Genomic DNA, 57,671 nt, shown 5'->3' on the forward strand with positions numbered 1-57,671 from the left:
CGGCGAAGTGACGGCGCAGCGCGGCGCCCTGGCGCGCTGCGAGAGCAAGAATGCCCAGCTGTATGCGGCCGGACAGGAAATCCTGCAAGCGTATGAAGGCCTGGACGTGCTGGGCGTCATGCAGGCGCGCCAGCCGTTCGCCGCGCAAAGCAGAGTCAAGCTGGAACAAATCGCCCAGCAATATGGCGACCAGCTGTACCAGGGCCGCTTCGATGCGCGTCAGACAGAAACGCCGGCCGCTCCCGCGCCGGCACCCCAATAATTTTATTTTGAAATGAATGGAATGATGATGGAAAACACCACCAATAACTTGCTGACCACCCTGAATGCGGAGCAAACGGCCGAGGCCATCAAGGCGGCCGGCTGCGCCGTGACGAGCATCGAACACGACGGCGTCGTACGCCTGCACAGTGCCAGCCATGGCATCGGCTTTCAAGTGCTGTGGGGCAATGAAGCATCGCCTGGCCAGTACGCGGACCTGACACTGAGCTGCCCGCTGCGCGTGCAGGGCGGCGATTTGCCGGCCGGCTTGCTGGCCGAATGGCACCGCAGCAAGCGTTTTGCCCGCGTGGCTCAGCATGGCGATTTCGTCGTGCTGGAAATGGATGTGCTGGTCGCCGGTGGCGTCAGCCGCGAATACCTGAATATCAATCTGCAACTGTGGACGCAGATGATGGGCCAGTTCTTCTTGTTTTTGCGCAACTTTACGCCAGTCGATACGAGCACGGCACCGGTAGTCGAGGCCGCCAGCGTGGCAGAAGAAGAAACTGTGCCGGCCTGACAAGAGCCGTCCACGGGCGGCGAAGATGGCCGGTGACGGGCCACTTTTGCCGCTTGCGGGCCCCAAGTGTCGTATTAAATACTTATTTTTTAGGCATCGCGCATTAAAACTGTTCAAAGAGCGTGTGTGAATCAAGCCAGCAAGGCCTGTATGGCGGATAATATTGCCTGTTGCCGATTTGGATACGACCTTTACACAAAAATGCGCCCCATGGATTTTACCCGCGACGAAACCAGTGAAACCCCAGTTGCCCCGGCCAGCGCGCCGGGAGCGCCTTTGCCGTATGCCGTGGCCACCTGGCTGCAGCGGGTGGAGGCTGCCGCCCATCCGAAGGCCGTGCTGAGCATTGCCGAACCAGACCCCAAACTCAACCAGCATCGATTGATCTACGTGCTGGCGCCCACCAGCGGTGGCCGCCACGTGGCCCTGTGCCTGTACAAGGCGCGGCTGCGGCCGAATGGCGACGTGGCGGCCGCTTCTCCCATCAGCGAAATCTTTTCGCTGCTGTCGGCGCCTCCCACATTCCTGACACCGGCCGACGAAGACCTCGTGCGTTTCTTCGTGGCCATGCGCAGCGGGCAGAATTCGCAGACGGGCAGCGCCACGGAACCGAAGGGCAAGGTGGGCGCGGCCCTGCTGAAAATGCTGGCCGAGCAAGATAAACTGTTGTGGGCCAATTCCTGGGCTGATGTCGGCAATGGCCTCGTGTACCCGTTGAAAGAAGGTCCCGTGCGTCCCGCGCGCCTGTTCTGGCGCGACGAAGGCAAGACCATGCGCCTGGGCTGGCAAGTGGACCCGCCGGAAGGCGCGAAGCACCATGGCGCCGACCAGATCGACTACATGCTGCCCACCGATCCGCCGTGGTACATCGACAATCTGTCGTGCGGCGTGCTGGAACTGAATCAGGGCGGCTCCGACATTTCCCTCGCCGATTTGCAAGCGCTGGTGGCACAGGCGCCGCCGTTGAATGCGAACGACAAGGTGCGCGTGTCGCAACTGCTGCTGGCGCAGGGCTTGCAGCATTTGATGCCGCTGCCGCAACCGTTGCCGCAGCGCTTGCGCAAGGACGTGCCGGCGCAACCGGTCTTGCTGCTCGACAGCGCCCTGCTGGCCGATGGCAGCGCGCAGCGCTGGAGCGACTTCGCCGTGCTGTCCTACGACTACGATGGTGAAAGAGTCTCGTTCGACCCGTCGCAGCGCGTGGTGCGGCAAGTGGGCGAGGTGACGGAAATTATTCAGCGAAATACGCTCGATGAAGCGCGCGCGCTGGCCACCCTGGCCGAGCTGCAATTCAAGAAGCCGGGCTCCGCCCCCTTGAGCGGCTTGAAGGGCGCCTTGCAACTGCCTTCGCAGGCGGAATGGCTGCGTTTTGCCGAGTCCGGCATCGACGCCTTGCGGAAGCAGGGCTGGATCGTGGAAAAGACGGCCAAGTACCGCTACGACGTGAGCGATGTGGGCGACTGGTACGCGGAAATCGACGACCAGGACCCGGACAGCGGCAACGCCTGGTTCGAGCTGGAACTGGGCATCGTCGTCAACCAGGAAAGAGTGCCGCTGCTGCCCGTGCTGGTGCAGCTGATCCGCAACGCGCCCAACGATTTCAACCCGAAAGTCATCGAAGCGCATGCCGATGATGACCAGATGCTGGCGACCTTGCCGGACGGCACGCGCGTCGCGCTGCCCTGGGGCCGTGTGCGCCCGATCCTGAACACGCTGGGGGAACTGTACTTCAGCGACAAGATCAAACATGCGGTGCGCATGTCGACCCTCGATGCGGCGCGCCTGGAAGAGCTGGCGCGGGGCCTGGAACTGCGCTGGACGGGCGGCGAGCAGTTGCGCGCCATGGGCCGCAAGCTGAGCCAGTTCGGTTCCGTGCAAAAAGTAGCGGCGCCAGCCGGGCTGCAAGCGACGCTGCGCGATTACCAGGCCGATGGCCTGGCGTGGATGCAATTCCTGCGCGACCATGACCTGGCCGGTATTTTGGCCGATGACATGGGTCTCGGTAAAACCGTGCAAACCCTGGCGCATATCCTGGTGGAAAAGGAAGCGGGACGCCTCACGCATCCGGCTCTCGTGATTGCACCGACGAGTTTGATGGGCAACTGGCAGGACGAGGCGGCCAAGTTCGCGCCCAGCCTGAAAGTGTTGCTGCTGCAAGGCAAGGATCGCGCCCAGCAATTCGACCAGATCGACCAATGCGACTTGGTGCTGACCACCTACGCGCTGTTGCCGCGCGACGAGGAAACCTTGCGCGAGCACGATTTTCACCTGGTCATCCTCGACGAATCGCACTACATCAAGAATACGCGCAGCAAGGCGGCGCAAAGCGCGGGCCTGCTGCGCGCGCGCCACCGCCTGTGTTTGTCCGGCACGCCGCTGGAAAATCACCTGGGCGAATTGTGGTCGCAATTCCACTTCCTGCTGCCGGGCTTGCTGGGCGACGAGAAGACCTTCAATACCCAGTTTCGCCATCCGATCGAGCGCCAGGACGATCCGCTGCGCCGCATGCTGCTGAACCGCCGCATCAAACCCTTCCTGCTGCGTCGCACGAAGGACAATGTGGCCAAGGAACTGCCGCCGAAAACGGAAATGGTGCGCAAGGTGGAATTGACGGGGCCGCAACGCGACTTGTATGAAACCGTGCGTCTGGCGATGGATCAAAAAGTGCGCGAAGAAATCGACAAGAAGGGCGTGGCGCGCAGCCAGATCGTCATCCTCGAAGCACTGCTGAAACTGCGGCAAGTGTGCTGCGACCCGCGCCTCGTCAAATCCTTGCCGGCGAAGAAGCAGTCGGCCGGTTCGGCCAAGCTGCTCGACTTGATGCAGATGGTGGAAGACTTGCTCGACGAAGGGCGCAAGATCCTCGTCTTCTCGCAATTTACCAGCATGCTGGAACTGATCGAGGAAGAGCTCGAATCGCGCGACATTCCCTACGCCTTGCTGACGGGCGAGACGAAGGACCGGGGCGCGCAAGTGGCGGCCTTCCAGCAAGGCGCCGTGCCCATCTTCCTGATCAGCCTGAAGGCGGGTGGCGTGGGCTTGAACCTGACGGCGGCCGACACGGTCATTCACTACGATCCGTGGTGGAATCCGGCGGCGGAAAACCAGGCCACCGACCGCGCCTGGCGCATCGGCCAGGACAAGCCCGTGTTCGTGTATAAACTGATCGCCAAGGGCACGCTGGAAGAAAAAATCCAGCTGCTGCAGCAAAAGAAATCGGAGCTGGCGCAATCGATCCTGGCCGAAGGCGAAGCGCAGAAGATGGCGCTCACGCAGGAAGACTTGCAGCAGATTTTCGCTCCACTGGAAGATTAACGCTGCCGCACGCTTATACTTGGCGCTTCTTTCTTGCCAGGTATAAAGCATGCTGCCCTTTCTCTTCCTGCTGCTTGCCGGCGCCATCCTGATGGCGCTGCGTTTCGTCCAGTTGCGCCGCGCCCTGTTGCGCGCGCGGGCGGGCGAAGCGCAGTTCCGCCTGCTGGCCGAACACGGCCGCGATGCGGCCTTCCTGCTCGACGCCACTACCCTCGAATTACTCTACATCAGCCCCGCCGCGCAGCGCCTGACGGGCCATGACTTGCCCGCCTTGCAGAGCCACGCGGCGCGTCTGGCGGCGGATCTGCCGGCCCGCTTGCAGCGCTGGCGCGCTGGCGACGCCAGCCGTTTGTCCCTGCTGCGCGAAGTGGAACTGCCGCATGCCGACGGGCATCTATTGGCGCTGGAAATCAGCTCGACCATCGTGCCTGCGGCGGCGATGGGGCGCGGCGTCACGCTGGTCGGCACGGTGCGCGACGTCAGCGCTGTTCAGGCACAGGAAGCTGAGCGGGAAAAGGAGCAAAAGCGCTTCGCCTCGATGCTGTCGCATGAATTTCGCACGCCGCTGGCCACCATCGACGGCGCCATCCAGCGCCTGGTCTCGACGTCGAAAGACGCCGACGAGGCCACGCGCAAGCGCTACGTGAAAATCCAGACGGCCGTCGACCGCCTGCTGGGCATGATCGACGATTATCTGTCGCCCGAGCGCATGGCGGCGCTTGGCCGCGAGCGGGCCGCCGACGGCATCGCGCCGCAGGCCTTGCTGCAGCAGGCGGCCGCCACCGTACCGGCCAGCCACACCGTGCAGCTGGAACTGGACGAGGACTTGCCGGCCAGGCTGCGCTGCGACGTGCCCGGCATGGCCCTGTGCCTGAAAATCTTGCTGGACAATGCCGTCAAGTTCAGCCCGCCGGGGAGCAGCATCAGCGTGTCGGCCAGGCTGGTGCCCGAGGGAGGCGTGGCCCTGTGCGTGCGCGATGCGGGGCCCGGCTTGCGGGAAGAAGAACTGGCGCAGCTGTTCGATAAAGGAAGCCGTGGAAGTTATGCCACGCATCCGGGTGCGGGCCTGGGCCTGTACATGGCCCGCGCCGTTGTCGAGGTGCATGGAGGGAGTTTGCAAGGGCATAATCTGCCCGAAGGCGGGGCGCTTTTCCGCATTTGGCTGCCGCTTCCTGTCTAGACAAGGAAAAGCCTTGCTTCCGCTGAAGGCAACCGTGATAATTCCTTGACGTAAACCTATTGTGCCGTCCATCATGGTGCAGAAGTGAATGGCATGGTTTGCCCACGGTAGCTCACTAACGGAAGAATGGCGTTGCAATGACGAAAATACTGATCGTCGAAGACAATCTGGAGTACGCCGAAGACATGGCGGAGTTTCTCGTTGAGCTCGAACATGAAGTCCATATCACCAGCTCCGCTGGCGGGATGTGGACGGCGTTGAGCCATGGCAATGTCGGCGTGGTGGTGCTGGACCTGGGCTTGCCTGACGAGGACGGCTTCAATGTCATCCCTCGCATGCGCCAGCTGTATCCGCAAATCGGCGTGCTGGTGCTGACGGGGCGTGTCGCTTTCGACAGCCGCATCCTGGGCTTGCGCCTGGGCGCCGACCACTATCTGACCAAGCCGATCAAATTTCCCGAACTGGCCGCCCACATCGAGGCGCTCGACCGCCGCGTGGGGCCGCAAGATCCCGTGCCGGAACCAGGCAAGTGGACCTTGAAAGTAAGCGCACGCCAACTTGAGCTGATGGGCGCTGTCATCGCCCTGACGGAAAAAGAATTCAACTTCCTGCACTTGCTGACCATCAACACCCGTCCCGTGCCGCGCGACGTCATCGTGGCCGGCATGGGCGGCGAAGATCCCGATGCGGGCCGCCGGGTCGACATGCTCGTGTACCGCCTGCGCAAGAAAGCCAAGACGGGCCTGGGCCAGGACTTGCCGCTGCGTAGTGCGTATGGCGAAGGCTACAGCCTGTCAGCCAGCTTTAATCTGTCCTGATCGTCCCTATTGGACCGCCCGCAAGCGGGCGGCGGCATAAAAGGGACAGAGTCCATCGTTTTTTTTCATATTTTCAATAAAACAGGGTCAGAGTCGCGTCTTGTATTCAGAAGTGTGTAAAATCAAGGTCTTAGCCTTCATTTTATGACTTTGCCATGGCCCGTTTGCCCCGCCTCATCATTCCAGCATTGCCCCATTACGTGATCCAGCGCGGCAGCAACCGCCAGCCGGTGTTCCAGGACGCGTCCGACTACGCGCAATTCTTGTCCTGGCTGAAAACGGGCGCGAAAATGTTCAAGGTGGCCATCCACGCCTACGTTTTATTGCCTGATCAGCTACATTTGTTGGCCACGCCGGCCGATGCGACAGGTCTGGGGCAGCTGATGCAGTGGCTGGGACGCTATTACGTGCCGTATTTCAACCAAAAATACGGCCGCGAAGGTGCTTTGTGGCAGGGACGCTACAAAACGGCCGTCATCGATGCCGACAATTTCTTCCTGACTTGCTGCCGCTACCTGGAATGCGTGCCCGTGCAAACGGGCCTGGCGGCCCAGGCGCTGGACCATGCGTGGTCCAGCTATGCCCACCATGCCGGTGTGCGCCCCGATCCTCTCATCACCGATCATGCGCTGTACTGGGCGCTGGGCAATACACCGTTCGACCGCGAGGCCGCGTATCTGCGCCTGGTCGAGCAAGGCCTGGGCAGCAGCCAGGTCAAGGTGGTGGAACAGGCTGTACTGAAGGGCTGGCCGCTGGGTTCCGACGCTTTCAAGCAGGCGCTGGAGCAGAAAATGCAGCGGCAAGTGCTGCCTGCCAAGCGGGGCCGTCCCCGCAAAATCATGGCCGAGTCGGACGCCAATTGAAAAGCATTCGCATTTAAAACAAAAAATGGTTTCTTTCTGACGTTTTATTGAAATTGGTTCGACTATGTCCCTATTAAATTTTTAGAGCTTCAAAATTGAATTTAATTCGACTCCGACCCTAATTGTTCTAGTTGAGTTTTTTGTTGCGTTGCACTACTCTAGTTTTTCGATACTCATATGCAGCGGAGAAGCCCATGAAAGCGCAAGGCCTGTACGACCCAGCCAATGAACACGATGCCTGCGGCGTCGGTTTCGTCGCCCATATCAAGGGCAACAAGACCCATTCGATCGTCGAACAGGGTTTGCTGATTCTGAAAAACCTCGATCACCGGGGCGCCGTGGGCGCCGATGCGCTGATGGGCGATGGCGCCGGCATCCTGATCCAGATTCCTGACCAGTACTACCGCGAAGAAATGGCCAAGCAGGGCGTGGAATTGCCGCCGCCTGGCGAATACGGCGTGGGCATGGTCTTCCTGCCGAAGGAACACGCGTCGCGCATCGCCTGCGAACAGGAAATCGAACGCGCCGTGCGCATCGAGGGACAAGTCGTACTGGGCTGGCGCAACGTGCCCATCGATACGGACATGCCGATGTCGCCCACCGTGCGCGCCAAGGAACCGGTGATCCGCCAGATCTTCATCGGCCGCGGCCCGGACATCATGGTCACCGACGCGCTCGAGCGCAAACTGTATGTGATCCGCAAATCGTCGGGCCACGCCATCCAGGCCTTGAAACTGCTGCACGGCAAGGAATTCTTCGTGCCATCGATGTCGGCGCGCACGATTGTGTACAAGGGCTTGCTGTTGGCTGACCAGGTGGGCGTGTACTACAAGGACTTGCAGGATGCGCGCTGCATCTCGGCCCTGGCCCTGGTGCACCAGCGTTTCTCGACGAATACCTTCCCCGAATGGCCGCTGGCCCACCCCTACCGTTTGATCGCGCACAATGGCGAGATCAACACGGTAAAAGGCAACTTCAACTGGATGCGCGCGCGCGAAGGCGTGATGAAGTCGGCCGTGCTGGGCGACGACTTGCAAAAGCTGTTTCCGCTGATCTATGAAGGCCAGTCCGACACGGCGTGTTTCGACAATGCGCTGGAACTGCTGTTGATGGCCGGTTATCCGATCGCCCAGGCGATGATGATGATGATTCCGGAAGCGTGGGAAAACCACACGACGATGGATGACAACCGCCGTGCCTTCTATGAGTATCACGCGGCCATGATGGAACCGTGGGACGGCCCCGCCGCCATGGCGTTTACGGATGGCCGCCATATCGGCGGCACCCTGGACCGCAATGGCTTGCGTCCGGCCCGTTATATCGTCACGGATGACGACCTGGTGGTGATGGCGTCGGAATCGGGCGTGCTGCCGATCCCGGAATCGAAAATCATCCAGAAATGGCGCTTGCAGCCTGGCAAAATGTTCCTGATCGACCTGGAAGCGGGCCGCATCATCGACGACCAGGAACTGAAAAACACCTACGCCAACGCCAAGCCGTATAAAGCGTGGATCAACTCGGTGCGCATCAAGCTCGACGAGATCAAGATGGCCGAAGGACAAGCCAAGCAAGACCGCGCGCAGGGCGAAAAAGAGCAGCCATCGTTGCTGGACCGCCAGCAGGCGTTCGGCTACACGCAGGAAGACTTGAAATTCCTCATGGCGCCGATGGCCGTGGCTGGCGAAGAAGCGACGGGTTCGATGGGCAATGACTCGCCGCTGGCCGTCATGTCGAACAAATTGAAACCGCTGTATAACTACTTCAAGCAATTGTTCGCGCAAGTGACGAACCCGCCGATCGACCCGATCCGCGAAGCGATGGTGATGTCGCTGGTGTCGTTCATCGGCCCGAAACCGAACTTGCTCGATACTAACAACGTCAACCCGCCGATGCGCCTGGAAGTGGCGCAGCCCGTGCTGGGTTTTGACGACATGGCGCGTTTGCGCAACATCAGCGCCCACACGGGCGGCAAGTTCAAGTCGTATGAGCTGGACATCTGCTACCCGCTGGCCTGGGGCAAGGAAGGCGTGGAAGCGTGCCTGGCCTCGCTGTGTGCGGAAGCCGTCGACGCCGTCAAGTCGGGCCACAACATCCTGATCGTCTCGGACCGCGCCATTTGCGCCGACCAGGTGGCGATCCCCGCGCTGCTGGCCACCTCGACCGTGCACCAGCACCTGGTGAGCAAGGGCTTGCGCGCCTCCACCGGCCTCGTCGTGGAAACGGGCTCGGCCCGCGAAACGCATCACTTCGCCTTGCTGGCAGGCTATGGCGCGGAAGCCGTCCACCCGTACCTGGCCATGGAAACCCTGGCCGAGATGGCGCACGGCTTGCCCGGCGATTTGTCGGCCGAGAAAGCCATCTATAACTACACCAAGGCCGTCGGCAAAGGCTTGATGAAGGTCATGTCGAAGATGGGCATTTCGACGTACATGTCGTACTGCGGCGCGCAAATCTTTGAAGCCATCGGCTTGAACAAGTCGCTGGTGGACAAGTACTTCAAGGGCACGGCCTCGAACGTGGAAGGCATCGGCGTGTTTGAAGTGGCGGAAGAAGCGCTGCGCCTGCATGCGCTGGCCTTCGGCAACGATCCCGTGCTGATGGATAAGCTCGACGCAGGTGGCGAATACGCATTCCGCGTGCGTGGCGAAGACCACATGTGGACGCCGGATGCGATTGCGAAGTTGCAGCATTCCACGCGCAGCAACAATTTCTCCAGCTATAAAGAGTACGCGCAAATCATCAACGACCAGAGCCGTCGCCACCTGACCCTGCGCGGCCTGTTCGAGTTCAAGCTCGATCCGACCAAGGCGATCCCGCTCGACGAAGTGGAACCGGCCAAGGAAATCGTCAAGCGTTTCGCCACCGGCGCCATGTCGCTCGGCTCCATCAGCACGGAAGCGCACGCGACCCTGGCAGTGGCCATGAACCGCATCGGCGGCAAGTCGAACACGGGTGAGGGCGGCGAAGATCCGAACCGCTACACGCAGGAATTGAAGGGCATCCCGATCCGCCAGGGCGACACCATGGCTTCCATCGTGGGCGCCGAGCAGATCGTCGTCGATATTCCGCTGCAGGAAGGCGATTCCATGCGCTCGCGCATCAAGCAGGTGGCGTCGGGACGTTTCGGCGTCACGGCCGCCTACCTGAACTCGGCCGACCAGATCCAGATCAAGATGGCGCAGGGCGCGAAACCGGGCGAAGGCGGCCAGTTGCCGGGCCATAAAGTGTCCGAATACATCGCCAGCCTGCGCTTTTCCGTGCCAGGCGTGGGCCTGATTTCGCCGCCGCCGCACCACGATATCTATTCGATCGAAGACTTGGCGCAGCTGATCCATGACTTGAAAAACGCCAATCCGCGCGCCTCGATTTCCGTGAAACTGGTGTCGGAAGTAGGCATCGGCACGGTCGCCGCCGGCGTCACCAAGGCGAAAGCCGACCATGTGGTGGTCGCCGGCCACGACGGCGGCACGGGCGCCTCGCCTCTGTCGTCCGTGAAACATGCGGGTACGCCATGGGAGCTGGGTCTGGCGGAAACGCAACAAACGCTGGTCTTGAATGGCTTGCGCAGCCGCATCCGCGTACAGGCCGATGGCCAGATGAAGACGGGCCGCGACGTGGTCATCGCCGCCTTGCTGGGCGCTGACGAGATCGGCTTCGCCACGGCGCCGCTGGTGGTCGAAGGCTGCATCATGATGCGCAAATGCCATTTGAACACTTGTCCGGTGGGCGTGGCCACGCAAGACCCCGTCCTGCGCGCCAAGTTTTCCGGCAAGCCCGAGTATGTCGTCAATTACTTCTTCTTCGTTGCCGAAGAAGCCCGTCAATTGATGGCGCAGCTGGGTATCCGCACGTATGACGAACTGATCGGCCGCGTCGATTTGCTGGATAAATCGAAGGCGATTTCGCACTGGAAGGCGCAGGGCCTGGACTTCTCGGCCATCTTCTACAAGCCGGAAACACCAAGCGGCCAAGCCTGCCGCCACGTGGAATTCCAGGACCATGCGCTGGAGAAAGCACTGGACCACAAGCTGATCGCGCAAGCGCGCGCGGCGCTGGAAAAGGGCGAACGCGTCTCCTTCATCTCGCCGGTGCGCAACGTCAATCGCACGGTGGGCACCATGCTGTCCGGCGAAGTGGCGAAGAAGTATGGCCACGCCGGCTTGCCGGACGACACCATCCACATTCAATTGCAGGGCACGGCGGGCCAGTCGGCCTGCGCCTTCCTGGCGCACGGCATCACGATCGACCTGGTGGGCGAGGGCAACGATTACGTCGGTAAAGGCTTATCCGGCGGGCGCATCATCGTGCGGCCGAATACGGAATTCCGTGGCTGGGCCGTGGACAACATCATCATCGGCAACACGGTGCTGTACGGCGCGATTGCCGGTGAAGCCTTCTTCAATGGCGTGGCCGGCGAACGCTTTGCCGTGCGCAACTCGGGCGCCACCACGGTGGTCGAGGGCCTGGGCGACCATGGCTGCGAATACATGACGGGCGGTACGGTGGTGGTGCTGGGCAACACGGGACGCAACTTCGCGGCCGGCATGTCGGGCGGCATCGCCTATGTGTATGACCCGCTGGGTGACTTTGCCAGCAAGTGCAACACGGCCATGGTCAGCCTGGACAAGGTCGTCTCGGCAGCGGAACAGCATCTCGACCGCGATGCCTGGCATACCCAGCACCGCGACGGCGTGCCGGAAGCCGACGAGGTCATCCTCAAGCGCCTGATCGAGCGTCACTTCAAGCACACGGGCAGCACCCGCGCCCGCGTCCTGCTGGACGATTGGGCCGCGGCGCGCGGCAAGTTCGTGAAAGTCTTCCCGAACGAATACAAGCGCGCGCTGATTGAAATGGCTGCCGATGCCGCCATGGAAGTACAAGCCGTCGCCGCCTGAGCCAGCCGAGATGAATGTGAAGGGAGCGGCCGCGCCGTTCCCGCCAGCTAAAAATACAAAGGAACTATCGTGGGTAAAATTACCGGCTTCATGGAATTCAAGCGCCAGGACGAGCACTATCTGGAGCCTGCCGCGCGCCTGAAGAACTACAAGGAATTCGTGCTGCACCTGTCGGATGCGCAAGCCACCGTGCAAGGCGCGCGCTGCATGGATTGCGGCATTCCCTTCTGCACCACGGGTTGTCCCGTGAATAACATCATTCCTGACTGGAATGACCTGGTGTACCGCGGCGCTTACCGCGAAGCGCTCGACATCTTGCATTCGACCAACAACTTCCCGGAATTTACGGGCCGCATCTGCCCGGCGCCGTGCGAATCGGCTTGCACCCTGGGCATCCACGAAGATCCGGTCGGTATCAAGTCGATCGAGCATAAAATCATCGACATGGGCTGGGAGCACGGCTGGGTCACGCCGCAGCCGGCCCCTTTCAGTACTGGCAAGAAAGTGGCCATCGTCGGTTCCGGTCCTGCCGGCCTGGCGGCGGCGCAGCAGCTGGCGCGCGCCGGCCATGCCGTCACCGTGTTTGAAAAGAGCGACCGGGTCGGTGGTTTGTTGCGTTATGGCATCCCTGACTTCAAGATGGAAAAATCGCACATCGACTTGCGTGTCAAACAAATGGAAGCCGAAGGCGTGGTCTTCCGCACCAGCGTGCTGGTCGGCAAGGATTTCCCTGCCCATGTGAACAACTGGGCCAAGGAAACCATTTTCCCGGAAGACCTGGAAAAAGAATTTGACGCCGTCATCATGGCCGGCGGCGCCGAGCAGCCACGTGACTTGCCCGTGCCGGGTCGCGAACTGAAAGGCGTGCACTTCGCCATGGATTTCCTGCCGCTGCAAAACAAGGTCAACGCGGGCGACAAGCTCAAGGACCAGATCAAGGCGACGGGCAAGCACGTGGTGGTGATTGGCGGCGGCGACACGGGCTCCGATTGCGTGGGGACCTCGAACCGCCATGGCGCCGCCTCGGTGGCCCAGTTCGAACTGATGCCGCAGCCGCCGGAACAGGAAAACAAGCCACTGGTGTGGCCATACTGGCCGACCAAGCTACGCACCTCGTCCTCGCACGAGGAAGGCTGCGAGCGCGACTGGGCCGTGGCCACCAAGCGTTTCGAAGGCAAGGGCGGCAAGGTGGAAAAGCTGATCGCCTGCCGCGTGGAGTGGAAAGACGGCAAGATGAGCGAAGTGCCGAACTCGGAATTCGAGATGAAGGCCGACCTGGTCTTCCTGGCCATGGGTTTTATTTCCCCTGTGCAACAAGTGCTGGAAGCGTTCGGTGTCGATACGGATGCGCGCGGCAACGTCAAGGCCAGCACGGACGGCACCGGTTGCTACCAGACTTCGGTGGCCAAGGTGTTTGCGGCCGGCGACATGCGCCGTGGCCAGTCGCTGGTGGTCTGGGCCATCCGCGAAGGGCGCCAGTGCGCGCGCGCCGTCGATGAGTTCCTGATGGGGGCATCCCTGCTGCCACGCTAATTAACGAGCAATTGTTCGTTTTTTTGACAGGGCCACGCGCGGATTGCGACGTGGCCTTTCTTATTTTGACTGATCACCTCGACAGCCGTGAACGCCATCGGAGAGGGGCACGATGCACAGGTCAAATTTCCACTACAATATCTGACTTTCGATTCATTAGTGTTGTATTCTTCCCCTTTCCGGGGCTGTCCCAAGGGGGGGCTCAGCAGAGGTTGGCGTTTCTGCACTACAATACGCCATTAAAATAGCGAGCTTCGTCGTGCCAAATCTTGTTGAGATCCGTGATTTACACTTTGCCTATGGAGAACGTTCGATTTTATCGGGCCTTCAAATGGATTTCCCACGTGGAAAAGTTGTGGCCGTCATGGGTGGCTCCGGCAGTGGCAAGACGACCGTATTGCGCCTGATCGGCGGGCAGTTGCGCCCCAGTTCCGGTTCCGTGAATATCGACGGCCAGATCGTGCATACGCTCAAAACCGACCAGTTATATCAGTTGCGCCGCAAGATGGGCATGCTGTTCCAGCACGGCGCCCTGTTTACGGACTTGACGGCGTTCGAGAACGTGGCGTTTCCCCTGCGCGAACACACGGACCTGAATGAAGAGCTGATCCGCACCCTGGTGCTGATGAAGCTGCACGCCGTGGGGCTGCGCAACGCGGCGCAATTGAAGCCAGCCGAAATCTCGGGCGGCATGGGCCGCCGCGTCGCGCTGGCGCGCGCCATCGCGCTCGACCCCGAACTGATCATGTATGACGAGCCGTTCGCCGGCCTGGATCCGATTTCCATGGGCGTGACGGCCAATTTGATCCGCAATCTGAACGATGCGCTGGGTTCCACGTCTATCCTGGTATCGCACGACGTGAAGGAGTGTTTCGCCATCGCTGATTATGTGTATTTTCTATCATCGGGCAAGATCGTGGCGCACGGCACGCCAGCCCAGATGGCCGTGTCGACGCATCCGTACGTCAAGCAGTTCGTCAATGCCGAGGCCGATGGCCCCGTACCGTTCCACTATCCGGGCAAGTCGCTGGCTGATGACCTGGGCTTGCACGCGGGAGCGGGCCGATGATCGCGCGTTTCCTGGCGGCGATCGGAGCATGGTTGCGCAACTCGGTACAAGACCTCGGCTTTGCCGTGCGTTCGTTCTTTCTCATCATCGCCTCCTCGGGGGGCCTGTGGCGTCGTCCACACTTGCTCATCGAGCAATTGTTTTACATCGGCAGCCGGTCGGTGCTGATTATCGCCGTGTCCGGCCTGTTCGTCGGCATGGTGCTGGGTTTGCAAGGGTATTACACACTGAGCACCTTTGGCGCGACGCAGTCGCTGGGGCAGTTGGTGGCGCTATCCTTGATGCGTGAACTGGGGCCGGTCGTCACGGCGCTGCTGTTCGCGGGCCGCGCCGGCACCTCGCTGACGGCGGAAATCGGCCTGATGAAGGCGGGCGAGCAGTTGTCGGCCATGGAAATGATGGCCGTCAATCCGATCCAGCGCGTGCTGGCGCCCCGTTTCTGGGCCGGCGTGATCGCCATGCCTATCCTGGGTGGCATTTTCACGGCCGTCGGCGTCATCGGCAGTTACCTGGTGGGCGTGGTGCTGATCGGCGTCGATGAAGGCTCGTTCTGGTCGCAGATGCAGGGCGGTGTGAATGTCTGGAAAGATATCGCCAATGGTACCTATGTGAAAAGCATGGTCTTCGGCATCGCGGTGACGTTCATCGCACTGTTCCAGGGTTACCAGGCACAGCCGACGCCGGAAGACGTCTCCGGTGCCACCACGCGCACGGTGGTGATTTCGTCGTTGATGGTGTGGTGGCTCGATTTCATGATGACGGCGTTGATGTTTAGCAAGTAATTGCCGATCAGCGAACAACAGCGGGCCTGGGCAGGATGTTGCGCAGGCGGCAGCAAGTAAAAATAATTTAGGATTGTTTATGCAACGTAAATCTATAGATGTCTGGGTCGGCTTGTTCGTCTTGCTGGGTGTGGCGGCATTGATGTTTCTGGCGCTCAAGGCCGGCAATATGAGCTCGCTGTCTTTCAGCAAGACGTATACCATTAGTGCCAAGTTCGACAATATTGGCGGTCTCAAGCCGCAGGCGCCCGTCAAGGGCGCTGGCGTGGTGGTGGGGCGCGTGGCGGAGATCCGCTTTGACGACAAGACGTACCAGGCGCTGGTGAAACTCGACATCGAAGATGGCTACAAATTTCCGAAAGACAGCTCGGCCAAGATTTTGACGGCCGGTTTGCTGGGTGAGCAGTATATCGGCCTGGAAGCAGGCGGTGATCTGGCGAACCTGGCAGAGGGCGACAAGATTGCCCGTACTCAATCGGCCACAGTGCTGGAAGACCTGATCAATCAGTTCATCTACAGCAAGGCAGCGGAAGGAAAGGACAGCAAATGAGCGAGTCGACCAAACAATCCCAAGGCAGCCTGGCGCGTATCGGCCTGGCCCTGGCCATCGCCGCCAGCGTGAGCGCTTGCGCAACCGGCACCAATCCGCGCGACCCGCTGGAAGGGTATAACCGCGCCATGTTCAAGTTCAACGACACCGTCGACCAGGTGGCCCTGAAACCGGTCGCCACGGCCTACAAGACGGTCACGCCATCGTTCGTGCAAACGGGCGTGGGCAACTTTTTCGGCAACTTGTCCGATGTGTGGAGCGCCGTGAACAACTTGCTGCAAGGCAAGGGGGAAGCGGGCTTGCAAGATGTCGTGCGCGTCAGCATGAACTCGACCTTCGGCATCTTCGGCCTGATCGACATCGCCTCGCAGGCGGGCATTCCGAAGCATAATGAAGACTTTGGCCAGACCCTGGGCTGGTATGGCATCCAGCCTGGTCCGTACGTGATGCTGCCGCTGCTGGGCCCATCGACCGTGCGCGACACGGTGGCCCTGCCGCTCGATATCACGGGTGACCCATGGCGCTACAAGGACCCTGTCTCGGTGCGCAATATCGGTACGGTGACGCGCGTCGTCGACAAGCGCGCCGCGCTGCTCGACGCGACCAACCTGATGGAAGCGGCCGCGCTGGACCGCTATGAATTCATCCGCGACGGCTTCCTGCAGGCGCGCGAAAGCAAGGTTTTCGATGGCGATACGGACCGCCGCGACCGCAAAGTGCCAAAAAACGACAGCAGCGATTATGAGCCGGGCTACGATACGAAACCCCAGGCGGCCCCTGTGGAAGCCCCACCTGCCACCGCTGCGGCCGACGTTGCGCCTGCGGACCTCGTAACATCTGGTAGCAATACCGTGGCCGCCGAGGCCAGGCCCCAGGAGTAAACTCCGGTACAGAAACACCACGGCTGCGATCGACGCCAGCCGGTGCATAGCAACACCATGAAAGGTAGAACCATGAAATTGATGAAACAACTGCTGGCGATGGCCACCATCGCCTTTGCCACCGCCGCCCAGGCCGCTCCCGCGACGGAAGCGCCGGACGTGTTGGTCAAACGCATTAGCCAGGACGTGATCGACACGGCCAAGGCCGACAAGGCGATCCAGGCGGGCGATATCAAGCGCGTCACCGAATTGGTGGAAAGCAAGATCTTGCCGTACGTGGATTTCCAGCGCATGACGGCCCTGGCCGCCGGCCGCTTCTGGCGCGACGCCACGCCGGACCAGCAAAAGCAGCTGTCCGCGGAATTTCGCACCTTGCTGATCTACACGTATTCGGGCGCCCTGTCGCAGATCAAGAACGAAACCGTGGAATTCAAACCGATGCGCGCCGACCCGAGCGACACGGAAGTGGAAGTGCGCTCGCAGGTCAACGTGGCGCGCGGCGAACCCGTGCCCCTGAACTACCGCGTGGCGAAAACCCCGTCCGGCTGGAAGATCTATGACATCAACGTGCTGGGCGCGTGGCTGGTGGAAACGTATAAAAGCAGCTTCGCCAGCGAGATCAGCAAGGGCGGCATCGATGGCCTGATCAAGACCTTGCAGGCAAAAAACAAGGCCCTGGCCAGCCGTCCGACCGTCAAAGCCAAATAATCGGCTATCATATAGCTCCTGAACCAGCTCCAGACCAGCGCAGCCCGACGCCATGCCCGACTCTCTCGACACCTTGCAATCCCTGACTTCCCTGACCGTGCACAATGCCACTTTGGCATTGGAGCAAGGTCTGGATGCCATCCGCTCGGGTCAGACCAAGTTCGACTTGCGCAACGTCAAGGCCGTCGATTCGGCCGCCGTTTCCGTCATGCTGACGTGGCAGCGCGCCGCGCAGGATGCGGGCGGCGTGCTGGAGCTGAAAAACCTGCCGAACAACCTGAAAAACCTCACCAAGCTGTATGGCGTCTGCTCGCTCGTCTCGAGCACACTGAGCGCCGACGACTGCGGCAGCGCCGACGGCCACGCCGAACGCAGCCCGTCCGACCTGCATCATCATTGATCCTGTCCCACTCCCCGCATCAGCAGTAGCTTTCAAGCCGGCAGGCCAGCAGCGTCGCCGGATTGATCTCCAAGTGTTCCACGAATTTTCCAACTATAATTGACTGTTGCGCCGTCCTCGTCTGAAGGGGGCGCCCTGCACCGGCCAGCCGGCCTGGATGTCCCCGGCAACTGGCGCATCACACCAGACGCATTACACTTGAAACAAGCACATGACCGCAATTCAAATCACGAATGTAGAAAAGAGCTATAAATCGCTCAAGGCGCTGGGCGGCGTGTCGCTGGCCATCGAGGAAGGCGAATTTTTCGGCCTGCTCGGCCCGAACGGCGCCGGCAAGACCACCCTCATTTCCATCATCGCCGGCCTGATACGCCCCGACGCGGGCACCGTCAAGATCCATGGCCACGATGTGGTCAAGGACTTCCGCAATGCGCGCCGCAACCTGGGCGTGGTGCCGCAGGAGCTGGTGTTCGACCCGTTTTTCACCGTGCGCGAAACCCTGCGCCTGCAGTCCGGCTATTTCGGCCTGCCGAACAACGACAAGTGGATCGACGAGGTCATGGAAAACCTCGACCTGACCGGCAAGGCCGACACGAATATGCGCGCCCTGTCCGGCGGCATGAAGCGCCGCGTGCTCGTCGCCCAGGCGCTGGTGCACAAGCCGCCCGTCATCGTGCTCGATGAGCCGACGGCCGGCGTCGACGTGGAACTGCGCCAGACCCTGTGGAAGTTCATCTCGCGCCTGAACCGCGAAGGCGGCCACACGGTCGTCCTGACCACCCACTACCTGGAAGAGGCGCAAGCCATGTGCCAGCGCGTCGCCATGCTGAAAACCGGCAAGGTGGTGGCGCTCGATACCATGTCGGCCCTGATCCGCCGCATCGCCGGCTCGCAGCTGCAGGTACACCTCAAAAACGGCAGCCTGCCGGCCGACCTGCGGCACCTGGTGCTGCACCCGGAAGAACAGCAGGCGCCGAACAAGTTCAGCCTGCGCGTCAACGAGTACAGCGAAGTCGAGAAAATCCTCGCCCGCTTGCGCGAAGCGGGCGTCGAAATCGACGAAATGCAATTGCAACAAGCCGACCTGGAAGATATCTTCTTGCAGATCATGGATAAAGGTACCGTATGATTTCGACAGGATTTCGCACCCTCGTCTACAAAGAGACACTGCGCTTCTGGAAAGTGGCGACGCAAACCGTGGCCGCGCCCGTGCTCACGTCGATGCTGTACCTGCTGGTGTTCGGCCATGTGTTGGATGGCCGCGTGGAGCCGAGCCCCGGCGTCAGCTACACGGCCTTTTTGATTCCCGGCCTGGTGATGATGAGTGTGCTGCAAAACGCGTTTGCCAATTCCTCGTCCTCGCTGATCCAGTCGAAGATCACGGGCAACCTGGTGTTCGTGCTGCTCACGCCCCTGTCGCACTGGGAAATCTTCTCGGCGTATGTACTCGCTTCCGTCGCGCGCGGCCTGGCCGTGGGCTTTGGCGTGTTTGCCATCACTTGCTGGTTCGCCGACCTGTCGTTTGTCGCACCGCTGTGGATCGTCATCTTCGCCTTCCTGGGCGCCGCCATGCTGGGCACCATGGGCCTGATCGCCGGCATCTGGGCCGAGAAATTCGACCAGTTGGCCGCCTTCCAGAACTTCCTGATCATGCCGGCCACCTTTTTGTCGGGCGTGTTCTATTCGATCCACTCACTGCCGCCGTTCTGGCAGACGGTATCGCACCTGAACCCCTTCTTTTACATGATCGACGGCTTCCGCTACGGCTTCTTCGGCGTGTCCGACGTCAGCCCGTGGCTCAGTCTTTCCATCGTCGCCGGCTTCCTCGTGATCCTGGCGCTGGCATCGATCCGCCTGCTGAAAAGCGGTTATCGTTTGCGTCACTAATTGCGGCACATCCCATTACTACCCTATTCAATATCAAGGACTTATCGTGACCACCACTCCAGAACTGATCCACGGCTACTTGTCGGCCGGCCTCGAATGCACGCACCTCGAAGTGGAGGGCGATGGCCAGCACTTCCAGGCCGTGATCGTCTCGCCCGCGTTTGCCGGCAAGCGTTTGATCCAGCGTCACCAGATCGTCTATGCGGCACTGGGCGACCGCATGCGCGAGGAAATCCATGCGCTGTCGATGAAAACCCTGACACCTGAAGAATTCCAAGGATAAGCACATGGACAAACTCCTCATCAACGGCGGCAACCGCCTGAACGGCGACATCACCATCTCCGGCGCGAAAAACGCCGCCTTGCCCATCCTGTGCGCGGGCCTGCTGACCGCGGGCGACCTGGACCTGACCAACGTGCCGCATTTGCACGACGTGGCCACCATGTTGAAACTGCTGGGCCAGACGGGCCTGAAGGTGCAGCAGGACGGCGACCGCGTGGTGTTGAACGGCAGCGCCATCACCACCCTGGAAGCGCCGTATGAACTGGTGAAGACCATGCGCGCCTCGATCCTGGTGCTGGGCCCCATGCTGGCGCGCTTCGGCGAAGCCAAGGTCTCGCTGCCGGGCGGCTGCGCCATCGGTTCGCGCCCCGTCGACCAGCACATCAAGGGCCTGGAAGCGCTGGGCGCCGAGATCCGCATCGAGGCTGGCTACATCTACGCCAAGTGCGCCAAGCTGAAAGGCGCGCGCATCGTCACCGACATGATCACCGTCACCGGCACCGAGAATCTGCTGATGGCCGCGACCCTGGCCGAAGGCGAGACCATCCTGGAAAACGCCGCCTGCGAGCCGGAAGTGACCGACCTGGCGCACCTGCTGGTGGCCATGGGCGCGAAGATCGACGGCATCGGCACCAGCCGCCTGGTGATCCAGGGCGTCGACGCCTTGCATGGCGCTTCGCACGCGGTGATCGCCGACCGTATCGAGACGGGCACCTTCCTGTGCGCCGTGGCGGCCACCGGCGGCGACATCACGCTGCGCAATGTGCGCACCGATATCCTCGACGCGGCGCTCGACAAGCTGCGCGCCATGGGCCTGACGATGACCTTCGGCGCCGACTGGATCCGCGCCGAGATGTCGGCCCGTCCGAACCCCGTCAGCTTCCGCACCACCGAGTACCCGGGCTTCCCGACCGACATGCAGGCGCAGTTCATGGCGGTGAACACCATCGCCAACGGTGCCAGCCGTGTCACCGAGACGATTTTCGAGAACCGCTTCATGCACGTGCAGGAAATGAACCGCCTGGGCGCCGACATCACGATCGAGGGCAACACGGCCATCATCGCCGGCGTCAAGCAGTTGCGCGGCGCGCCCGTGATGGCGACCGACCTGCGTGCCTCGGCGTCGCTGGTGATCGCCGCCCTGGCGGCCGATGGCGAAACCCTGATCGACCGCATCTATCACCTCGACCGCGGCTACGACCGCATGGAAGTGAAGTTGTCGGCCGTGGGCGCCAACATCGTACGCATCAAGTAACGCCTGTCAAAACCTACTGCGCGTCGTGCTTTGCGGCCTGCGATGCTCACTGTACCTTCGTACAGTTGCGCTTCTCGACCACAAATCACTTTCGCTCGCTACGGTTTTGTCAGGTGTTGTAAATCATAAATGAGTAAGGAACGAGCATGAACGGATCGAACAACGGTGACAGCTCCCAGCTGATTTTGGCGCTGTCAAAAGGCCGCATTTTTGAGGACACCATGCCGCTGCTGGAAGCGGCCGGCATCAAGGTGCTGGAAAACCCGGAGACCTCGCGCAAGCTGATTTTGGCCACCAACGATCCGAACGTGCGCGTCATCATCGTGCGCGCCAGCGACGTGCCGACCTACGTGCAGTACGGCGCGGCCGATTTCGGCGTGGCGGGCAAGGATGTGCTGCTGGAACACGGCGGCGAAGGCCTGTACCAGCCGATCGACCTGAATATCGCTTCTTGCCGCATGTCGGTGGCGGTGCAGGCCGGCTTCGACTATGAAAAGGCCGTGCACCAGGGCGCGCGCTTGCGCGTGGCCACCAAGTTCGTGCACACGGCGCGCGAGCATTTCGCCGCCAAGGGCGTGCACGTCGACCTGATCAAGCTGTATGGCTCGATGGAACTGGCGCCTTTGGTGGGCCTGTCCGACGCCATCGTCGACCTGGTCAGCACGGGTAGCACGCTGCGCGCGAACAACCTCGTCGAGGTCGAGCACATCATGGAAATTTCGTCGCGCCTGGTGGTCAACCAGGCAGCGCTCAAGCTCAAGCGCGAGCGCTTGCAGCCGATTATCGAGGCGTTTGAACGCGCTTCGCAAGCCTAGACACTCTCAGTAGCAGAAAGCCGATTATGCCGATACAGATACGCAAGCTCGATTCAAGCCAGGATGGTTTCCAACAATCGCTCGATACGCTGCTGGCGTTCGAGGCGGGCACCGATGCGGCGATTGAAACGTCGGTGGCAAAAATCCTGGCCGACGTGAAAACGCGCGGCGATGCCGCCGTCCTGGAATACACCAACCGTTTCGACCGCATCCCGCATGGCGGTGCGGCGGAAATGGCGGCCTTTGATATTTCGCAAGCCGAATTGCAGGCGGCCCTGAACGGCTTGCCGTCGGCGCAGCGCGAAGCGCTGCAGATCGCCGCGCAGCGCATCCGCGCCTTCCACGAACGCCAGCGTGAGGAATTGCGTGGTTTCAGCTATACCGAGCCCGATGGCACGGTGCTGGGCCAGAAGATCACGCCGCTGGATCGCGTCGGCATCTACGTCCCGGGCGGCAAGGCAGCATATCCGTCGTCCGTGCTGATGAACGCCATTCCCGCGCATGTGGCGGGCGTGGGCGAAATCATCATGGTGGTACCGACGCCCGATGGCGTGAAAAACCAGATGGTGCTGGCCGCCGCCGCGATCGCCGGCGTGACGCGCGTGATCACGATCGGCGGCGCGCAAGCGGTCGGCGCGCTGGCCTACGGCACGCAGACGATCGCCGCCGTGGATAAAATCGTCGGCCCCGGCAACGCCTACGTGGCCGCCGCCAAGCGCCGCGTGTTCGGCATCGTCGGCATCGACATGATCGCGGGGCCTTCCGAAATCCTCGTGCTGTGCGATGGCACGACGGACCCGGACTGGGTCGCGATGGACCTGTTTTCGCAGGCCGAGCACGACGAGCTGGCGCAAGCGATCCTGCTGTGCCCCGACGCGGACTACATCGCGCAGGTCGAGGAGAGCATCGCCAGGCTGCTGCCGACGATGCCGCGCCAGGCCACCATCAGCACCTCGCTGGCAGACCGCGGCGCCTTGATCAAGGTGCGCAGCATGGCAGAGGCGTGTGAAATCGCCAACAGCATCGCCGCGGAACACCTGGAAATCTCGGCGGAAAACCCGCAGCAGTGGGCCGAGCAGATCCGCCACGCGGGCGCCATGTTCCTGGGCCGCTTTTCGTCCGAATCGCTGGGCGACTATTGCTGCGGTCCCAATCACGTGCTGCCGACCTCGCGCACGGCGCGCTTTTCGTCGCCGCTGGGCGTGTACGACTTCCAGAAGCGCTCGTCCATCATTCACGTCAGTGAAGCGGGTGCACAAACCCTGGGCCGTGTCGCCGCCACGCTGGCGTATGGCGAAGGCTTGCAAGCGCACGCGCGCAGCGCCGAGCTGCGTCTGAAGCCGCAGCCATGACGCAGGTGGCGGAGCGGCCGGACTGGGTCAACCGGGTCTATTGCGAAGATGCGCTGGCGGGGCTGGCGCGCATTCCCGATGGTTCCGTGGACCTGATCCTGACGGATCCGCCGTATAACCTGGGCAAGGATTACGGCAACGCCTCGGACCAGCAGTCGGTGGCCGACTACCTGCGCTGGACGGAGGCGTGGATCGATGCGGCGCTGCCCAAGCTGAAAGCCAACGGCAGCCTGTATATCTTTCTCACCTGGCGCTATTCGCCGGAGATCTTCGTCATGCTGAAACAGCGCATGGCGATGATGAATGAAATCATCTGGGACCGCCGCGTGCCGTCCATGGGCGGCAGCGTGCGCAGCTTTTCATCGGTGCACGACACCATCGGCTTCTTCGTCAAGCGCAAGGATTACTACTTCGACCTTGACGCGGTGCGCATCGCCTACGACGCGGCCACCAAGAAAGCCCGTTCGCGCTCGATCTTCATCGGCGCCAAATGGCTGGAAGTGGGCTACAACCCGAAAGACTTGTGGAGCGTCTCGCGCCTGCACAAGGAACACCCGGAACGGGCCGACCACCCGACGCAAAAGCCGCTGGAAATCATCGAGCGCATGCTCAAGGCTTCGTGCCCGCCCGGCGGCGTGGTGCTCGACCTGTTCATGGGCAGCGGCACCACGGCGCTGGCGGCCAAGCGTTGCGGGCGCGATTTCGTCGGCTTTGAACTGAACCCCGATTATTGCGCCATCATCGAACAGCGGCTGGCGGCACTGGCGCAGGAGCTGGCCGCACCGGCCGCTCCCGCACCGAAGGCCGCCAAGGCGGCGAAGAAGCCGGCGGCCGCTAAAAAACCGGCTGCCGTGAAAAAGCCGCCCGCCGTGAAAAAAGCGCCGGCCCGCAAGGCGCGCAGCGCCGCCGTGCCGGAAGACGTCGTCATTTAGTCTCCCTTTAATTCCATCAGGAGTGTTTGCAGCATGTCTTTCCTCGATCAGTTAATCAGCAACACCGTGCGCTCCGATGTGCACGCCGTCAACAGCTACCAGGTAGCCGATGCCAGCGGTTACATCAAGCTCGATGCGATGGAAAACCCGTATCCGCTGCCGCCGCAGCTGCGCGAGGAACTGGGCGCGCGCCTGGCCGGCGTGGCGCTGAACCGTTATCCGCCATCGTACGCCAGCCTGCAGGCGGCCATCTGCGCCAGACTCGGCGTGCCAGCCGGCTACGACGTCATGCTGGGCAACGGCTCCGATGAACTGATTTCCATCCTGGCCATGGCCTGCGCCCGCCAGGAGCCGGACCAGCGCGCCGTGCTGCTGGCGCCCGTGCCGGCCTTCGTCATGTATGCGCGGTCGGCGCAGTTTGCCGGCATGGATTTCGTCGGCGTGCCCCTGCAGGCCGACTTCAGCCTGGACATGCCGGCCATGCTGGCGGCGATTGAACAGCACCGTCCGGCGCTGGTCTTCCTCGCGTATCCGAACAACCCGACGGGCAACCTGTTTGCCAGCGCCGACATCGAACGCATCCTCGCCGCCCTCGGTGACACCGGCATCGCCGTCGTCGACGAAGCCTACGAGCCGTTCGCGCAGCGCAGCTTCATGGGCCGCCTGCCCGAATTCGAGAACCTGGTGGTGATGCGCACCGTGTCGAAACTGGGCCTGGCCGGCATCCGCCTCGGCTACATGTCGGCCGCGCCGGCCCTGCTGGCGCAATTCGAGAAAGTGCGCCCGCCGTACAATGTGAATGTATTGACGCAGGCGGCGGCCGAATTCGCGCTCGAACACCTCGACGTGCTCAATGCCCAGGCGGATCTGCTCAACAGCGCGCGCGACGACCTGGCGCTGCGCCTGGCGGAACTGCCGGGCGTGACCGTGTTTCCCTCGAAGGCAAATTTTCTTCTGATTCGTGTGGCTGATTCCGACGATGTTTGTGCAAAACTGCTTGCCCGCAGGGTTTTAATAAAAAATATGAGTAAAATGCATGCTGCGCTGGCCAATTGCCTGCGCATCAGCGTCAGTACCCCGGAAGAGAATTCCCTTTTTTACGATGCCTTCAAGGCATCCCTCGTTTAGCCTATCGCCAGAGCCTCCCATGAACCGCACCGCAGAAATCACGCGCAACACCAATGAGACGCAAGTTCGCGTCGCCCTCAACCTGGACGGCACGGGCCAGCAAAAGCTCAACACCGGCGTGCCCTTCCTCGACCATATGCTGGACCAGATCGCCCGCCACGGCTTGATCGACCTGGATATCGAAGCGACGGGCGACGTGCATATCGACAACCACCATACGGTGGAAGACGTGGGCATCACCCTGGGCATGGCCGTGGCCAAGGCCATCGGCGACAAGAAGGGCATCCGCCGCTACGGCCATGCGTATGTGCCGCTGGACGAGGCGCTGTCGCGCGTGGTGCTCGATTTCTCGGGCCGCCCGGGCATCGAATACCACATCCCATTTACACGCGCCATGATCGCCGGCTTCGACGTCGACCTGACCCTGGAATTTTTCCGCGGCTTCGTCAACCATGCGGGCGTGACCTTGCATATCGACAACCTGCGCGGCACGAATGCCCACCATCAGTGCGAAACCGTGTTCAAGGCCTTTGGCCGCGCGCTGCGCATGGCTGCCGAGCTCGACGAGCGCGCGGCCGGCATCATTCCATCGACCAAGGGCAGCCTGTAAGCGCAGCTCTCGCTATACTGTAGATTCCGGGATCAAACATGAATAAAATTGTGGTGGTGGATTACGGCATGGGCAATTTGCGCTCGGTGGCGCAGGCGCTGCGTGCCGTGGCGCCGGAAGCCGATGTGCGCATTTCCGGCCTCGCTGCCGACATCGACAGCGCCGACCGCATTGTCTTGCCGGGCCAGGGCGCCATGCCCGACTGCATGCGCAGCCTGCGCGAATCGGGCGTATTGGAGGCGCTGCTGCGCGCCGCCGACAGCAAGCCCGTACTGGGCGTGTGCATCGGCGAGCAAATGCTGTTCGACGGCAGCGAAGAGGGCGATGCGGCCGGTCTGGGCTTGTTGCCAGGCAAAGTCGTGCGCTTCCAGCTCGACGGCCAGGTGCAGGAAGACGGCTCGCGCTTCAAGGTGCCACAAATGGGCTGGAACCAAGTGCGGCAAACGGCGTCCCATGCGATGTGGGATGACATTGCCGACAACGCGTATTTCTACTTTGTGCACAGCTATTTTGCTCAACCTCAAGAAGCGGCGCACACGGTGGGCGAGACTGTCTATGGCGCGCCGTTCGCTTGCGCCGTCGCGCGTGATAATATTTTCGCGACACAGTTTCATCCTGAAAAAAGTGCTGCCGCTGGCTTGCAGCTGTACAAGAACTTTGTTCACTGGCAACCTTGATGTGACCTACGTGACCTTTTCAGCTTTTTTTCGCTTCTTCACTCACTTTAAACCACACTGACCATGCTGCTAATTCCCGCCATCGACCTGAAAGACGGTCACTGCGTACGCCTGAAACAAGGCGATATGGAACTTGCCACCGTATTTTCCGAAGACCCTGCCGAGATGGCCCGCCATTGGCTGATGCAAGGCGCGCGCCGGCTGCACCTGGTCGACCTGAACGGCGCCTTTGCCGGCAAGCCGAAGAACGAAGGCGCCGTCAAAGCCATCCTGAAGGCGGTGCAGGATTTCGCACTGGAAAACGACATCGAGGAAATTCCCGTGCAGCTGGGCGGCGGCATCCGTGACCTCGATACCATCGAGCGCTATCTCGACGCCGGCATCACCTATGTCATCATCGGCACGGCGGCCGTGAAAAGCCCCGGCTTCCTGCACGACGCCTGCGGCGCCTTCCCGGGCCACATCATCGTCGGCCTCGATGCCAAAGATGGCAAAGTAGCAACAGATGGCTGGAGCAAGATGTCGGGCCACGAAGTGATCGACCTGGCAAAAAAATTCGAAGCCTACGGCGTCGAATCGATCATCTACACGGACATCGGCCGCGACGGCATGATGGGCGGCATCAATATCGACGCCACCGTCAAGCTGGCGCAAGCCGTCAAGATCCCCGTCATCGCCTCGGGCGGCCTGCACAATATCGGCGACGTGGAAGCGCTGTGCGCGGTCCAGGCCGAAGGTATCGAAGGCGTGATCTGCGGCCGTTCCATCTATGAAGGCACGATCGACCTGGCGCAGGCGCAGGAACGCGCCGACGAACTGACCGACGCCGCCGTTTAAGCCTGCCCGGTCGGGGTGTGCACGTGCATGCCCTGGCCTGGCGACAATCTGGAACCCATCATGCTTGCAAAACGTATCATCCCCTGCCTCGACGTGACCAATGGCCGCGTTGTCAAAGGCGTCAATTTCACGGAATTGCGCGACGCCGGCGATCCGGTGGAAATTGCCCGCCGCTATGATGAGCAGGGCGCCGACGAAATCACTTTCCTCGACATTACCGCCTCGAGCGACAACCGTGGCCTGATCTTCGACATTATCGAAGCCGTCGCGTCACAAGTGTTCATTCCGCTGACCGTGGGCGGTGGCGTGCGCGTGGTGGAAGACGTGCGCCGGCTGCTCAACGCGGGCGCCGACAAGGTCAGCATCAACACCTCGGCCGTGACGAATCCGCAACTGGTGTTTGAGGCGTCGCAAAAGCACGGCTCGCAATGCATCGTCGTCGCCATCGACGCCAAGCAAGTGTCGCCCGGCAAGTGGGAAGTGTTTACCCATGGCGGGCGCACTGCCACGGGCCTGGACGCGTTCGAATGGGCGCGTAAAATGGAAAGCCTGGGCGCCGGAGAGATCTTGCTCACCAGCATGGACCGCGACGGCACCAAGGTCGGCTTCGACTTGGGCCTGACGCGCGGCGTGTCCGATGCCGTCAGCATTCCCGTCATCGCCTCGGGCGGCGTGGGCGGCTTGCAGGATCTGGTCGATGGCATCAAGGTGGGCCGCGCGGACGCCGTGCTGGCCGCCAGCATCTTCCACTATGGCCAGCACACGGTGCAGGAAGCCAAGCGTTTCATGGCGCAGCAGGGCATTCCCATGCGCCTGGCGTAAATATCAGCAGTAAATATAGGCAGGATAGAAGAACATGCAAAACGGAACCATCGTAGCAAGCAATGCCAAGTGGCTGAAAAAGGTCAAATGGGACGAGCACGGCCTGGTGCCCGTGATCGCGCAGGAAGCGGGCAGCAATGACGTGCTGATGTTCGCCTGGATGAACCGCGACGCGCTGGCGCGCACGGTGGAACTGGGCGAAGCCGTATACTGGAGCCGTTCGCGCAAGAAACTGTGGCACAAGGGCGAAGAGTCCGGCCACACGCAAAAGGTGCTGGAAATCCGCCTCGATTGCGACGAAGACGTGGTCTTGCTGAAAATCGAGCAAGCCGGCGGCATCGCCTGCCATACGGGCCGCCATTCGTGCTTCTTCCAGAAATTCGAAGGCGACGAGAAAACGGGCGAATGGCAAATCACCGACCCCGTCCTGAAAGACCCTGAGACGATTTATGCGGAAAGCAAGAGCAAATGAGTGAAACCCTGAAGCGCCTGGCCGCCGTGATCGAATCGCGCAAGCTGGCCAACGGCGGCGACCCCGCCACCTCCTATGTCGCGCGCCTGTTTGCCAAGGGCGACGATGCGATTTTGAAAAAAATCGGCGAAGAAGCGACGGAAACGGTGATGGCCGCCAAGGATGCGCGCCGCGACAACGACCCGTCGAAGGTCCTGTACGAATGCGCCGACCTGTGGTTTCACAGCCTGGTGATGCTGGCGCAGTTCGACCTGACGCCGCAGCAGGTGCTCGACGAGCTGGCGCGCCGCGAAGGCCTGTCCGGCCTGGAAGAGAAAGCGGCACGCAAGGATGAATTGCGCGACGCCGGCGAAACAGACAAACACTGACCTACTGGAGCGTGCGTGGATAACTGTATTTTCTGCAAGATTGCTGCAAAACAAATTCCTTCGTCCATCGTGTATGAAGACGAGGACTTGCTGGCCTTCAAGGACATCAACCCGGCCGCCCCCGTGCATTTGCTGTTGATCCCGAAGCGCCACGTGGCCAGCCTGTCCGACTGCGACGATAGCCATACGGAAATACTCGGCAAGCTGCTGCGCCTGGCGCCGAAGCTCGCTGCCGAGTTCGGCTGCGCCGTCACGTATGAGGCCGATGGTACGCCCGCCGGCGGCTTCAAGACCATGATCAACAGCGGCCCGAACGGCGGGCAAGAGGTGTATCACCTGCACATGCATGTGTACGGCGGCCCCCGCCCCTGGCGCGGTCAACACTGATCTCGCTGCGCGCCGGGTTCACGTGTATACTACCGGCATTGGTCGACGCTATTCGGGCACCGCCCCGCAAGGAGAATGTGATGGGTTCATTGAGTATTTGGCACTGGGTGATCGTTCTGGTCATTGTGATGCTGGTCTTCGGCACCAAGAAACTGGGCAATATCGGCGGTGATATCGGCAAGGCCGTCAAAGGCTTCAAGGATGGCGTCAAGGGCGACGATGACGCCCCGGCAGCCAATACCCCTCCTGCTGCGCCATCGCAAGTGGCCGACAAAAGCACCATCGACGTCGAGACGAAAGAGAAAAGCAAGTTCTGATAGCGTGGCGGGGCGCTTGCCTCGTCCGGTAACAGGCCTTGTCCGCTTATGATCGATCTCGGTCTCTCTAAAATCGCCATCATCGGCGTGGTTGCGTTGATAGTCATCGGCCCTGAAAAGCTGCCGAGAGTGGCACGCATGGCCGGTACCCTGTATGGCCGCGCGCAACGCTACCTGAACCAGGTGAAATCCGAAGTCTCGCGCGAAATTGAAATGGAAGAGCTGAAAAACCTGCAGAAGGAAGTGCAGGAGGCAGCCCATTCCGTCAAGCAAAGCGTGGAGAAATCCATGCATGGCGTGGAAAACTCGATCTCCGGCAACCTGGCTGAGGTGGAAAACGCCTGGCGCGGCGATTCCAGCTCGTATGAGGGGCATCACGATGCCCATGAAGCCATGCTGCGCGCCACCAATGAAGATCTGGCCCGCAAGGCGCGTGAATTCCGCCGCAAGAAGCTGGTGCGCAATTCCGCCATCCCTGGCTGGTACAAGCAGCGCCATGGCGGCAAGCAGCACGTGCAGTCGGCGGCCGCCCGCGTGGCGCGCTTCCGTCCGCGCGCCAGTTCCTCCTCCTTTTACTCATGAGTAGCAAATCCCCGGTGGAAGAAACCTTTATCTCGCATCTGGTCGAGCTGCGCAACCGCCTGGTCAAGGCCTCGATCGGTATCGCCGTCGTCTGCGCCGTGCTGTTCTATTGGCCCGGCCCCTCGCAAATCTACGATTTTATTGCCGCGCCGATGATCGCCTCGCTGCCGGCCGGCTCGAAAATGATCGCCACCGGCGTCATCTCGCCGTTCCTGGTGCCGATGAAAGTGACGTTGGTGATCGCCTTCATCGTCGCCTTGCCCTGGGTGCTGTACCAGATGTGGGCCTTCATCGCGCCTGGCCTGTACACGCATGAAAAGCGCCTGATCGCGCCGCTGGTCATCTCGTCGTCGCTGCTGTTCATGGCCGGCGTGGCCTTCTGCTATTTCTTTGTGTTTGGCCGCGTGTTTCACTTCATCAGCGACTTTTCGCCATCGTCGATCGCGGTGACACCCGATATTGAAAACTACCTCGATTTCGTCATGTCGATGTGCCTGGCATTTGGCGCGACGTTCGAAGTGCCTGTGGTGGTGGTGATCCTCGTGCGCATGGGCTTGGTTACTATCGCGAAACTCAAGGAAGTGCGTCCCTACATCATCGTCGGCGCCTTCGTGATTGCCGCCATCGTCACGCCGCCGGACGTGGTCAGCCAGTTCTCGCTGGCCATCCCCATGTGCCTGTTGTTCGAGCTGGGCCTGCTGGTGGCGCCCATCTTCGTCAAGGCCACCCAGGCGCCGGAAGAAGCGTCCTAGACGCGCTTCAATACTCGCCAGCAAAAGCCGCTGACCTCCCCGGGAGCAGCGGCTTTTTATCGCCGGATGGGCAGGTGAGTGCTTACTGCAGCATCAATTTGCTGAGAATGCCCAAGTTGAGCAGGATCAAGGTACTCATCATCCAGTACACGTGTTTCATGTCCGCGCCCTGGCGCAAGTCCAGGCGTTCCAGGCGGGCGTCGAATTTTTGCTCGGAAGTAGCGAATCTGGCATCGAACTTCTGCTCGGAGTTATCGAATCTGGCATCGAACTTCTGTTCAAGTGCATCTATTCTGCGATCGAACTTCTGTTCCAGTACATCTATTCTGCTATCGAGTTTCAGTTCCACTGCATCTATTCTGCCGTCGAGTTTCAGTTCCAGTGTATCTATTTTGCTGTCGAGTTTCAGTTCCAGCGCATCTATTTTCACATCAAGGGCCCCCACCCTGGTGTCGACTCTTTGTGCCACCAGCTTGATTTCTCCCAGCAGATTGCGTTCCAGCGCCGCCAGTTCGCCATGCACGACGACTGCCGACCCCAGCACATCACCCAAGGCTGCCGCATGGGCTTCCGCTTGCTGCACGGGTACGCCGGCCGAGGCGAGGCGTTTGGCGTAATCGAGGGTGTCGAACTGGATGGGCATATGCATGGACGCTCCTGAGATCCAGCCTAGCAGAAAAATCGGCAATTGCCAGTGAGGAGTGCGGTGGCGCCTGCCTTCCCGTCAGCTTAATGGGCAGGGACGCTGGCGGTTTGCGACGGCGCAAACGGATGCAAAAAGGGCGCCGCAGCGCCCTTTGCAAGCTGACGGCGAGCGCCGCTTAGTTCATCAGTTCCTTGATGACTTTCACGGGCGCGCTGCCGTAGCTGAGGAATTGCTCGTGGAAATCCTTCAGCACGAATTTGCTGCCCAGCGCTTGCTTGCGCTGTTCGCGCAAGTCCATGATTTCGCTGTAGCCGCTGAAATAGCTGGTCAGCTGAACTGAGCTCAGCTGCACGCGGCGCCATTTTTCCGTCGCTTCACGCTTGGTCTGGAAGGCCTGGCGCGTCAGCAGGTCCAGCGCCTGCTCCTGCGTCATGCCCTGCACGTGCACGCTGTAGTCGAGGATGGTGTTGGTGACGCTGCGCAAGTTCCACTTCGAATACATCAGCCACATTTCCGGCGCATTGTTGCCATAGCCCGATTCAAGCATCATGCGTTCGCCATACACGGCCCAGCCTTCGATCATGGCGCCGTTGCCGAAGATGGACTTGACCAGCGAAGGCGACTTGTTGGCATACACGAGTTGCGTGTAGTGGCCAGGGATGGCTTCGTGGATGTTCAGGATCTGCAAGATCCAGTGGTTGTACTCGCGCAAGCTGCTTTCCGCCTGTTCCGCCGTTTCGCCGTCGAGCGGCGTCACGTTGTAATAGGTGCGGTCCTGCGGACGGTAGGGGCCGGGAGCCTCGATGCTGGCGCCAGCCACGCCGCGCTGGTAAGCGGGCGTTTCACGCACGACCAGGGGCTTTTTCGGGTCCATCGTCAGCAGGTTGTGGCTGGTCACCCATTCCTGCAACTCGGGGATCTGGCGGCGGATTTCCGGCACGAAATCGGCGGGCGCCACGTGATTGCTGGACAGCTTGTCGATCACCATGCCGATCTTGGCAGTGCGGTCCGCCGGCTTGGCCGTGGCGCCCATGGTTTTCACCCACAGCTCGTCGGACAGGCTATCCATGTGCTCAAGCAACTTTTCGCGCGCGGCCAGGGCTTTCTGGTACATCTGCTCGGCGCTGACGCTGGCCTGGATATCGTAGGCAAATTTCTGTTCGTACAAGTCCTTGCCGATGCGGAAGGAGCGCGCATTGCCGTTCTGCGCCAGCGCGGCATCCTGCTCCGTCAGCCAGGCGGCATAGCCTTGCACGGCCGAGCGGGCCGCGGCGATGCGCGCGTTGTACAGCTGTTTTTCGAGCGGCGTCAGGATGGACGCCTGTGCCGTCTTGTTCAGGTCGTCAAGCACGCTGAGCACGCCGGCGCTCTGGGCGATGGCCAGTTGCGTGTGTTCGCGCGTGGGGTTGACGATGCTGGCGCGCGCGGCCGCATAGTATTGCGGCACGCTGGCGATGCGCTTGAGCAAGGTGCGCAGGCGCTGCGGCTGCGCCGCGTATTCCGTGTTCAGGATGAAATCGATGGAGCCGGCCACGTTGTACTGCGCGGGATTCCATTCGAATTCGCGGAAGGTGGTCAGATACCAGCGGTCCGATTGCAGTTTATTCGTCAGCAAGGCCAGGTCGGTACGTTGCTTGTCCGACATTTTGCTGGCATTCAGCTTGCCGAACTTGCCCAGCCATTCTTCGATGAAGGCCAGTTGCTTCTGGCGGCTGGCCGCGTCGGGAATGCTCAGGTTGGCGGCGCCATCGTACTTGCCGACCGAAATCGCGCTTTCCGGGTCCAGGCGCCACAGGGCCGTGAGGAACTGGCCGCTCAGGTTATTCATGGAGCGGTCGCTGCTGTTCTCGCTGGCGACGGCGGCGACCGTGGCTGCCGTGGCGGCACTGACGACGGCCGCTTTTTTGGCGCCGGTTTTTTTCTTGCTGCTGCTGGTACTGGCCTTGCCGTTCTTCTGCGGCTTTTTGGCGGCGCTGGCCGGTGTCAGGGTAAAGGCCAGCATCAATGCGGCGAGCGCAACTTTATTTCTTGTAAGCATAGTTTATCTCTTGAATATTTTGTTGTTTGCTCTCATCAGAAAATAATAAACTGATAATATAAGTAACAAACAACTATTGAAAGGTTGGCTTTGCTTGCCAGGGCGGCCAAAGATTAGCATTAATTGCCACGCTTGCGCAGTTTTTTGCCAGGCAAGCCAGCCCCGCTAGACGACGATGGCGCTGCCTTGCAGCAGTTCCTGCTGACGCGCATTGATGGCCGCCACGGCATCTTTGCCGCGCGCCATGCCGGTGGCGTGGATTTCGATGTCTTGCGTGTAGCGCTGGCTGACGCGCACCGTGTAGGACTGGAACAGCCAGCTCCAGAAATTGGTTTCGTAGACGGCTTCATCCATGTCGCGCCATTTGACGCCCATGAGTTTCTTTTTCCACGGCAAGATGCCGGAGGCCAGCCAGACGCCCGCCTCATCAATGTACAGCTGATAGCTGCGGATGGTCAGCAGGCGGTAGCCGACGATCAGGGCCGAGCCGATCAGTACCACGAAGGCGGCGCGCGCGTTGTACTTGAAGGCCAGCGGCAGGGCGGCAAAGAACAGCAGCACGGCAATGACGAAAGTGCTGACATAGGCCGTCCAGGATTTGCCGCACAAAAAGGTGGCGCGCTGGCCGGCGCTGGTGGCGATATAGTCGGTCATGGCGTGGGATAGAAACAGGGAAAAACGATCATCGCATGGAACGCGGTGGTGCCGCGCATTTTTTCAATCTCATGGCTTCAAGCCCTCCTGCAGCATGCCCAGCATGTCGCTGGCCGACATGCGCGCTGCCGCGTCGCTGCCTTCCAGCAGACTGTCGGCCAGATCGCGCTTGTGCTGGTGCAATTCGACGATGCCTTCCTCGATCGTGTGCTTCGCCACCAGCCGGTAAATGGTGACGGGACGCAATTGCCCCATGCGGTGGGCGCGGTCCGAGGCCTGGTCTTCCACGGCCGGATTCCACCACGGGTCCATGTGGATCACGTAATCGGCCGCCGTCAGATTGATGCCCATGCCGCCCGCTTTCAGGCTGATCAGGAAAACGTCGCCTTCGCCCGCCTGGAAGGCGTCCACGCGGCGCTTGCGCTCCTGCATGGGCGTGCTGCCGTCGAGATACTGATAGCTGACGCCATGCTGCTCCAGGTGCTGGCGGATGAGTGTTAAATGGTCGACGAACTGGCTGAAGACGAGCACCTTGTGGCGGTTTTCCAGCAAGCCCGACAGCAGCTCGGCGAAGGCCGCCAGCTTGCTGCTGGCCAGGCCCAGTTCCGGCGCCACCAGCTGCGGATTGCAGCAGGCACGGCGCAGCTTCATGATTTCGGCCAGGATCTGGATGGCCTTCTTCGACGCCGGCCCTTCCACCATGGCCAGCTTTTCCAGCGCTTCGCGGCGCAAGGATTCGTATAGCGCCGTTTCCGGCGGCGACAATTCCACTTCCAGCACGATTTCCGTGCGCGACGGCAATTCGGACAGCACTTGCGTTTTTGTCCTGCGCAAGATGAAGGGTGCGATCAGGCGGCGCAGCCGCAAGCGCGCGCCAGCTGCCGCCCGCTTGTCCTGATCTTTCTCAATCGGTCCCGCGAAGCGCAAATTAAACTGGTCGAGAGTGCCCAGCAAACCGGGGTTAATAAAACGGAACAAATTCCACAATTCGCCCAAATGGTTTTCCAGCGGCGTGCCGCTGGCCAGCATGCGGAAGTCCCCTTGCAAGGCCATCACGGCTTGCGAGCGCTTGGTGGCGCCATTCTTGATCGCTTGCGCCTCGTCGAGCACGATGGTATGCCAGCGCACGCCGGCAAACAGGGTCGCTTCCTGCTGCAGCAAGCCATAGCTGGCCACCACCAGGTCGAATGGCTGCAAGGTATCGAGCATGTCGGCGCGGTCGCCGCTGCCGAACAGTTTGATGTTCAGGGTGGGCGCAAAACGCTGCGCTTCGCTGATCCAGTTCATGCAGACGGACGTGGGCGCGACCACCAAGGTGGGGCCGTTGGGCGCGCGCGCCAGGATCAGCGCCAGCGCCTGCAACGTCTTGCCGAGTCCCATGTCGTCGGCCAGGCAGGCGCCCACGCCCCAGTGCGCCAGGCGCGCCAGCCATGCGTAGCCGGCCAGCTGGTAGTCGCGCAAGTCCGCCTGCAGGGTGCTGGGCAGCTGCGGCTGATAATCGTCGAGGGCGCGCAGGCGCAGCAAGTGTTCGCGCCAGAGTTTGTCGGCCTTCACGCCGCCCGCATCGTTGGCCAGCTCTTCCAGTGCGAAGGCGGCCAGCGGGTGGATGTGCACGCCATCGGCATGCGCCTCGCCATACGCGGCCAGTTCGGACAGGCGGCGGTGCAATTCGTCGCTGAGGGCCAGGAACTGGTTGTCGCCCAAGGCCACGAAGCGGCTTTTATTGTTCTGCATCAAGTCGAGCAGGGCGCGCAAATCCATCACCTTGTCTTCATCGATCTGCACTTCGCCACTGGCGGCAAACCAGTCCTTTTCGCTCTTGATATTCAAGCGCATCTGGCCGCTGTCGATGCGTTTCGACACGCGCATGGTTTCGCCTTCCGGCCAGGCCAGCACCATGCCCGCAGGGTCCAGCGCCTGCAATTCCACCAGCAGTTGCAAGCCCAGCGCAGGCTGGCCCAGCAGCCACTCGCCGTGCTCTTCTTCCGCCTCTTCCAGCACCAGGCATTTACCAATCAGCTGGCGCTGCGCTTCGCGTTCCCCGTTCAGGTCGCGCCGCGCTTGCACGGCCCGGCCCGCCACGTCGGCAAACACGCTTTCGGCGCCGCTGCCGGGCGCGTAATAGGCGCCGTTGTCGAGCAGGGGGCGCACTAAAATCTGCATTTTGAGGCCCTGCTGGTAGGGCAGCAGATGCACGTGCAAGCGGTGGTCGGCCGTGATGACTTCCGCGTCGCCGGCGCCACCGCCGATATCCGATTGCACGGTGACCATGGACGAGATGGCGCCGATCGCCTGCATCACCTGTTTTTCCGCGTGCAGGGGCACGGACAGGCCCAGGCCCACGATGGCGCCGATGCGCCGGTGCTCGTCGAGGATGTGCACCACGCGCAAGCGCGTCGGCGTTTCCCGCTGCACCACGACATTGCCGCCGTTGTCGGGCAATGGCGGCTGCATGCCCAGCCACAGCTGCCCCTCGTGCGACTTGATCAGCAACTCGGGCGCGCCGGCGATCAGTTCCACGCGCGTGTCAGGATGGTCGAGCCAGAACACCAGCGGGTGGCCCACCAGCAAGATGGCGGCCTTGTCCAGCTCGATTTCATAGCGCGGTGCCGACGAATAATATTGTTTGAACGGTGCGATGCTGCCCGCCGCGCGCGCGTCTTGCGGCGTGAGGAAATCGATGTCGCCCGCCTCTTCGGCCAGGCGTTTGAGGCCCATGGCGCGGCCCTTGCTCCAGCCACCGCGTGCGTCGCGTTTCTGCTCGCGCACTTCCACGGCCGTCAGGCCGAAACGCGGGTCGAACGCCACCAGCCACACGAGGCGCGAGACGCTGCCGATGGCTTCGGCGGGTGCGTTTTGCTGCAGGTTGATCAGCGCGCTCAGCTGGCGCTGCCACGCTTCCTGGCGCTCGAACCACGGCGCCATGTCCGTCAAGCCGTGCCGCGCCCGTTTGGCGGTCGCATAGCGCTCCTGCTGCGGCTCTCCCAGCAAGCCCAGCAAGCCGGCCGCCTGTGCCGCGATCAGGTCGTAGCCGGCGGCGTCGGCTTGCTGCACCAGCAAGCGCAATTGATCCTTGCGCTCGCTCAATTGCGGTAGCGCCAGCCAGTAGTACAGCAAGGCCTGGAACAGCTGCGCCTGCAAGCCTGTTTCCCAGCTGCGCGTGGGGATGCTTTCCGCCAGCAGCACGCCGGCACGCACCAGGCGCAAGGTGTTCAACTGCTGGTAGACGATGCTGTCGTGGTTCGGCTGCGCGTGCAGCGCGATATCGAGGTAGGTTTCCGCGCTTTTCAGCAGCTTGGCGTCGTTGCCACGCAGCAGGGCCAGCACATACAGGTGGCCGCCGATGCCCGTAAAGCACAGCTTGCGCTTGCCCGCCTCCTTGCGCAGTCCTTTCAGGGCCGTGTCGAAGCCCGCCACGGCGTGCGCATGTTCGCCGCGCAACAGGGCGATGCTGCTGTCGACAAACAGCGCCTGTGGCCCCTGCTGGCCCGCCAGGTAGCGCGCGGCGGCGTCGAGTTCGCCGCACAGCAGGGCATCTTCCGCCAAGGCCAGCGGCAGGGCGGCGCCGATATGGTCGCCGGCCGCCGCCTGGCGCGCGTGGTGGGCGCGCGCATAGCTGCGGATGGCGTGCGCCGTGGCCGGCTCGCGCGGGGCGTTGCCCAGCAGCACGGCGAGGATGTCATCCTGCAGTTGCGGCATGACGAAAGACAGCATTTCCGGCTCGAACGGGCGGCCGAAGATCTCGATCAGCGGATGCAGCTGCTGCGCTTCATAGCACGCCATGCAGGCGGCCAGGATGGCGGCCACGTGGCGCACCTCGTCATTGCGCAACAGGGCGATGCGCAGGCGCGCCACGCCTTGCCGGTAGCTGCGCAATTCCACATAGCCATCCCAGTTGCGGCGCACGGGATTGATGGTTTCGATGGCCTGGCACAGGTCGCGGAACGCCAGGTGCTCGATGGCCGCGCGCATGGCGGGCCAGCGCAGCTTGGCTTCGCAGGCATAGCCGCGTCCCACCACCTCGGACGCCAGCGCATGCCGCGTCAAATGCTGCAGCATGCCCGTGACGGTGAGCAGGGCAAACGGCGTGCCGTCCGGCTCGACGATATTGGCGCGCTGCAAGTGTTCATACACGGCATGCTTGCCCACCGGCTCGCCCGCAATCGCCAGCAAGGCCAGGATCATCTGTTCGTGCTGCTCCAGGGCGGCGAATTCGGCTAGCAGATGTTGGTCACCATTCTGTTCGCTCATGCGGGCAAATTGGCAATATGCACGGGCGGCTCGCCGGCCGCCACGGGCAGGCCGAACACGCGCTGGTAGAAATACAGTTCCGCCTCCAGCGTGCGCACGATGTTTTCCGCCTTGCGGAAGCCATGTCCCTCGCCTTCGAGCGGCACATACGCGACGGGCACGCCGCGCGCCTGCAGGGCATCGACCATCAGCTGCGACTGCTGTGGCGGCACCACCTTGTCATCGAGGCCCTGGAAGAAGATCATCGGGCGCGACAATTTATCCGTGTGGTGGATGGGCGAGCGTTCAAGATACAGCGCCTCGGCCTGCGGCTGCGAGGCGATCAGGTAATCGGTGTAGCGCGATTCGAACTTGTGCGAATCGTCGTCCAGGCCCTTCAGGTCGGACACGCCATAGTAACTGGCGCCCGCCTTGAAGACGTCGTGGAAGGTCAGCGCGCACAGGGTCGTCAGGCCGCCCGCGCTGCCGCCGCGGATGATCAGGCGCTCGGGGTCGGCCAGGCCGTTGGCGGCCAGGTAGCGCGCGCCGGCGATGCAGTCTTCCACGTCGACGATACCCCATTGCCCGCGCAGCGCGTCGCGGTATTCGCGCCCGAAGCCGCTGCTGCCGCCATAGTTGACGTCGAGCACGCCGATGCCGCGGCTGGTCCAGTACTGCGTCGCCAGTTTCAAGGTATTGCTGGCCATGCTGGTGGGGCCGCCATGGCTGATGACGATGACGGGTGGTAATGTGCCTGCCGGCGCCTGCACGTCGCCATTGGTGGGCGCATAAAAAAAGGCGTAGGCCGTGCGGCCATTGCTGCTAGGAAAGCTCAAGCTGCGCGGCACGGACAGGTAAGCCAGCGCCGGCAATTGCGTGATCGACTGCGCCAGCACTTCCAGTTCGTGGTTCGACAGGTCGATGCGCGCCAGTTCCAGCGCGATGGTGGGGCTGCCGCCCAGCAGCGCGACGAAGCCGGGGCCTACGCGCAGTTCGCGGATTTCCTGGTACGGGTGGGGAATCGGCTCCAGTTTCGCCTCGGCCACGTTCAATTGCGCCAGGTAGCTGATGCCGGCCTGGATATACGTGCAGACGATCTCGTCGTCGGACAGAAAACCGTACATGCTGGCGCCGAAGGTCCAGTGCGGCGTGGCAAATTCCGCTTCCATCGGGCACAGCGCCTCGATGTTGGCGCCGTGCAGGCGGTACAGATTCCACCAGCCGCTGCTGTCGGAAACGAAGTGCAGCAAGCCGTTCGGCGACCATTCCGGCTGGCAAATCGACTCGCGCGCGCCACCGGCGATCAGGCGTGGCGACCCCAGGCTGCCGTCCGCGTGCACGTCAGCCAGCCACAGTTCCGTGCCTTGCCACGGCAGGCGCGGGTGGTCCCAGCTGATCCAGGCCAGATGGCTGCCGTCCGGCGACAAACGCGGCGCCGCATAAAAATCGTGGCCGCGCGCCAGCACCGTCTCGTGTCCGTCGAAGCCGACGGCGGCCAGGCAGTTTTCCGGATGCGCGTGCCCTTCTGCCGGGTGCTGCTCGCGCACGGAGATCAGGCGGGCACGGGCCGCATCGACGACGAAGTCCGCATGGCGCGTGTTGCCGCCCGTGGTCAACGCTTCGGGCGCGGCATCGCCGGCCACGCGGTACAGGCAATTGTCGGCGAAATGCGAAAAATACACGGTATCGCCGGCCACGGCATACGCGCCGCCGCCGTATTCATGCACGCGGGTGCGCACGTTGAACGGTGCCGGCGTGAGTTCATCGACCCGCGCGCCGCGCTGGCGCAGCAGGGTGTTGCGGCCCGCTTCGCTGGCGCGCCCGGCCAGCCAGAACACGTCGGCGCCATCCGCCCCGCCCAGGGCCAGCTGCGTCAGCGGCGAGGCGCCAGCGGCGACGATGGCCGCGCTGATCGGCGATGGCCAGATGCCATAAGGGGTGCTGGATGCGGTCGAGGTCATGCGGGCTCCGTGTCGTGGTGGAAAGGGGGGCCTCCAGGCGGCGTCAGGCAGCGCGGCGGCGTGCATCATCATAAAGGAAGGGCCGGCACAACGAAAGTCATCGCTGTGCGTGGCAAATGCTGCAAAGCGGCACCGGAATCAATGAAATGGCGGCGATTGGATGCGATAATACCGCTTCTCCAAGCTCGATTGCCTGCCATGCCACAATTTGCTCCGCTCCAGAATGACACTTTCCTGCGCGCCCTGTTGCGCCAGCCGACCGAGCACACCCCTGTCTGGCTGATGCGCCAGGCTGGCCGCTACCTGCCCGAATACCGCGCCACGCGCGAGCGGGCCGGCTCCTTCCTGGGCCTGGCGAAGAATCCCGATTACGCCACCGAAGTGACCTTGCAGCCCCTGGAGCGCTTCCCGCTCGACGCGGCCATCCTGTTTTCCGACATCCTGACGGTGCCTGACGCGATGGGCCTGGGCCTGTATTTCGCCGATGGCGAAGGCCCGAAGTTCGAGCGCCCGCTGCGCACGGAGCAGGATGTGAAGGCCTTGCAAGTGCCGGACCTGGAGTCGCTCGACTACGTTTTCAAGGCCGTCACGCAAATCCGCACGGAACTCAATGGCCGTGTGCCACTGATCGGTTTTTCTGGCAGCCCGTGGACCCTGGCGTGCTACATGGTGGAAGGCGGCGGCTCGAAAGAGTTCCATACCATCAAGAAGATGCTGTACAACCGCCCTGACCTGATGCACCACATCCTGGCGATCAACGCCACGTCCGTGGCGCAGTACCTGAATGCGCAAATCGATGCCGGCGCGCAAGCCGTGATGATTTTCGATTCCTGGGGCGGTGCGCTGGCCGATGGCGCCTACCAGGAATTCTCGCTGGCCTACATGCAGCAAGTGGTGGCGCAGCTGAAACGCGACAAGGATGGCGTCAAGATTCCCGCCATCGTGTTTACCAAGGGCGGCGGCCAGTGGATCGAGCAGATCGCCGACATCGGCGCCGATGCCGTGGGCCTGGACTGGACCGTCAACCTGACGCGCGCGCGCCAGCTGGTCGGGCATAAAGTGGGCTTGCAGGGCAATCTCGACCCTGCCATCCTGTTCGCCAGCCCCGAGCAGATCCGCGCCGAAGTGGCGAAAGTGCTCAACGCCTTTGGCGCGCCATCGGCAGGCACGGGGCACGTGTTCAACCTGGGCCATGGCATTTCCCAGTTCACGCCGCCGGAATCGGTGGCAGCCATGGTGGAAGCCGTGCACAGCATGAGCCGCGCCATGCGCAGCGGCCAGTAAGCAAGCGCATTCCCCTGGCGCAGGGGCGCAAGAGGCAGGCTTTCCAGCGGAAGCCTGCCTTTTTCTTTGCCGCGCCTTAGCAAGACATACCGACTTATGCACAATTTTTTTTGCTGCGGAAATAAGAGGCAGTCGAAAATCCATGCCCGGGGATGCTCCGCAAGTGCTTGATTATTAAGAAATAAAAAATGCCTTGCCCGGTGGACTTTGTTGCAATTGATAAGGTTATTCTTCCGTTTGCCAGCCTTATTCCTTCATTGTCCACAAAGTTATCAACAGATTCTGTGGATAAAACTGAAAAGTATTTTGTTAACCGATACTTAGCGTCGATGTTCAGGTTTCACCTGAAGTGCATGTTGCACCGCATGATAATTGAACAATGTTTCGCCACCCGTCGGGTAAAACCGAACGCTTGCCCGGCAATTGTCAACTTTGCCGCATAGGGTGGAGATTTTTGTGCAGGGCATGCATCAAAACGGTGCTTATTCCTGTACAAAAAAAATCAGAAATGGTTCAGTTATGCACAGCGGCGGAAATGCCCCACGGATTTATCGCCTTCCGGGGATCAATTTTTAAGTCATTGATTTTAAATAGTTAATTTTTCTTGCGTGCCCCTCTTGACGGCGGTCAAAATTTTCTGTCCACATTTTTATGAAAGTTAATTTTGCTTTGTCCACAAAGTTATCCACAGAATTTTCTTCAGGCATGATGGCACGCTGTCCTGCCTGCTGTTAGGCGTTTGACGGACGAAACAAGTATCATGGCCCGCTGGCTTGATGCCTGACCTCCCGCCGCGCCATTGACCCTGCCGCGCGCTTTTTTATAAGATAGGCCAACTCCCCATGTCGCAGTGCATTTTGACGTCGTGCATCCTGAAAATCGCGCTCGACACGCCCCTGAACGCCCTGTTCGACTACCGCTGGAACGCGGCGGTGGATGCGGATGCCGGCGCGGACGTAGCGCTGCCGCAAGTGGGGCAACTGGCGCTGGTGCCGTTCGGCCGGCGCGAGGTGATGGGGCTGATCGTCGGCATCTCAAGCAGTACCGACGTGCCCGCCGCGAAATTGAAGGACGTGCTGGCCGTGCGCAGCCAGCTGGCGCCGCTGTCGGAGCAGTGGCTGGCGCTGGCCGCCTTTGCCGCCGATTACTACCAGCGTCCGCTGGGCGAGGTGGCGCTGCCGGGTTTACCGAAGAATCTGCGCGTGCTGACCACCGTGGCGCTCGACCGCGCCATCAAGAAGCTGGCCAAGCTGGCCGATGCGCACGATGGCACGCCGCTGAACATGCCGGCCCTGAATGCCGCCCAGCAGGAAGCGGCCGATACCATTGGCGGCGCCCGGGGTTTCAAGCCGACCCTGCTGTACGGCGTGACGGGCAGCGGCAAGACGGAAGTGTATCTGCAAGCCTGCGCCCAGGTGCTGGCGCGCGACGAGGCGGCGCAAATCCTCATCCTGGTGCCGGAAATTAACCTGACGCCCCAACTGGAAGGCAATATCCGCGCGCGCTTTCCCGGCGTCATGCTGGCCACCCTGCACAGCAGCCTGTCCGAAGGCGAGCGCATGCTGCACTGGCTGGCCGCGCACCAGGGCCAGGCACGCATCGTGCTCGGCACGAGATTAGCCATCCTGGCATCCTTGCCGAAACTCAAATTGATCGTCATCGACGAGGAGCACGATCCTTCCTACAAGCAGCAGGAAGGCTTGCGCTATTCCGCGCGCGACCTGGCCGTGTGGCGCGCCTGGCAATTGCAGATTCCCATCGTACTGGGCTCGGCGACACCCTCGCTGGAAAGCTGGCACCACGCGCAGACGGGGCGCTACCGCAAGTTGGAACTGCGCGAACGGGCGGTGAAAAATGCCGTCTTGCCACGCGTCAAGATCCTCGACATGGAGCGCGACAAGCCGAAAGATGGCCTGACCTCGCATCTGATCGCCGCCTTGAAACTGCGCATGGAGCGCGGTGAGCAGTCGCTGCTGTTCCTGAACCGGCGCGGCTATTCCCCCGTCATCTGCTGCGAATCGTGCGGCTGGATCAGCAATTGCACGCGCTGCACCTCGTTCATGGTGCTGCACAAGCCCGAACACCGGCTGCGCTGCCACCACTGCAGCCTGGAATTGCGCATTCCCCGCCATTGCCCCACCTGCGGCAACGTCGATCTGCAGCCGCTGGGACGGGGCACGCAGCGGGTGGAAGAGGGTTTGCAGCAATTGTTTCCCGAGGCGCGCATCTTGCGCATCGACGCCGATTCCACCCGCAAGAAGGGCAGCGCGCAGGAAGCGTTCGACACCGTGCACCGGGGTGAAGTGGATATTTTGATCGGCACGCAGATGGTGGCCAAGGGCCACGATTTCAAAAAGCTGACCCTGGTGGGCATCTTGAATCCGGACACGGCCCTGTTTTCGCAGGATTACCGGGCCAGCGAACGCCTGTTCGCCCAGCTCATGCAGGTGGCGGGCCGGGCCGGGCGCGCTGCGCAGACGGAAGGGGGCAGCGTCAGTGAGGTGCTGATCCAGACGCGCTATGCGCGCCATCCGCTGTACGACGCCGTCGTCAACCACGATTACGACCATTTCGCCACCACCCTGCTGGAAGAGCGGGCGCAGGCGGCGTTGCCGCCCTACCTGTTCCAGGCCCTGCTGCGTGCCGAGGCGCCCGAGCTGGCCACGGCCATCGAGTTCCTGCAGGCGGCCAAGGAGTGCATGGCACACCCGCAAGTGACCATCAATGACCCGATTCCCATGAGCATGACGCGCGTCTACAACGTGGACCGCGCCCAGCTGCTGCTGGAATCGCCCTCGCGGCCGGCCCTGCAGGCGTTTTTAAAAGAATGGCTAAATGAGCTGCGCGCCATGAAGTCGCGCGTGAAATGGTCGCTGGAAGTGGACCCGCTCGATATTTAAATTACTGCAGGTAATCGCGCGCCGACTTGACGATCTGCTCGGACAGCAGCTTGGTAAACGGCGTGTCCAGGGTCCACGCATGCCAGCTCAGCGGTACGTCCAGGGTGCTGCCCGGCAGCAGATCGACCAGTCTTTCTGTCGCCAGCGCTGGCGCGGCCAGGCGCTGCGGCATCAAGCCGTAGGCCAGGCCATCCTGGACGCAGCCGCGGCGCGCCGTTTCCACCGGTAAGGTGTGGTGCGGAAACGGTTCACGCATGCTCAATTTTTCAGCAAGGAAACGCGCCAGCAAGCCGTGCTGGCCCACCACGGCCGGCGCCAGCTGCACCGCCTCGCTACTAAAACCATCGCCGAACCAGTGGCCCGCAAACACGGGTGTCGCCACGCAGACATAGCGCAAGGTGCCCAGCGGCGTGACGCTGGTGGCGGCCGCCGCGTCCAGCGCTGTACCGGACTCGGCCGCCACGCAGCCGAACACGGAGCCGTCGCGCACCATCTGCAAGGCGCTGTCGCTGTCGGCCAGGCGCACGTCGAGCTGGCAGCGGGGCGGCGCCAGCAGGGCGGATAAAGTGGCGGGGAACCAGGTGGCCAGGCTGTCGGCATCGATGGCGATGGCGATTTCCGGCATGCTGACGCTGTTGCCCAAGTCGATGTCGAGCGACGCTTCCATCAGCTTGACGTTGCGGTGATGCACGATCAGGCGCTGGCCCAGTCCCGTCGGCACGGCCGGCTGGCCACGGATGATCAGCAAGCGCCCGCTGGCGTCTTCCAGCGCCTTGATGCGCTGCGAGACGGCCGACTGGGTGATGCCCAGCGCCAGGGCGGCCTTGTCGAAACTGCCATGGCTGGCCACGGCGTCCAGCACGGCCAGCGCGCGATAATCGAGTGATCCCATTAGCTCAGCTTATAAATTCTAAAAATGATTAGTTATACTAATACATATATTGCAGCAAAGTAAAACCTTATTTTCGGCAAACGGGTAGTATCGACCGTTAAGCGCAAACTGGAACAAGGATGACTGGCACGATGAAAACACTACAAGTGGATGTGGCCGTGATCGGCGGCGGCACGGCCGGCATGACGGCGCACAAGGCGGCGCGCATGCAGGGCAAGCGCGTGCTGATGATCGAAAGCGGGCCGTACGGCACGACCTGCGCGCGCGTGGGCTGCATGCCCAGCAAGCTCTTGATCGCGGCGGCCGAGGCGGCCCATGCGGTGGCTGCCGCGCCCGCTTTTGGCGTGCATCCGGGCCCCGTGCGCATCGACGGCCAGCAAGTGATGGCCAGGGTGCGCAGCGAGCGCGACCGCTTTGTCGGTTTCGTGCTCGACGGCGTCAACGCCATCCCCGACGAAGAAAAGCTGCGTGGCCATGCGCGTTTTATTTCCCCCGGCACATTGCAGGTGGATGAACACACCATCGTCGAAGCTGCCAGCGTGGTGATTGCCACCGGTTCCACGCCCATCGTGCCGCCCGAGTGGCGGGCGGCGGGCGACAGAGTCATCACCAGCGACGCCGTGTTCGAATGGACGGACTTGCCGCAATCGGTCGCCGTGGTCGGCGGCGGCGTCATCGGCCTGGAGCTGGGCCAGGCGCTGGCGCGGCTGGGCGTGCGCGTGACGGTGTTTGCGCGCGGCAATAAGGTCGCGCAGCTGACGGACCCGCTGGTGCTGCGCGAGGCGGGCGCCGTGCTGGCGCGCGAACTCGACATCCGCTTCCAGACCACGGTGGCGCACGTGGGAAAAACATCGGATGGCAGCGGCATCGCGCTCACCAGCCGCGATGGCGCGGGCGCGGAAAAAACCGAGCAGTTCGAGTATCTGCTGGCCGCCATCGGCCGCCGTCCGAACGTGGATCACATCGGCCTGGAGACGGCGCAAATCGAGCTCGACCGCCACGGCATTCCCCTGCATGACCCGCATACCATGCAATGCGGCAAGAGCGCCATCTTCATCGCGGGGGATGCCGACAACGCCTTGCCGCTGCTGCCCGAAGCGGCTGACGAGGGCCGCATCGCCGGGGAGAATGCGGCGCGCTTTCCTGACGTCAAACCTGGCTTGCGCCGCACGCCGCTGGCGATCGCCTTCACGGAACCGCAGATCGCCACCCTGGGCGCCACCTACCAGCAACTGTGCGTCAGTCACGCGGGCCGCTTTGCCGTGGGTGCCGTGTCGTTCGGCAACCAAGGCCGCAGCCGCGTGATGCTGCAAAACCAGGGCATGCTGCGCGTGTATGCGGAGTTTGGCAGCAAGCGTTTTCTCGGCGCAGAACTGATCGGCCCACGGGCGGAACACTTGAGCCATTTGCTGGCCTGGGCGTGCCAGGCCCAGCTGACGGTGCCGGCCATGCTCGACATGCCGTTTTACCACCCCGTCATCGAGGAAGGCGTGCGCACTGCCTTGCGCGAGCTGGCGCTGCACCTGGAGAAAGACCCGGAACACGCGCCCGGCTGCGCCGATTGCTCGCCTGGCGTCTGATGCAATTTTGATATTTAAACAATTTTGTAGACAAGCGCACATGATTGCGCGATCATCGTTGCCACATTGGAATATTGATTAAAAGCAAAAAACATTTCAAATGGTATATGGCCACGACCACCCGATGGTAAAAAGGGTGGCGGCTAGCGATGACGGAGACGATGTGAAAATTCGGCGCATTTATGCGGGAGAACTCGCCCTGGGCGTGGCCTTGCCCTGGGACGTGCATGGCGAGACGGGTGGCTTGCTGGCCAGGCTGGGCCATGTCATCAGCAGCGAGAACCAGATCGAATTGCTGCTGGCGCGCGGCGTCATCGCCGATACCAGCGCCGACCTGCCGCGCACGGCCACGGAAGCACCTTCGGCCCTGCGCATGCTGAACCTCGTCACGGCGGGCCTGGCCCTCGTCTTGCCGGCCATTGCTGCCGGGCAGGCGGGCAGCCACGCGTCCTTGGCGCCGCTGGCGCAGTTGGTGGAAGAGGCGGTGGCACTGGACGCCGACGTGGCGCTGGCCTGCATCCTGCACAACCAGGGCGCGGGCGACTTTGCCGTGCGCCACAGCGTCGACACGGCCGTCATCACGGCCTTGCTGGCGCGCGCCCTGAAACTCGACGATGCCATCGTACGCAGCGTGGTGCTGGCGGCGCTGAGCATGAATGTGGGCATGCTGGAACGGCATGCGGATTTCCAGCACAAGGCGGGCCCGCTCGATGCGCAGGAACGCGCCTATTTGCGCGCCCATCCGCAAGTCGGTGTCGACTTGCTGCGCGCGGCGGGCGTCACGGACGCCGTCTGGCTGCAAGCCGTGCTGCAGCACCATGAAAATATCGATGGCAGCGGCTATCCGCTGGGCACGCAAGGCGAGGCGATCGGCATCGGCGCGCGCCTGATCATGCTGGCCGACCGCTATTGCGCGCGCGTGTCAAGGCGCAGCTATCGCCGGCCTCTGCTGCCGAACGTGGCCCTGCGTGAAATGCTGATGGCCGACAAGGCCACCCTGGATGCGCCGCTGGCGTCCCTGCTGGTGCGCGAGCTGGGCATCTACCCGGTCGGCACCTTCGTCAAGCTGTTGAATGGAGAAATCGGCGTCGTCACGCGCAAGGGCTTGAATGCCACCACGCCCCACGTGCAGTCGCTGATCGGCCCGCGTGGCGCGCGCCTGGACGTGCCGCTGCGGCGCGATACGCGCGTGGACTTGCACGCCATCCGCGAAGTGCTCAGCGCGGAGCAGGCGGGCCTGCAGTTTCGTCCCGACCAGCTGTGGGGCAGCAGCGCCAGGGCGTGATTGCTGTGTCATTTATGTCACTGTATTTGCAAAAATAATAATTGATTAATTGCAATTACTGCAAAAGATTATTACCATTAGTTTCCTGATGGTTACAAATACAGCGTTGGCCGATAGCGGCGAGAGGTCGTCAAACTCCCGTTGCAGATCTCAGCCATGACCACATGATCCGTATCTACACTGGAGCTTAGCGATGAAAAAACTGATCTGCCTGATGGCCCTGTCCGGCGCCGCCCTGTTGTCCAATGCGCACGCCGCCACGGTGTTTTCCGACAACCACAGTGGTTTGGGCGCCTTGGCCAGCCCTGGCCAGATTACCGATACTTTTACCGCCTCGGCCGGCGCGGCATTGCTGAGTTTCGAGATTCAAGGATATGCCAGTCTGGATGGCGCGAATGATTATGCGGACGTCTTCAAGCTGAGCGTCAACGGCACGACGCTGCTGACGGGCAGCTGGGACCTGGGCGGCGGCGGCGCCAACGTGATTTACCTGAACCCCAACAATGCCACCGTCAATGCCCAGACGAACGGCGCTTTCAGCGGCGGCAAAGCCAGCGTCTACATTCCGATTGCCTTGTTGAGCGGCCTCAACTCGATCACGTATTCCTACTCGGGCAATGCGCAAGGCCTCGGTGACGAAGGCTGGGGCATCAACGCCGTGAACGTGTCGGCCGTGCCGGAACCCGGCACCTACGCCATGCTGCTGGCCGGCCTGGGCCTGGTGGGTTTCATGACGCGGCGCAAGGCAGCGAAAAAAGCGGCGTAACGGTCAGTTCAACAGACCCGCATCGAGGCGGCCCTCGGCCGCCAGTTCGCGCATCACGCGCACCGTATCGATGTCGGATTCCTTGTAGGCGGAGCGGCGGAAATCGTCGTACAGGGCGTTGGCCGCATCGGTGGCCGCGTCGTGGCCATCGTCGTACTGGAAGCGCACCCACAGGCTGGCCTCGTCGGGCATCTCGATCGTCATCACCAGCGAGGACTTGCTGATGTCCTTTTGCGCCGCCACTTCATAGCGCACCTGCAGTTGCGGCACCAGCACCACCTTGTCATTGATGACCAGCTCGCCATAGCGCAGGCTGCGCGCGAAACCGGCGTCGCTGCGCTCGCTGATCTGGCACTCGTCCAGGTGCGGCACGAACAGCCTGGGCGACTCGGCGCGCAAGACCAGGCCGCGCCAGACTTGTTCCAGGGTCAGGGTGTCGATCAGCGGGTTGAGCGGATCGTTGATTTCAATCAGGTGTTCAAATTTCATGGGGCTGTCATTCGGTAAGTGGGCGCGCACGGGCGATATAGGCGGAATGGTACTCCAGGCTTGACATCGCCGCACGCATGGCATGGGCCAAGATGGCGGCACAGGGCGAGATATCAATGCCATTGCCTGTCTTTCCCGCAGATCTTGCCGTGCAAATGGGGTGCGCGACGCTGTTACAATGGGCTGCTGTTCCCTGCGGAAATACCCTGATGTCCAAAGCACCACAGTTCGGTCTGAATGCGCCCCAAAGCGAAGCGGTTACCTACCTCGACGGCCCTTGCCTGGTGCTGGCGGGCGCCGGTTCGGGCAAGACGCGCGTGATCACGCAAAAGATCGCCCATCTGATCGAAGACCGTGGCTATGACCCGCGCACCATCGCCGCGCTGACCTTCACCAACAAGGCGGCGCTGGAAATGCAGGAACGCATCGCCAAGCTCTTGAAGCAACCGCGCCAGGCCAAGCAGTTGACGGTATCGACTTTCCACTCACTGGGCGTGAAAATCCTGCGCCAGGAAGCCAACGGCGTGGGGCTGAAGGACCGCTTCTCCATCATGGACAGCGACGACTGTTTTTCCCTCGTGCAAGACCTGGCCATTACCACCGATAAACAGGTGATCCGTGGCATCCAGGGCGCCATGTCGCTGTGGAAAAACGGCCTGATCGACCCGGACATGGCGCTGGCGCAAGCCAAGGACGAGGACGAGGCGAACGCGGCGCGCATCTACCGCAGCTATGTGGCGACGCTCTCCGCGTACCAGGCCGTCGATTTCGACGATCTGATCCGCCTGCCGGTGGAACTGTTCCGCAACAACGGCCCCGTGCGCGACAAGTGGCAGCGCCGCCTGCGCTATCTGCTGGTCGACGAATACCAGGATACGAACACCTGCCAGTACGAACTGGTGAAACTGATGGTGACGGGCATCGGCAAGAAGCCGATGTTTACGGCCGTGGGCGACGATGACCAGGCCATTTATGCGTGGCGCGGCGCCACGGTGGAAAACCTGAAGACGCTGGAGACGGATTTCCCCGACTTGCGCGTCATCAAACTGGAGCAGAATTACCGCTCCACCATGCGCGTGCTGAACGCGGCCAATGCCGTCATCGGCAACAACCCGAAACTGTTTGAAAAGTCGCTGTGGTCGGAACATGGCCTGGGCGAGCCGATCAAGGTGCTGGGCATGCAGACGGACGAGCAGGAGGCGGAGCAAGTCGCCATCATGATCTCGGCCGACCATTTTGAACGCAAGAACAAGTTTTCCGATTATGCGATTTTGTACCGCGGCAACCACCAGGCGCGCATCATCGAGCAGTGTCTGCGCAAGGAGCGCATTCCGTACACGATCTCCGGTGGCCAGAGCTTCTTCGACAAGGCCGAGATCAAGGACATCATCAGCTATCTGCGCCTGCTGGCCAACGAAGACGACGACCCGGCTTTTATTCGCGCCGTGACGACGCCGCGCCGTGGCGTGGGCCAGTCGACTCTGGAAGTGCTGGGCGCGTTTTCGGGGCAGTGGCAGTGCTCGCTGTTCCAGGCCGTCTTTAAAGGCGGCATCGAGGCCAAGCTGACGGACCGCCAACTGGGGCCATTGCGCGACTTCTGCAACTTCATCAATGACCTCGAATCGCGCGCCAGCCGTCCCGGCGCGGCCGGCAGCGGCGACAATGCGGCCGAAGTGCTGGACGACATGATGAAGGAAATCCACTACGAATCGTATCTGTACGACGCCTTCGAGGAACGGCAAGCGCAAAGCAAGTGGCAGAACGTGCTGGAATTCGTCAACTGGCTGAAGGAACGGGGCCGGGGCGGCAAGGACCGCGACGGCGAAGAAAAGAACGTGCTGGAATTGACGCAGATGGTGGCCCTGATGACCATGCTCGAAGGCAAGGACGAAGAGCAGGATGCCGTGCGCATGTCCACCCTGCACGCCTCGAAAGGGTTGGAGTTCCCGCACGTGTTTCTGGTCGGCGTGGAAGAGGGGATTTTGCCGCACAAGGGCGACCCTGACGCGCCGGCCGAAACCATCGCCGCGCGCATCCAGGAAGAGCGGCGTTTGATGTATGTGGGCATCACGCGCGCCCAGCGCACCTTGCACGTCACCTGGTGCAAGAAGCGCAAGCGGGCGGGCGAGCAAGTCCATTGTGACCCGTCGCGTTTCATCAAGGAAATGCAACTCGACGTGGGCGACGCCGTGCCAACCGAGTCGGAAATCATTTCGCCGAAAGAACGTCTGGCGCGCATGAAGGCCTTGCTGGCCACGTCGAAGGCTTAATTAGAGAACGTTCAGGCTTCCACGGCGCCGTCCGGCGTGGTTTTGGGCACGATGGTCAGCTGCATGCCCAGCGCATCGAGCATCTTTAAAATGGTTTCGAAGCGCGGCTTGCTGCCTTCGCGCAAGGCTTTATACGCGCCTTCGCGCGTGATGTCGGCCCTGGCCGCCACCTTGCCCATGCCATAGGCGCGCACCACGTCGTTCATGGCCGACTGGAACAGTTCGGCGTTGCCGGTGGCGACGATTTCGCTCATGTAGGCGGCCACGGCGGCTTTGCTGGTCAGGTGTTGCGCCGGGTCAAATTTGCTCAGGCCTAATGCTTCCAGGTCGTCGAGGTCGAAGGTGTCATGGTCGCTATGTTGGTTCATTTTTTTCGTGCTCCTGTGGATGCCGCCGCCGCTTTCTTCAGGGCCGCTTGCCGGGCTTTCAAGTCCCTGAGGATCGCTTGCGCCTGCTTGATGTCGCGTTGCTGGCTGGACTTGGTGCCGCCCAGCAGCAGCAAGATCAGGGTGCCCCGATTCGTTTCGTGAAAATACACGCGCCAGCCGGGTCCCGTCTGTAAAAAACGCAGCTCGCACACGCCTTCGCCCACTGGCCGCCAGTCGCCCTTTTTTCCGTGCTGCAAATGCTTGATGCGCGCATCGATGGCGGCGGCCGCCACGTCGTGCAGGGAATCTTCCCAGCGCCGGTATTCGGCCGTCTTGCGCGTATCGATCAGGTCAGGCAAGGTGGATACGTCCATTGTAATCGTTTGTTCTCATTCGTCAAGCGGTTTGATTCAGCCATCGGGGAAGAATAGGCAGAAATGGCCACCTGACCGATGGGGAATGGACGAGGTTTGTGCTGGCTCACGCCGCTGCGGCGGTAGAATGCCGCTTTCAGTCAGGAATCACCGAGAGCACCATGGACAATGCAGAACAGATGGAAGTACGTTTCGTCGATATCGAAATCAAGCTGGCGCAGCAGGAAGACCTGGTCGAGTCGCTGAACCAGATGGTGTACCAGCAGGGCAAGCGCATCGACCAGCTGGAAGCGATGCTGCACAAGCTGGGCGAACACGTGCGCGACGGGGCGCAGCAGGCGAATGGCGGACTGGTGAACGACCGTCCGCCGCACTATTAATCAAGGGAATTGCCTGGTTACCGCTGCTCGTCCAGCGCGGTCCATGCCGGCAACTGGTGCTTGCGCCGATCGCGGGCATAGACGCTGGCCATGGCGATGCCAAACAGGCTGCCTGCCGCACAGGCCGCCACCAGCGCCGCCAGGGGCGATAACGGGGTGGCTGCATCGGGCCGCGACCAGAAAAAAAACCACATGATCAGGCCCCAGAACATGCCGAACCAGAGCCCCATACCGAGCGCGGTACGCAGAAAGGACAGGAAATGCGGCGGCGGAACCTGCACGCCGGCCTTCCACAACAGGCGTATCAGCGGCGGCGCATAGTGGCTGCGGGCCATGCCCGTGTTGCTCAACAGTTCCAGGGCGCGTGTCTTGCGGTGCTCAAAGCTCATGGATTCTCCGTGTATTGTTGCCGAATGGATACTATATGCCATACAGGTCAGCTGAGTATTGATATTTTTCATTGCTGCGGGCAGGGGAGCTGCCGTATCAGCGTGCATGTCCGGAGAGTCGGGCATGAAAACCTTTCATGTATGAGCGTATCGCTACCATCGGTAGTTGCGGGTGACGCAAGTGTGTCAGGCTGTTATTATTTCAGGCTGGCCCGCGACACAATCGCGGCTCTCTTGCGTTTCTTGAAAGAAGACATGACCCGTCCAACAATGCTCGTCATCGCCGCCAGCCTGATGCTGGCGCCAGCCGCCGTCGCTTTTGCCGCTACCGCGGCCTTGCCCGCCTCGAACCCGTTTGCGCAAGCGAGCAGCCTGCCATTCAACTATCCGCCGTTCGACAAGGTACAGGACGCCGACTACGCGCCCGCCTTTGCGGCCGGCATGGCCGCCAACCTGGCGGAAATCAACGCGATTGCGAATAACAAGAAGCCAGCCACATTCGACAACACCATCGTCGCCATGGAACGTTCGGGCCAGCTGCTGAGCCGCGTGCGCACCGTGTTTTCCGTGATGTCCGGCTCGAACACGAATGACACGATCCAGGGCCTGGAACGCGAACTGGCGCCGAAAATGGCGGCCCACAGCGACGCGGTCATGCTCAACGACAAGTTGTTCAAGCGCATCGACACCCTGTACGCCAAGCGCGACAAGCTGGGCCTCGATGCCGAATCGAAACGCCTGCTGGAACGCTATCACACGGATTTTGTACGCGCGGGCGCCAAGCTGTCGGCGGCTGACAAGCAAAAGCTGCGCGCCTACAACGGCCAGCTGGCGGCCCTGTCGACCAAGTTCGCGCAAAATGTGCTGAAAGAATTGAACGCCTCGGCTGTCGTCGTCGATACGCGCGAAGAACTCGACGGCCTGTCACCGGCCGCCATCGAAGTGGCTGCCGGCCTGGCCAAGAAGCGCGGCCTCGATGGCAAATACGTGATCGCCCTCGTCAACACGACGGGCCAGGCGCCGCTGTCGCTGCTGACCAACCGCGCCGTGCGCGAACGCATCATGGCCGCTTCGCAAGCGCGCGGCAGCCGTGGCGGCGAGTTTGACAATACCGCCGAAGTGCTGGAACTGGCGAAACTGCGCGCCGAACGTGCCGCGCTGATGGGCTACCCGAACTATGCTGCGTATTCGCTGGAAGACCAGACGGCGCACGACACCACTGCCGTAAACGCCCTGCTGGGCGAGCTGGCAAAACCGGCCGTCGTCAATGCGCGGCGCGAAGCGGACGATATCCAGAAGGTCATCGATGCAGGCAAAGGCGGCTTCAAGGTGGGCGCCGCCGACTGGGCTTTCTATAGCGACAAGGTACGCGCCGAACGCTACAACTTTGATGAGACCCAATTAAAACCGTACTTTGAAATGCACAGCGTGTTGACCAAGGGCGTGTTCTTTGCCGCTGGCAAGTTGTATGGCCTCACTTTCAAGCAGCGCACCGACTTGCCCGTCTACACGTCCGACATGCTGGTGTACGACGTCTTCAATGAAGACGGCACGCAACTGGCCATTTTCACGCTGGACCCTTACGCGCGCAGCAACAAGCGCGGCGGTGCCTGGGCGAATGCCTACGTGGGCCAGTCGAGTTTGCTGAATCGCAAGCCGGTGATTGCGAATAACCTCAACATTCCGAAGCCGGAAGCGGGCCAGCCGACCCTGATGACGTTTGACGAAGTCAACACCATGTTCCACGAATTCGGCCATGCGTTGCACGGCATGTTTTCGAACGTGAAATACCCACGCTTTGCCGGCACCAGCGTGCCGCGCGACTTCGTCGAATACCCGTCGCAAGTCAATGAAATGTGGGCGCTGTGGCCGGAAGTGCTGCAAAACTACGCCAAGCACTACCAGACGGGCGCGGCCATCCCGGCCGAGCTGCTGGCCAAAGTGACGGCGGCCGACAATTTCAACCAGGGCTATAAAACCACGGAATACCTGGCATCGGCCCTGCTGGACCAGCGCTGGCATCAGCTGACCCCGGCACAGATCCCCACCGACGTGCTGGCGTTTGAAAAAACCGCCTTGACGGAGGCGGGTGTCGATTTCGCCCCGGCGCCGCCACGCTACCGCACCACGTATTTCTCGCACGCATTCGCGGGCGGCTACTCGGCCGGCTATTACGCCTACCTGTGGTCGGAAAAGCTCGATGCCGACACGGTCGAGTGGTTCAAGGAAAACGGCGGTTTGACGCGCAAGAACGGCGACTGGTTCAGAGCCAAGTTGCTGTCGCGCGGCGGCAGCGCCGATGCGCTCGACATCTACCGCAACTTCCGCGGCCGCGATGCGAAGATCGAGCCGCTGCTGCAACGCCGTGGCCTGAACGGTAAATAAGTCGGCAAGTAACAGGGTGATTCCGGCCTCAAGGCCGGATCAATGAAAAAATGGCTGCCAAGCAATTGGCGGCCATTTTTATTTGGCGATGTTGGTTGTAAACCGTGGTAAACCGCGCAGTTGGCGTGCTGCACCACAGGATAGCCCATGTTGGATGACGCCTGTGTGACAGGCTGCTATGATCTGCCACTGGCCCGCGACGCGATCGCGGTTCTTCCCGCGCTTCCTGAAAGATGTCATGATCCGTCCACAACTGCTCGTCATCGCCGCCAGCGTCATGCTGGCCCACGCCGCTCCTTCCGCCCTGGCCGCCGCCGCACCCGCCGCCGCCATCAGCGCCCAGAATCCCCTGTTGAAAGTCAGCCCGCTGCCATTTCAGATGCCGCAGTTCGGCCTGATCAAGGATGCTCACTACGCGCCGGCGTTTGCCGAAGGCATGAAACGCCAGTTGGCCGAAGTCAATGCGATTGCCAGCAACCGCCAGGCGCCCACGTTCGAGAACACCATCGTCGCGCTGGAGCGCACGGGACAGCTGCTGCACCGCGTGCATAGCATCTTCAGCAACATGACCTCGACCAATACCAATGCCGTGCTGGAAGCGGTGGAAGTGGACGTGTCGCCGAAACTGGCTGCGCACGGCGACGCCATCACCCTGAATCCGAAACTGTTCACCCGCATCGACACCCTGTACGCCAAGCGCGACAAGCTGGGCCTCGATGCCGAATCCTTGCGCTTGCTGGAACGCTATCACACGGATTTCGTGCGCGCCGGCGCCAAGCTGTCCGATGCGGACAAGGAAAAACTGAAAGCCTATAACGCCGAACAGGCGGGCCTGGAAACGGCCTTCGCGCAAAACGTGCTGAAGGAAACGAATGCCAAGAGCATCGTCGTCGACACGCGTCTTGAACTGGCCGGCATGACGGACAGCGATATTGATACGGCCGCCGCAGCCGCCAAGGAACGCGGCTTGAACGGCAAGTTCGTCATTGCCCTGGTCAATACCAGCGGCCAGCCGCCGCTGGCGGTATTGACGGATCGCAAGACGCGTCAGCGCCTGATGGATGCGTCGCTGAACCGGGGCAGCCAGGGCGGCGAGTTCGACAACCGCGCCATCGTGCTGAAGCTGGCCAAATTGCGCGCCGAACGGGCCAGCTTGCTCGGTTACGCCAATTACGCCGCGTATTCGCTGGAAGACCAGACGGCGAAGACCACGACGGCCGTCAACACCTTGCTGTCGGAACTGGCGAAACCGGCCGTCGCCAATGCGCGCCGCGAAGCGGCCGACCTGCAGCAAATCGTCGATGCCGAGAAGGGCGGTTTCCAGGTGGCAGCAGCCGACTGGGCCATCTACACGGACAAGCTGCGCAAGCAGCGTTTTAATTTCGATGAAAACGAACTGAAACCGTACCTGGAACTCAACAGCGTGCTGAACAACGGTGTCTTCTTTGCCGCGAACAAGTTGTATGGCATCAGCTTCAAAGAACGCAAGGACTTGCCGGTGTACAACCCGGACGTGCGCGTGTATGACG

51 protein-coding genes and 1 pseudogene (1 of these 52 running past the window's edge) are annotated in these 57,671 nt (G+C 61.8%); 41 read left to right on the top strand and 11 right to left on the bottom strand.

The window, feature by feature from the left end:
* The 32 genes and pseudogenes from O0882_RS25240 to tatC all read left to right on the top strand — a co-directional run.
* A pseudogene (locus O0882_RS25240) lies at positions 1-262 on the top strand (hypothetical protein); the annotation flags it as partial.
* A gap of 27 nt (positions 263-289) precedes the next feature.
* Complete coding sequence (locus O0882_RS25245; RefSeq protein WP_289952443.1) at positions 290-781, top strand: YbjN domain-containing protein; 492 nt, start codon at positions 290-292, stop codon at positions 779-781.
* 210 nt (positions 782-991) lie between these two features.
* Complete coding sequence (locus O0882_RS25250; RefSeq protein ID WP_289952444.1) at positions 992-4,096, top strand: DEAD/DEAH box helicase; 3,105 nt, start codon at positions 992-994, stop codon at positions 4,094-4,096.
* A 49-nt stretch (positions 4,097-4,145) separates the two neighbouring features.
* Positions 4,146-5,276 carry an ATP-binding protein gene (locus tag O0882_RS25255; protein ID WP_289952445.1) on the top strand — a complete coding sequence of 377 codons (1,131 nt, stop codon included), beginning with the start codon at positions 4,146-4,148 and terminating at the stop codon, positions 5,274-5,276.
* A gap of 137 nt (positions 5,277-5,413) precedes the next feature.
* Complete coding sequence (locus O0882_RS25260; protein ID WP_099761503.1) at positions 5,414-6,094, top strand: response regulator transcription factor; 681 nt, start codon at positions 5,414-5,416, stop codon at positions 6,092-6,094.
* Positions 6,095-6,249: 155 nt separating this feature from the next.
* On the top strand, positions 6,250-6,957 hold the full coding sequence (locus tag O0882_RS25265; RefSeq protein WP_289952446.1) for a transposase: 708 nt from the start codon (positions 6,250-6,252) through the stop codon (positions 6,955-6,957).
* A 194-nt stretch (positions 6,958-7,151) separates the two neighbouring features.
* Complete coding sequence (locus tag O0882_RS25270; RefSeq protein ID WP_289952447.1) at positions 7,152-11,852, top strand: glutamate synthase-related protein; 4,701 nt, start codon at positions 7,152-7,154, stop codon at positions 11,850-11,852.
* 69 nt (positions 11,853-11,921) lie between these two features.
* Positions 11,922-13,385 (top strand): glutamate synthase subunit beta, encoded by a 1,464-nt coding sequence (locus O0882_RS25275; protein ID WP_289952449.1) that lies wholly within the window; start codon positions 11,922-11,924, stop codon positions 13,383-13,385.
* A gap of 259 nt (positions 13,386-13,644) precedes the next feature.
* On the top strand, positions 13,645-14,454 hold the full coding sequence (locus O0882_RS25280) for an ABC transporter ATP-binding protein (protein ID WP_289952450.1): 810 nt from the start codon (positions 13,645-13,647) through the stop codon (positions 14,452-14,454).
* Positions 14,451-15,236, top strand: coding sequence for a lipid asymmetry maintenance ABC transporter permease subunit MlaE (gene mlaE / locus O0882_RS25285; protein WP_101483234.1), 786 nt, complete (start codon positions 14,451-14,453; stop codon positions 15,234-15,236). The genes O0882_RS25280 and mlaE overlap by 4 nt, the downstream gene beginning before the upstream one ends.
* Before the next feature lie 79 nt (positions 15,237-15,315).
* Positions 15,316-15,786, top strand: coding sequence for an outer membrane lipid asymmetry maintenance protein MlaD (gene mlaD, locus O0882_RS25290; RefSeq protein ID WP_100874915.1), 471 nt, complete (start codon positions 15,316-15,318; stop codon positions 15,784-15,786).
* A complete protein-coding gene (locus O0882_RS25295) occupies positions 15,783-16,667 on the top strand; it encodes a VacJ family lipoprotein (RefSeq protein ID WP_289952453.1) in 885 nt (294 codons plus the stop codon). The genes mlaD and O0882_RS25295 overlap by 4 nt, the downstream gene beginning before the upstream one ends.
* 72 nt (positions 16,668-16,739) lie before the next feature.
* A complete protein-coding gene (locus O0882_RS25300) occupies positions 16,740-17,375 on the top strand; it encodes an ABC transporter substrate-binding protein (protein ID WP_100874913.1) in 636 nt (211 codons plus the stop codon).
* A gap of 52 nt (positions 17,376-17,427) precedes the next feature.
* Positions 17,428-17,775 (top strand): STAS domain-containing protein, encoded by a 348-nt coding sequence (locus O0882_RS25305; protein WP_289952457.1) that lies wholly within the window; start codon positions 17,428-17,430, stop codon positions 17,773-17,775.
* Between the two features lie 211 nt (positions 17,776-17,986).
* The gene (locus O0882_RS25310; protein WP_230506485.1) at positions 17,987-18,904 is read left to right on the top strand and encodes an ABC transporter ATP-binding protein; all 918 of its coding nucleotides are present in this window, start codon (positions 17,987-17,989) and stop codon (positions 18,902-18,904) included.
* Positions 18,901-19,662 (top strand): ABC transporter permease, encoded by a 762-nt coding sequence (locus O0882_RS25315; RefSeq protein WP_070290316.1) that lies wholly within the window; start codon positions 18,901-18,903, stop codon positions 19,660-19,662. The genes O0882_RS25310 and O0882_RS25315 overlap by 4 nt, the downstream gene beginning before the upstream one ends.
* Positions 19,663-19,708: 46 nt before the next feature.
* On the top strand, positions 19,709-19,945 hold the full coding sequence (locus tag O0882_RS25320; RefSeq protein ID WP_034753824.1) for a BolA/IbaG family iron-sulfur metabolism protein: 237 nt from the start codon (positions 19,709-19,711) through the stop codon (positions 19,943-19,945).
* 4 nt (positions 19,946-19,949) lie between these two features.
* Positions 19,950-21,200 (top strand): UDP-N-acetylglucosamine 1-carboxyvinyltransferase, encoded by a 1,251-nt coding sequence (gene murA / locus O0882_RS25325; RefSeq protein WP_289952463.1) that lies wholly within the window; start codon positions 19,950-19,952, stop codon positions 21,198-21,200.
* Positions 21,201-21,346: 146 nt separating this feature from the next.
* Entirely contained in the window at positions 21,347-22,015 is a 669-nt protein-coding gene (hisG, locus tag O0882_RS25330) for an ATP phosphoribosyltransferase (RefSeq protein ID WP_070219646.1), read from the top strand.
* 26 nt (positions 22,016-22,041) lie between these two features.
* Entirely contained in the window at positions 22,042-23,367 is a 1,326-nt protein-coding gene (hisD, locus tag O0882_RS25335) for a histidinol dehydrogenase (RefSeq protein ID WP_289952467.1), read from the top strand.
* A complete protein-coding gene (locus O0882_RS25340; RefSeq protein ID WP_289952468.1) occupies positions 23,364-24,299 on the top strand; it encodes a site-specific DNA-methyltransferase in 936 nt (311 codons plus the stop codon). The genes hisD and O0882_RS25340 overlap by 4 nt, the downstream gene beginning before the upstream one ends.
* 33 nt (positions 24,300-24,332) lie before the next feature.
* A complete protein-coding gene (gene hisC / locus O0882_RS25345) occupies positions 24,333-25,427 on the top strand; it encodes a histidinol-phosphate transaminase (protein WP_289952469.1) in 1,095 nt (364 codons plus the stop codon).
* A gap of 19 nt (positions 25,428-25,446) precedes the next feature.
* Positions 25,447-26,037, top strand: coding sequence for an imidazoleglycerol-phosphate dehydratase HisB (gene hisB / locus O0882_RS25350; RefSeq protein WP_010402123.1), 591 nt, complete (start codon positions 25,447-25,449; stop codon positions 26,035-26,037).
* Between the two features lie 38 nt (positions 26,038-26,075).
* Complete coding sequence (hisH, locus tag O0882_RS25355) at positions 26,076-26,714, top strand: imidazole glycerol phosphate synthase subunit HisH (protein WP_289952470.1); 639 nt, start codon at positions 26,076-26,078, stop codon at positions 26,712-26,714.
* Positions 26,715-26,777: 63 nt separating this feature from the next.
* Positions 26,778-27,551 carry a 1-(5-phosphoribosyl)-5-[(5-phosphoribosylamino)methylideneamino]imidazole-4-carboxamide isomerase gene (gene hisA / locus O0882_RS25360; RefSeq protein WP_096232615.1) on the top strand — a complete coding sequence of 258 codons (774 nt, stop codon included), beginning with the start codon at positions 26,778-26,780 and terminating at the stop codon, positions 27,549-27,551.
* A gap of 60 nt (positions 27,552-27,611) precedes the next feature.
* Positions 27,612-28,373 carry an imidazole glycerol phosphate synthase subunit HisF gene (gene hisF / locus O0882_RS25365; protein ID WP_070219637.1) on the top strand — a complete coding sequence of 254 codons (762 nt, stop codon included), beginning with the start codon at positions 27,612-27,614 and terminating at the stop codon, positions 28,371-28,373.
* Positions 28,374-28,407: 34 nt separating this feature from the next.
* A complete protein-coding gene (gene hisI, locus O0882_RS25370; RefSeq protein WP_070219635.1) occupies positions 28,408-28,845 on the top strand; it encodes a phosphoribosyl-AMP cyclohydrolase in 438 nt (145 codons plus the stop codon).
* Positions 28,842-29,213 carry a phosphoribosyl-ATP diphosphatase gene (locus O0882_RS25375; protein ID WP_034753849.1) on the top strand — a complete coding sequence of 124 codons (372 nt, stop codon included), beginning with the start codon at positions 28,842-28,844 and terminating at the stop codon, positions 29,211-29,213. The genes hisI and O0882_RS25375 overlap by 4 nt, the downstream gene beginning before the upstream one ends.
* A gap of 15 nt (positions 29,214-29,228) precedes the next feature.
* The gene (locus O0882_RS25380) at positions 29,229-29,600 is read left to right on the top strand and encodes a histidine triad nucleotide-binding protein (protein ID WP_289952478.1); all 372 of its coding nucleotides are present in this window, start codon (positions 29,229-29,231) and stop codon (positions 29,598-29,600) included.
* A gap of 80 nt (positions 29,601-29,680) precedes the next feature.
* The gene (gene tatA, locus O0882_RS25385; protein WP_071075001.1) at positions 29,681-29,917 is read left to right on the top strand and encodes a Sec-independent protein translocase subunit TatA; all 237 of its coding nucleotides are present in this window, start codon (positions 29,681-29,683) and stop codon (positions 29,915-29,917) included.
* A 48-nt stretch (positions 29,918-29,965) separates the two neighbouring features.
* Positions 29,966-30,499, top strand: a complete 534-nt coding sequence (gene tatB, locus O0882_RS25390; RefSeq protein WP_096232611.1) for a Sec-independent protein translocase protein TatB — start codon at positions 29,966-29,968, stop codon at positions 30,497-30,499.
* Entirely contained in the window at positions 30,496-31,251 is a 756-nt protein-coding gene (tatC, locus tag O0882_RS25395) for a twin-arginine translocase subunit TatC (protein WP_289952483.1), read from the top strand. The genes tatB and tatC overlap by 4 nt, the downstream gene beginning before the upstream one ends.
* A gap of 82 nt (positions 31,252-31,333) precedes the next feature.
* Here tatC and O0882_RS25400 read toward each other — a convergent pair whose 3' ends face one another.
* The 5 genes from O0882_RS25400 to O0882_RS25420 all read right to left on the bottom strand — a co-directional run bounded on the left by O0882_RS25400 (position 31,334) and on the right by O0882_RS25420 (position 40,780).
* The gene (locus O0882_RS25400) at positions 31,334-31,900 is read right to left on the bottom strand and encodes a hypothetical protein (RefSeq protein ID WP_289952484.1); all 567 of its coding nucleotides are present in this window, start codon (positions 31,898-31,900) and stop codon (positions 31,334-31,336) included.
* A 172-nt stretch (positions 31,901-32,072) separates the two neighbouring features.
* Positions 32,073-33,935, bottom strand: coding sequence for a DUF885 domain-containing protein (locus O0882_RS25405; RefSeq protein ID WP_289952485.1), 1,863 nt, complete (start codon positions 33,933-33,935; stop codon positions 32,073-32,075).
* A 165-nt stretch (positions 33,936-34,100) separates the two neighbouring features.
* Positions 34,101-34,589, bottom strand: coding sequence for a hypothetical protein (locus O0882_RS25410; RefSeq protein ID WP_289952487.1), 489 nt, complete (start codon positions 34,587-34,589; stop codon positions 34,101-34,103).
* 69 nt (positions 34,590-34,658) lie between these two features.
* Positions 34,659-38,840, bottom strand: coding sequence for a DEAD/DEAH box helicase (locus O0882_RS25415; RefSeq protein WP_289952488.1), 4,182 nt, complete (start codon positions 38,838-38,840; stop codon positions 34,659-34,661).
* Positions 38,837-40,780, bottom strand: coding sequence for a prolyl oligopeptidase family serine peptidase (locus tag O0882_RS25420; RefSeq protein ID WP_289952490.1), 1,944 nt, complete (start codon positions 40,778-40,780; stop codon positions 38,837-38,839). The genes O0882_RS25415 and O0882_RS25420 overlap by 4 nt, the downstream gene beginning before the upstream one ends.
* A 198-nt stretch (positions 40,781-40,978) precedes the next feature.
* Between O0882_RS25420 and hemE the strand changes: the two genes are divergently transcribed.
* Positions 40,979-42,064 carry a uroporphyrinogen decarboxylase gene (hemE, locus tag O0882_RS25425; protein ID WP_071075009.1) on the top strand — a complete coding sequence of 362 codons (1,086 nt, stop codon included), beginning with the start codon at positions 40,979-40,981 and terminating at the stop codon, positions 42,062-42,064.
* A gap of 572 nt (positions 42,065-42,636) precedes the next feature.
* Here hemE and O0882_RS25430 read toward each other — a convergent pair.
* The gene (locus O0882_RS25430; protein WP_257572239.1) at positions 42,637-42,771 is read right to left on the bottom strand and encodes a hypothetical protein; all 135 of its coding nucleotides are present in this window, start codon (positions 42,769-42,771) and stop codon (positions 42,637-42,639) included.
* Positions 42,772-42,906: 135 nt separating this feature from the next.
* Between O0882_RS25430 and O0882_RS25435 the strand changes: the two genes are divergently transcribed.
* A complete protein-coding gene (locus tag O0882_RS25435; protein WP_289952495.1) occupies positions 42,907-44,964 on the top strand; it encodes a primosomal protein N' in 2,058 nt (685 codons plus the stop codon).
* A 1-nt stretch (position 44,965) separates the two neighbouring features.
* Here O0882_RS25435 and O0882_RS25440 read toward each other — a convergent pair whose 3' ends face one another.
* On the bottom strand, positions 44,966-45,856 hold the full coding sequence (locus O0882_RS25440; RefSeq protein ID WP_289952497.1) for an ArgP/LysG family DNA-binding transcriptional regulator: 891 nt from the start codon (positions 45,854-45,856) through the stop codon (positions 44,966-44,968).
* 131 nt (positions 45,857-45,987) lie between these two features.
* Here O0882_RS25440 and O0882_RS25445 point away from each other — a divergent pair, with 131 nt between their 5' ends.
* The 3 genes from O0882_RS25445 (at position 45,988) to O0882_RS25455 (ending at position 49,487) form a co-directional block, all read left to right on the top strand.
* Complete coding sequence (locus tag O0882_RS25445; protein ID WP_289952498.1) at positions 45,988-47,436, top strand: dihydrolipoyl dehydrogenase; 1,449 nt, start codon at positions 45,988-45,990, stop codon at positions 47,434-47,436.
* Positions 47,437-47,599: 163 nt separating this feature from the next.
* Positions 47,600-48,721, top strand: a complete 1,122-nt coding sequence (locus O0882_RS25450; RefSeq protein WP_289952499.1) for an HD domain-containing phosphohydrolase — start codon at positions 47,600-47,602, stop codon at positions 48,719-48,721.
* 193 nt (positions 48,722-48,914) lie between these two features.
* On the top strand, positions 48,915-49,487 hold the full coding sequence (locus O0882_RS25455) for an FxDxF family PEP-CTERM protein (protein ID WP_289952500.1): 573 nt from the start codon (positions 48,915-48,917) through the stop codon (positions 49,485-49,487).
* Between the two features lie 3 nt (positions 49,488-49,490).
* Here O0882_RS25455 and O0882_RS25460 read toward each other — a convergent pair whose 3' ends face one another.
* Complete coding sequence (locus O0882_RS25460) at positions 49,491-49,976, bottom strand: SRPBCC family protein (protein ID WP_289952502.1); 486 nt, start codon at positions 49,974-49,976, stop codon at positions 49,491-49,493.
* Between the two features lie 209 nt (positions 49,977-50,185).
* Here O0882_RS25460 and O0882_RS25465 point away from each other — a divergent pair, with 209 nt between their 5' ends.
* Complete coding sequence (locus O0882_RS25465) at positions 50,186-52,246, top strand: UvrD-helicase domain-containing protein (protein WP_289952504.1); 2,061 nt, start codon at positions 50,186-50,188, stop codon at positions 52,244-52,246.
* 11 nt (positions 52,247-52,257) lie between these two features.
* On the opposite strand, the gene O0882_RS25470 is transcribed toward O0882_RS25465, so the two are convergent.
* The gene (locus O0882_RS25470; RefSeq protein ID WP_289952505.1) at positions 52,258-52,614 is read right to left on the bottom strand and encodes an addiction module antidote protein; all 357 of its coding nucleotides are present in this window, start codon (positions 52,612-52,614) and stop codon (positions 52,258-52,260) included.
* Complete coding sequence (locus O0882_RS25475) at positions 52,611-52,988, bottom strand: type II toxin-antitoxin system RelE/ParE family toxin (protein WP_289952507.1); 378 nt, start codon at positions 52,986-52,988, stop codon at positions 52,611-52,613. The genes O0882_RS25470 and O0882_RS25475 overlap by 4 nt, the downstream gene beginning before the upstream one ends.
* A 161-nt stretch (positions 52,989-53,149) precedes the next feature.
* On the opposite strand from O0882_RS25475, the gene O0882_RS25480 reads away from it, so the two are divergent.
* Positions 53,150-53,368 (top strand): SlyX family protein, encoded by a 219-nt coding sequence (locus O0882_RS25480; RefSeq protein WP_289952509.1) that lies wholly within the window; start codon positions 53,150-53,152, stop codon positions 53,366-53,368.
* A 17-nt stretch (positions 53,369-53,385) separates the two neighbouring features.
* Here the strand turns inward: O0882_RS25480 and O0882_RS25485 are convergent, their stop codons facing one another.
* A complete protein-coding gene (locus O0882_RS25485) occupies positions 53,386-53,883 on the bottom strand; it encodes a DUF6404 family protein (RefSeq protein WP_289952511.1) in 498 nt (165 codons plus the stop codon).
* Between the two features lie 129 nt (positions 53,884-54,012).
* On the opposite strand from O0882_RS25485, the gene O0882_RS25490 reads away from it, so the two are divergent.
* Together O0882_RS25490 and O0882_RS25495 are read left to right on the top strand one after the other, a co-directional pair.
* Positions 54,013-56,142: a M3 family metallopeptidase gene (locus O0882_RS25490; RefSeq protein WP_289952512.1), complete on the top strand. Its 2,130-nt coding sequence runs from the start codon at positions 54,013-54,015 to the stop codon at positions 56,140-56,142.
* A gap of 238 nt (positions 56,143-56,380) precedes the next feature.
* Positions 56,381-57,671: the 5' portion of a M3 family metallopeptidase gene (locus O0882_RS25495; RefSeq protein ID WP_289952513.1), read on the top strand. It continues 851 nt past the right edge of the window; the window shows 1,291 of its 2,142 coding nt (coding positions 1-1,291); it begins with the start codon at positions 56,381-56,383; the stop codon falls past the right edge of the window.

The organism is Janthinobacterium sp. SUN073, from assembly GCF_030397665.1.
In the GTDB taxonomy this organism is placed as follows: Bacteria; Pseudomonadota; Gammaproteobacteria; order Burkholderiales; family Burkholderiaceae_D; genus Janthinobacterium.

What these genes read in the sequence shown, in the direction of transcription:
- O0882_RS25245 (WP_289952443.1), top strand. Translation starts at nt 290, where the DNA reads ATGGAAAACACCACCAATAACTTGCTGACCACCCTGAATGCGGAGCAA.
- O0882_RS25250 (WP_289952444.1), top strand. Translation starts at nt 992, where the DNA reads ATGGATTTTACCCGCGACGAAACCAGTGAAACCCCAGTTGCCCCGGCC.
- O0882_RS25255 (WP_289952445.1), top strand. Translation starts at nt 4,146, where the DNA reads ATGCTGCCCTTTCTCTTCCTGCTGCTTGCCGGCGCCATCCTGATGGCG.
- O0882_RS25260 (WP_099761503.1), top strand. Translation starts at nt 5,414, where the DNA reads ATGACGAAAATACTGATCGTCGAAGACAATCTGGAGTACGCCGAAGAC.
- O0882_RS25265 (WP_289952446.1), top strand. Translation starts at nt 6,250, where the DNA reads ATGGCCCGTTTGCCCCGCCTCATCATTCCAGCATTGCCCCATTACGTG.
- O0882_RS25270 (WP_289952447.1), top strand. Translation starts at nt 7,152, where the DNA reads ATGAAAGCGCAAGGCCTGTACGACCCAGCCAATGAACACGATGCCTGC.
- mlaE (WP_101483234.1), top strand. Translation starts at nt 14,451, where the DNA reads ATGATCGCGCGTTTCCTGGCGGCGATCGGAGCATGGTTGCGCAACTCG.
- mlaD (WP_100874915.1), top strand. Translation starts at nt 15,316, where the DNA reads ATGCAACGTAAATCTATAGATGTCTGGGTCGGCTTGTTCGTCTTGCTG.
- O0882_RS25295 (WP_289952453.1), top strand. Translation starts at nt 15,783, where the DNA reads ATGAGCGAGTCGACCAAACAATCCCAAGGCAGCCTGGCGCGTATCGGC.
- O0882_RS25300 (WP_100874913.1), top strand. Translation starts at nt 16,740, where the DNA reads ATGAAATTGATGAAACAACTGCTGGCGATGGCCACCATCGCCTTTGCC.
- O0882_RS25305 (WP_289952457.1), top strand. Translation starts at nt 17,428, where the DNA reads ATGCCCGACTCTCTCGACACCTTGCAATCCCTGACTTCCCTGACCGTG.
- O0882_RS25310 (WP_230506485.1), top strand. Translation starts at nt 17,987, where the DNA reads ATGACCGCAATTCAAATCACGAATGTAGAAAAGAGCTATAAATCGCTC.
- O0882_RS25315 (WP_070290316.1), top strand. Translation starts at nt 18,901, where the DNA reads ATGATTTCGACAGGATTTCGCACCCTCGTCTACAAAGAGACACTGCGC.
- murA (WP_289952463.1), top strand. Translation starts at nt 19,950, where the DNA reads ATGGACAAACTCCTCATCAACGGCGGCAACCGCCTGAACGGCGACATC.
- hisG (WP_070219646.1), top strand. Translation starts at nt 21,347, where the DNA reads ATGAACGGATCGAACAACGGTGACAGCTCCCAGCTGATTTTGGCGCTG.
- hisD (WP_289952467.1), top strand. Translation starts at nt 22,042, where the DNA reads ATGCCGATACAGATACGCAAGCTCGATTCAAGCCAGGATGGTTTCCAA.
- O0882_RS25340 (WP_289952468.1), top strand. Translation starts at nt 23,364, where the DNA reads ATGACGCAGGTGGCGGAGCGGCCGGACTGGGTCAACCGGGTCTATTGC.
- hisC (WP_289952469.1), top strand. Translation starts at nt 24,333, where the DNA reads ATGTCTTTCCTCGATCAGTTAATCAGCAACACCGTGCGCTCCGATGTG.
- hisB (WP_010402123.1), top strand. Translation starts at nt 25,447, where the DNA reads ATGAACCGCACCGCAGAAATCACGCGCAACACCAATGAGACGCAAGTT.
- hisH (WP_289952470.1), top strand. Translation starts at nt 26,076, where the DNA reads ATGAATAAAATTGTGGTGGTGGATTACGGCATGGGCAATTTGCGCTCG.
- hisA (WP_096232615.1), top strand. Translation starts at nt 26,778, where the DNA reads ATGCTGCTAATTCCCGCCATCGACCTGAAAGACGGTCACTGCGTACGC.
- hisF (WP_070219637.1), top strand. Translation starts at nt 27,612, where the DNA reads ATGCTTGCAAAACGTATCATCCCCTGCCTCGACGTGACCAATGGCCGC.
- hisI (WP_070219635.1), top strand. Translation starts at nt 28,408, where the DNA reads ATGCAAAACGGAACCATCGTAGCAAGCAATGCCAAGTGGCTGAAAAAG.
- O0882_RS25375 (WP_034753849.1), top strand. Translation starts at nt 28,842, where the DNA reads ATGAGTGAAACCCTGAAGCGCCTGGCCGCCGTGATCGAATCGCGCAAG.
- tatA (WP_071075001.1), top strand. Translation starts at nt 29,681, where the DNA reads ATGGGTTCATTGAGTATTTGGCACTGGGTGATCGTTCTGGTCATTGTG.
- tatB (WP_096232611.1), top strand. Translation starts at nt 29,966, where the DNA reads ATGATCGATCTCGGTCTCTCTAAAATCGCCATCATCGGCGTGGTTGCG.
- tatC (WP_289952483.1), top strand. Translation starts at nt 30,496, where the DNA reads ATGAGTAGCAAATCCCCGGTGGAAGAAACCTTTATCTCGCATCTGGTC.
- O0882_RS25400 (WP_289952484.1), bottom strand. Translation starts at nt 31,900, where the DNA reads ATGCATATGCCCATCCAGTTCGACACCCTCGATTACGCCAAACGCCTC.
- O0882_RS25405 (WP_289952485.1), bottom strand. Translation starts at nt 33,935, where the DNA reads ATGCTTACAAGAAATAAAGTTGCGCTCGCCGCATTGATGCTGGCCTTT.
- O0882_RS25410 (WP_289952487.1), bottom strand. Translation starts at nt 34,589, where the DNA reads ATGACCGACTATATCGCCACCAGCGCCGGCCAGCGCGCCACCTTTTTG.
- O0882_RS25415 (WP_289952488.1), bottom strand. Translation starts at nt 38,840, where the DNA reads ATGAGCGAACAGAATGGTGACCAACATCTGCTAGCCGAATTCGCCGCC.
- O0882_RS25420 (WP_289952490.1), bottom strand. Translation starts at nt 40,780, where the DNA reads ATGACCTCGACCGCATCCAGCACCCCTTATGGCATCTGGCCATCGCCG.
- hemE (WP_071075009.1), top strand. Translation starts at nt 40,979, where the DNA reads ATGCCACAATTTGCTCCGCTCCAGAATGACACTTTCCTGCGCGCCCTG.
- O0882_RS25430 (WP_257572239.1), bottom strand. Translation starts at nt 42,771, where the DNA reads ATGCCTGAAGAAAATTCTGTGGATAACTTTGTGGACAAAGCAAAATTA.
- O0882_RS25435 (WP_289952495.1), top strand. Translation starts at nt 42,907, where the DNA reads ATGTCGCAGTGCATTTTGACGTCGTGCATCCTGAAAATCGCGCTCGAC.
- O0882_RS25440 (WP_289952497.1), bottom strand. Translation starts at nt 45,856, where the DNA reads ATGGGATCACTCGATTATCGCGCGCTGGCCGTGCTGGACGCCGTGGCC.
- O0882_RS25445 (WP_289952498.1), top strand. Translation starts at nt 45,988, where the DNA reads ATGAAAACACTACAAGTGGATGTGGCCGTGATCGGCGGCGGCACGGCC.
- O0882_RS25455 (WP_289952500.1), top strand. Translation starts at nt 48,915, where the DNA reads ATGAAAAAACTGATCTGCCTGATGGCCCTGTCCGGCGCCGCCCTGTTG.
- O0882_RS25460 (WP_289952502.1), bottom strand. Translation starts at nt 49,976, where the DNA reads ATGAAATTTGAACACCTGATTGAAATCAACGATCCGCTCAACCCGCTG.
- O0882_RS25465 (WP_289952504.1), top strand. Translation starts at nt 50,186, where the DNA reads ATGTCCAAAGCACCACAGTTCGGTCTGAATGCGCCCCAAAGCGAAGCG.
- O0882_RS25470 (WP_289952505.1), bottom strand. Translation starts at nt 52,614, where the DNA reads ATGAACCAACATAGCGACCATGACACCTTCGACCTCGACGACCTGGAA.
- O0882_RS25475 (WP_289952507.1), bottom strand. Translation starts at nt 52,988, where the DNA reads ATGGACGTATCCACCTTGCCTGACCTGATCGATACGCGCAAGACGGCC.
- O0882_RS25480 (WP_289952509.1), top strand. Translation starts at nt 53,150, where the DNA reads ATGGACAATGCAGAACAGATGGAAGTACGTTTCGTCGATATCGAAATC.
- O0882_RS25485 (WP_289952511.1), bottom strand. Translation starts at nt 53,883, where the DNA reads ATGCCCGACTCTCCGGACATGCACGCTGATACGGCAGCTCCCCTGCCC.
- O0882_RS25490 (WP_289952512.1), top strand. Translation starts at nt 54,013, where the DNA reads ATGACCCGTCCAACAATGCTCGTCATCGCCGCCAGCCTGATGCTGGCG.